Genomic DNA, 56,549 nt, shown 5'->3' on the forward strand with positions numbered 1-56,549 from the left:
GTCGTAGCTGACCAGCGTGATGTTCAGCGCCTGCCCGTTGAACAGCAGCGACACCGGGTAAACCGCGTCCAGCGTCGCGCCGTCGAGATACAGCGTCTGCTTCGGCCCCGGCACGTTGGATACTGCCAGGTTGAACATCGGGCGGGTCGCCGCGCCCAGCCCCAGCACGATGCGGATCAGGTACGGCCCCATGAGCATGGCTGTGTACGGGTCCATGGCCGCCTTGGGCAGGCGGTTGAGATGACCCTTGGCGGTGGTAGTGGAGCGGTGGATGGCCGCCAGCCGCTCCGCCGGGTCGGCGATGTCGGTGCGCATTTTCGCCATCACGAAGGTGATGGCATTGCCCACCTCGGTTTCATCGGCCGGCCGCACGGATACCGGCACCGCCGCGGTCATGCTGGTGGTCGGCATCGCGCCGGTTTCGGTCAGGTAACGCCGAAGCGCCCCGGCACAGATCGCCAGGAACACGTCGTTGGTGGTGGTATCGGAGGCCACCGCGATGGCGCGAATCCGGTCCTGATCGTACTGCTGCGTGGCGAACCGGCGTGGCGCGCCAATGCGCCCGTTCAGGCTGGTGCGCGGGGTGGCAAACGGCAGCGCGTTGTCCGGGTCATGCCGGGGCCGGAAGCGGCGACGCAGCATCGCGCCGCGCAGCCGCGTATAGGCCGTCAGTGCCGGCCACAGCTTCGGGCGCATCTTCGGCGGCCGGGGCTCGTCCGGGGCACGCCGCGTCCGGCCCATGCCCACCGCCCAGATCGGTTCCACCGGCGGGGCATCCGGGGTTTCCGCCAGCATCGACTGCAACACGCGGATGCCGCCCACGCCGTCGATCTGCGAATGATGCACCTTGATGTAGAGCGCGAAGCGGCCGTCCTCCAGCCCCTCGATCACATGGCATTCCCACAACGGCCGGTTGCGGTCCAGCGCGTGCGAATGCAGCCGCGACACCAGCACGCCCAGTTCCCGTTCGCCCCCGGGGCGCGGCAACGCCGAGTGGCGGAAGTGGTAGTCCAGGTCCACCTCGTCGTCATCCAGCACATCCCAGCTGGGAAACGGCCACGGCCGGTAACGGTAGTTGAAGGGCGGGGCGAATCGCGTGCACTCCCGCCAGCGCCGCACCAGATTCTGCAGGTAGTCCTCGCCGGGATCGGGCGGGTAGTGAAACGTGGCCATCGCGGCCACGTGCGTGGGCGCCTTGGCCTTCTCCCCGATCAGAAAGCTGATGTCATTGAGCTTGAGTGCCTTGCGCATGCCACTGTCTCCCCCGGTTATTGTTGGTTTATCGGGCCGTTTGTTGGCGGGCCCTTGTCGACGACTCTACAACGGTGGCGCTCGGGTTGTCCCCATGACGCGCGATGAAGCGCTTGCCGGGGCAGAGCACAGGTGGTTCTCAGGGCCGCGTTGTGCCACGGGCTCGAAAGCGGGCTCTCCGGACGTACGTGTTATAGACGGCCGAACCAGTAAAACGGCTGACGGGCCTAGTGTGCGACGGCCAATATCCGGATGTGTGTAGAGATGACGCGGAAGTGAATCGTGTGGTCCCACCGGCTATCAGGCTGAACCATGATTGACCGAATGCTGCCCCGAGTGACCGGCGCTGACTGAGGGAATTCGCAGATTTGTCGGAGAGCGGCGCGGACCTAGCGCGATAGCATTAGCTGCTTGCTGTATCGGGACTCGATACGCGCGAACACTTCCTCGCCCGGAATGCCCTTGACCTTCCCGGACGCCAGTTCTTCATCCCGCCGTTCGGCTTCATCGAGCCACAAGGCCGCCTGTTCGGGGGATTTCTCTGTGTGGGTGTTGCTCATGAGTCTGATGTACTCCTCGAAGCGCCTGTTAGGTAAGGCAGTCTCCGCTCCCTTTTACGTTGAGTTCAGAGGCGCGCGTTAGCGCGTTCGCTGGAGCGCATTGTCATGTGCTATCCGCTTCAAATCCCGTTCAGATGCTTCGTATTCACCCAGGTGCGCACGCATCAGGCTTTTCCAGAGCTTGCCGTGGTTGGGGACGAAGAAGTGCAGCAACTCGTGCACGATGACGTAGTCCCATATTTCGACATCCACATCGAGCAATTCGGCATTGAAGTTCAGATGACCCGCCGTGGAACAGGATGCCCATTTGTTGCGCATGGGTCGCACCCCCAGCCAGACGATGTTCACGTCCAGCTTTTCTGCCCAATGCCGGACGCGCCGCTTGAACTCACTCTTGCTGTCCGTAGCGCTCACTGTCTAGATTCTGTCCGCCCGTGCCAATAACGAGAACAACTCATCCACGACCGCAGTGACACGGTCCAGATCATTGGTCTCGGCAAAAATGGCGAAGGTGACCTGCCTGCGTAGTTCACGCAGCGCCTTGTCGCTGCTCTTCCAACCGGGATGATCCGCAAAAGCCTGTCGAATCCGCTGGCTTACCGTTTCCGCGTTCTGAATCTCCGTATCGAGCAGGCTGCGATAAACGAAATACGTCAGTCCGTCGAACGATTTTTCCGCCTGTTCCTTCTTGCGCGCCTCGTTCGATTCCATTTCCTTGAGCAGCGCGTCCAGTGCCTCGGCGGTGCTCACCTGGCGGCCTTCGAAGCTTTCCTGCACGAGGCGCGCACGCTCGGCCATGGCGATCAGGTAGGGATCGTCGCTATTTTCGTCCGCGAACTTCTCGATGCTTTTTACTAGGTTGATCACCTTGGTCCCGTCACCGCCTTCCTTGTTCTTGATCAGCTCGATCGTATCGGCGTTGATTTCGACCAGATCGCCCACGCCTGAAACCCCGTAGCTCCCCACCTGTTCCTGGACGAGGTTGTTGGTCTTGCGCTGGAAATCGCGGTCCACCTGCACCCGCCGGGTGTAGGCCTTACGGACCACCTGAAAAATCGACGACAGCGTGCCGTAGTCATCAATGAACGGGCGCAGGAACGCATCCGGCGAGATGATCTCGTAGAGCATCTCGATTTCCTTGTACTCCTTGAAGAACTCCTTGCGGCGCTCGGGATCGCGGAAATGCTCGATGAGCGTGTCCACGTCCCGGTCGTCGAAGTTGCGCTCGATCAGGCCCAGGTATTCCGGTGCCCTGGTCTCCATCTTGTTCTGGAACAGCACCTTCAGGAGCTTGAGATCCTTGACGATGGCGTTGATCTCGTCGCTGTCGAAGGCGAGCGCCTTCTCCAGCTTGTCGAAGATGCCCACGAAATCGAGCACGAAGCCATGGGGCTTTACCATCTCCTGCGTTCCGTTCTCACCCTCCTTCTCGAATGGACGGTTTACCCGGGCGATGGCCTGCAGCAGCGTGTGGTCGCGCATCGGCTTGTCCAGGTACATGGCATAGAGCACGGGCGCGTCGAAGCCGGTAAGCAGTTTCTCGGTGACGATCAGAATCTTCGGGTACTGATCGAGCTTGCCGAAGCTCTTGCGAATCTGCCGTTCCTTCTTCGGGTCGAGATGCAATGCCTTCAGCGCGGCGGAGTCGTTGTTGCTGCTGGTGTACACCACCTCGGAATACTCGGGCGGCAGAAACTCGTCGAGCGCATGCTTGTATCGCGCGCAGGCCTCGCGGTCCACGCCGACGAGAAAAGCCTTGTAACCGAGCGGCTCGACATTCTGGCGGTAATGCTCGGCGACAAACTGCGCCACCTGCTGGATGCGTTCTCTGCCCTTGAGGAAATTCTTCAGGTTCACCGCCCGCTCGAGAATCTTGTTCAATTCCTCGATGTCGGCCACGCCCTCGGCTTCGGCCAGCGAGAGGAACTCGGCGTCCAGCGTTTCGTGCGGCACCAGCATCTCGTTCGGTGCAAGCTGGTAGTACAGCGGCAGCGTGGTGCCGTCCTCGATGCTTTCGGCGATGGAATACTTGTGCAGATAACCCCGGTCGTCTTCGCAGCCGAAGGTCTTGAACGTGCCTCTGCCGTAGACGGTCTTGTCCACCGGGGTACCGGTGAAGCCGAGGAAGGTCGCGTTCGGCAACCCGGCCATCAGGAAGTTGCCCAGGTCCCCGCCGGTGGTCCGGTGGGCTTCGTCGATCAGCACATAGACGTTCGAGCGGGTATTGATATCCGCCGGCATGTCCCGGAACTTGTGGATCATCGTCACGATGATGCCGCGGTAGTCGTCGCGCAAAAGTCGATTGAGCCGGGCGATGCTGCTGGCGTGTTCCAGAGTGCCCAGGCCGAGCGCGGCCAGGTTCTTGAGCATCTGGTCTTCCAGCTCGTTGCGGTCGATCATCAGCAGCACGGTGGGCTTGTCCGCCTCATGCGCGCGGAAAAGCCGCTCGGCCGTCTTGATCATGGTGAAGGTCTTGCCGCTGCCCTGCGTATGCCAGACCAGGCCGCGGGTACGTTCGGCATCGAGGGCGCGGTCGACGGTCGCCTCCACCGCGCCGGTCTGGTGCTGGCGCAGGACGTACTTGTGCAGTTCCTCGTCCTTCTCGGCAAAGACGATGTAGTCTTTCAGAAAGGCGAGCACCTGCGGGATGGCGCAGAAACCATTTACCTTCGCCTCCAGCTGGCCAACCGCCTCGTGCTTCCAGTTGAAGATATTCCGCCGCACCAGGTTCCAGCTCACCCCGTAGGAAAAGCCGATGGCGTCGGTCGCAGTGAACAGCTGCTGTGAGACGAACAGTTCGGGCGTCTCGCGGTGGTAACGGCGAATCTGATCCACGCCCAGGGCAATCGCCTCGTCCTTGCTGGCGTTCTTGCACTCGATCACCAGCACCGGGATGCCGTTGATGAGAAAGACCACATCCTCCCGCGTGCCGTAGTGACCGTTGTGGAAGGCCCACTCCTCGGTCACTTCATAGACGTTGTTCGACGGCTCGTCGTAATCAATCAGGATCAGGTCACGCTCGCGGTTTTCCTCGTGGTCGAAGAACGTGCCCCGGTTGCGTAGCTGCTCCACGAAATCCCGGTTGCCGTAGATATCGGTACGGATATGGCGGAACTGCCCGAGCAACGCGCCCGCGGCCTCCGCGTAGCGCGGGTTGAATTCCCGCACCTTGGCGTCGAGCAGGTCGTCGAAGAAGAGCGAGCGGTTTCTGGCTCGGTCGGCGGCGGGAACGTCGGGATCAAAGCCGCGCCGCTGCTCGGCCTCCTCGCGGGGCACAAATGTCCAATCAATGGCCTCGGCGTATTCGAGGATTCGGGCTTGGACTGTTTTGTGTTCACCAGACGTGGGCATTCTTAGGTCTTCTTTTGCTAAGACCGTTTCGCAAATTCAAGAGTTCGCCGAACAAAGCCCTCCAGTTGGGCGCTATTCACAACTTCCGTTTCCCAAGCCGGGTTGGTGTCGTGGTGAAACACATTTGCGTAGTCTACGAGGTCTCTCAGTTCATCGATATCGGCCTGGCGCAGAATCTCTTCGTGGGTTCCAACCCGTTGACTACACTTTTCGCGGAAAGGCCCCAAAAGCGTGCCAGGTGGATAGTGTTCGGGATAGGCAACGCGAAGGAACGCCTCCAAGCATGGGCGAATCGCTGCCGCTATCTCCTTTTCGTTTTGACCGCCATGTCTCAGGAAGTACCTTAAGGCTTGATGCCTGCGGTCATTATCGGTTTCCGAGTCGGCGTTGACGTCCCATTGGGTGATGGTGGAAGCATTTGCCTGCCTCGCTACTTGAAGTGCGGTCTTGCTTGCAGGGGTTACGCTTTCCCATAAACGACAAAGGAACGGCTTGCTGTGGGAAAGAATGACAATCTGGCCGACGTGGCTCAGTAACCGACGCACTTCCTGAATGGTAGTCAGCGATCTGTGTTCATCCAAGCTTGACACAGGGTCATCAATAACAACCACGCGGCCGGCTTGGTTCGGATCCAACTCAATTGATGCAAGGAAGAACGCTATAGCTAGCGTGTTTCGATCTCCTGCGCTCAGGATGTTTCTGAACGAAGGTTCCCCAGCCTGCGCATTTCCGCCGGTAACCGTCACAGCAGTGTTGTTTACGACGACGCTGTAAGAGCAAGTAGGTCCACCACGGGTATTCACCGGTTGCACCCTTTCCAGTCTGTAGCCGGCGTTAAATCGCTCGAGGTACCTATTAATTGCAGCCTCGTATTCTGGGAATACTTGAGTGCGATATTGATCGAGTGCTTGGCGAGCCTGATCCCGTTGCTGCTCAGTGGCGCCCTTTGCCTGCCTCTCCTCCAGATAGGCTTGGCAACGAGCATCCGTCGTAGGCGTGTATCGTGCCTTAGTTGCTTTTAGCCGGGTAAGAGTGGCGGTCAAAGCAGTCGCGCTTGCTGTCGCTGCCTGCTGCTTTACTGTCGCAATCATTTGATTTACTGATGCGATTTGCTGGTTCAAAGCAGCGACTTCATTCCGCCTGGTGTTATAGGTTTCAATCGATGCATGAACTTCATCGGGCAGGGTGATAGCGTCAAGCGGAGCTGCTCTCTTCTGTTGGAAAAGTTGAGCGATCTGTGCGCGCGCCGCATTCCAGTCGCTAGTAATGGCGGCGGAGTCAATAGCCAGTTCTGGAATCTCACCGAATTCAGACCAGAACTGTCGACGTTCGGCCAATGTGCGGATCGAACGTTCAAAGGGAAGAGCAGCGCCTTCGGAATGAGTCCGGTTAAAGCTGGATTCTGCGCTACGAATGGCTTCTTGGTGCGACCGATAGGCCGCACTAAAGAAAGCTCGATAGTGGTCAATTACTGCTGATTGTGAAATATCTTGGGCGCAGAATACACACTTGTTTCCTCCTGCTTCGGCAACCGAATTCTGGCGTATTACCCCCTCGCCAACCCAGCGTTCGGCGCCCTCACCGATACTCTGCAGATGCGCCTGAACCCTTTCTGCAGCGGCCGTATCAATATCAGGTAACCCCAATTCTAGGATAGCCTCGATTGCCGGAAGGTCGATCTCGGGAAGGTCCAATAATTGAAGTTCTGGAGCGTTTCGAATCCGATCTTGCTGACGACTCGCGGCTAGGTTTTGTTCCGCAGTCTGAATCTCTTGATCGATATTCGGATTCGGCGGTAAATCACAGAATTGATCGACAGATAGCCTTCCCCGCTCGTCAGCTGGAATCTCGCTGCTATGCCGTCTGAGCTCACTATTATGCTGCTCAATTCGAGCTATGTGGGTCTGGAGTTGCTGGTTTAGCGCAACTCCCTGAGCCCCCAGGATCAGTTCATGAAGGTTTTGACGGTGGTCGCTCCCGACGACGAGTCCGGAGTAAACGTTCTCATCGACAAACACGTCATCGAAAATCACCACGTCTTCTAGCACTCTGTTCCAGGCGCCGTCCTGAAACATCGCATCCGGCGGGCCGCCGATGCACGAAACAATCACATGCGGCGGATGTTGAGCCGCGAGTCTCCGTCGTTCACTGATTGGGGTGGAGTCTCCGGTCGCAAGCGATCTTAGAATTGCGGAAAGTGTAGTCTTTCCCTGCCCGTTTTCAGCGTAGATTAATGTGAGCTGAGCAAAGGGATGGTTGGATCCGTTCGTAAAAGAATCGAATCGACCGACGTTCCGAATCAGATTGAGGCTTTCTAGCATCTTTTCAACTCGGCCTGAGAGACTTGAATCTCAAATTTACGAACTCGCGTCTTCGCGGTCATCAGTTCGTGAAGGAGAGTCCGAAAGAGGTCGCGGAGAACAACCGCCTTGTCAGTCGAGTGCGTAATCTTCGCTCCGATAGCGTCAAGTGCTGCGACGATCTCTCCCTGTTCTTCAAGCGATGGCATGGGAACGATTATGGATTTAACGTCGCTTTGGTTGATGCTCGACTGGGCAACCGCTCGCTTGGCAGTTCCGATGATCTGCTTCTTGGTCAGCGGCGAGTTCAGAAACTTGAAGACGTATTCCTTGAGTACCTGTGATTCGTTGACTGAGAACCGCATCATGTTGGACTCAAAGACTATCTCGTCGCCGATAGCTCCGATCAGGGCGGTTTTGCCCAAGTGGGAAAGACTGTTCACTCGGTTGATGACGATGTCGCCGGCTTCCAACCCATAGGTTTTGACCTCGCTACGAGCCAGGGCGACACGGTTCCCGGCGCCAGTGACGACATTACCGTCGTTGCTGAAGTCGTCGATTCGTAAAATCTGAGTGCCTGAGCCGTATTCGCGCCTGTGCTTATAGATTCCGTTCTGGGGCTGCTTTTCGAATAGAGCTCCCAGCTTCACCACCTCCCAACCCTCGGGAGCAGGGCCTATTCCAGTTTGTTTCTGGGGTTCGTTGCGGAGGCCTTCGGTGAATAGCTTGTGCATGAGGGCCTTTTTCAGCTCGGTGGTGATCTGAATGATCCGCTCCTGCGCTTCGATCGCCCGCTGCACCGTCGAAAGGATGTGCGCGATCTTCTTTTGCTCGGGGAGTGGGGGGAGTGATAGCTTGAAATCACGTAGTGAAGGCCACGAAGTGCGGGGGTGTTGAACGCCAGACGTAGTCGATTTCGCGTGGCTGATGAACTCATCAGCGTGGACGAGATACTTCAGGAACGCGGACTCGCATCGATCTTTTGCCCGAAATACCAGGATGTCGGTGGAGCTGATTCCATCGCAACCAGCTTGGGCTCCCTTTCGGAGATATGGGCGAAGCTTCCCAAAGAGGATATCGCCAATTTGGAAGGCGGTTTTCGACGACTTAATATCACTTTCGCTTCCACGTCCCACAAATGCGGGGAAACCTTGCGCCAGGTGCTCGAGACCAATATACGGAGTATCGCCGCCTTCAATGGGGGTGTAGGAGTCTTTGACGCGGTCGCAGACTTCAGCGAGCGTGCAAATCTCCCAACCGGTCGGTACGGGATCGATTAGAAGATTTGCGTCAATCATCCCCCTCTCCCTTCCGCTTTAAATCCGTCTCCAAGTCCTCAATCGCCTTCAGGTCCTCGGCATCGGCCTCAATCGCCTCTGCCTCTCGCCGTTTCGCATCAAAGTCTTCATACCGCTCCTGCGCGATCTGCTTCATCTGGTCGCGACTGACTGATCCGGCACCTTCTAGGACAGCCTGCTCGTTGAACTCGAGCATGCGGTCGATATTCTCCCGCCAGTAGTCGAGGGTGAGGTCCTGCCTCTGCTTGGCGCGAAGTTCAGCCTGCTCCAGGAAGATGACGACCAGCCGGTTGAGCGTGTCCACTTCGTCCGCGCTGAGGTAGTTCTTGGCGACAATGACGTCGTGCTTACGTACGCGGGAGCCACTCCAGGTGGTGAGTGCCATGTTGGGCTCGTCGGGGTTGGCGCGGTCGATAACAAGTTCGGCGGCGGTTCGCCCGGCAACGGCGAAAAGCAGCTTGTTCTGCACCTCGGCGAAGAAGCGCTGAGTTTCCTGCTCGCGGGCCTGGTAGTCGCTGCTTAGAGCAAACAGGTCGCGGACTTTCTGGTAAAAGCGTTTTTCGGAGGCCCGGATCTCGCGGATGCGGGCGAGGAGCTCGTCGAAATAGTCCCAGCCGCCGGGGCTCTTGAGGCGTTCGTCGTCCATGACGAAGCCCTTGACCAGGTATTCCTTGAGATGGGTGCTGGCCCACTGGCGGAATTGCACGCCGCGTGGCGAGCGTACCCGGTAGCCAATGGCCAGAATGAGGTCGAGGTTGTAGAGCCTGATGTCCCGTTTGACCTCGCGATTGCCCTCGGTTTGAACTGTCAAGGATTCCTTGACAGTTGTCTCGGGGCTCAACTCGCCGTCTTCGAAGATGTTGTTGGCGTGCAGGCTGATGTTCTGCTTGGTGGTCTGGAATAGTTCGGCGATTTCCAGCTGGCTGAGCCAGACCGTCTCCCCCTCAACCCGCAAGTCGAGCCGGGTACGGCCGTCGTCCGAGGTGTAGAGGATAAGATTGCTCATACCCCGATTTTCTCCAGAATCTCGTTCAAGGCGCTGTCCGCCTCGCGCGCCTCGGCTTCGGCGGCCCTGAGGTCCGCGACAATCTCGCCGAGCGGCCGGTAGGTCTCGGCGTCGCTGGTGTGAATGTAGCGGCTGGGGGAGATGTTGTAGTCGTTCTTCTTCAGCTCGGCATGATCGACGATGCGGCTGAGTTTTTCCTCTTCGGTCCAGCCGATGAGGGTTTCGGCTATTCGCTGAATCCCCGCGTCAGGAATGAAGTTCTTGGGGTCGCCTTTCTCGAACACCTGGCTGGCGTTGACGAGGAAGACCTTGCCTTTCCGGGCCCTGGCCTTGGCGCGGTTGAGGAATAGCACAATGCCCGGCGCACTGGTGTTGTAGAAGAGGTTCTCGGGCAGGTAGAGGGCGCTCTCGACAAGGTCATTGTCGACAAACCACTGGCGGACGGCCTTTTCCTTGTTGGTGCCGGCATTGCCCGAGCCGCGGGAGGCGGCGCCGGTGTCGAGGACGACGGCAGCGCGGCCTTTGGCATCGAGACTGGCATGCATGTGCTGCACCCAGCCCCAGTCGGCGGAGGATTTGCCGGGGAAGCCGGCGCCGGCGGGGAAGCGGTCGAGTTCGTCGTTGTCGTAGTCGGCCTCGGTAAACCAGTCCTGATTCCACATGGGGTTGGCGACCACGCGGTCGAATGTGCGCAGCTTGCCCGCCTTGCTTCGGAATTTGGGGTTCTTGAAGGTGTCGCCGATCTCGATCTCGCCTTCCATATCATGAATGATCATGTTCATGTTGGCCATGGCCCAGGTGTCGGCGGTGTATTCCTGGCCGTAGAGCTGGAGCGGGGCGATGGTGCGTTTCTTGCCCTTGGCCTCGTCTTCCATTGCGATTTCGCACTTCACCAGCAGGCCGCCGGAACCGCAGCAGGGGTCGTAGACCGTCATGCCGGGCTCCGGCTGGAGCACGCGGGACATGATGGTGCCGACTTCGGGCGGCGTGTAGAACTCGCCCGCGCTCTGGCCGCCGCCCTCGGCGAACTTGCGGATGAGGTATTCGTAACTCTTGCCGATGATGTCCGCCTCGACATCCTTCAGGCCCAGGCGCTTGGTGCTGATGGCTTCGATGAGATTGGACAGGCGGTCATCATCGATATCGCGCTGGCCATGGGTGGTGGCATTGAAGTCGACCCGATCGATGATGCCCTGCAGGCGCGGGTTTTCCTTGGCGATGGCGCGCAAATAGCTCGTGACACTCTCGCCGATCCTGTCGGCGAGCTTGCGAATTATCGACCAGACGGGTTCCTCCGGATCATCCGGCACCAGCGGCAGGTAGAAACGCACGAGCTTTTTATCGGCCTTGACGAGCTGGAAGGCCTTCTTGCGCGAACCGACTTCGGCGGCGATGCGGTTCAGTTCATCGTCGAACACGTCGCAGAGGCGCTTGGTGAAGATCAGCGGGAGGATGAAATCCTTGTACTTGGGGGCATCCTTAGCGCCGCGAATCGAGCAGGCGGCGCTCCATATCCAGGATTCCAGGGATTGCACGTTACTGTTACTCCGCGCCATCAGCGCCAAGTCCTTTTGTTTCCACGCGCATACCAGTGATTCGATGGGACTCCGCGATACTGCATATTTGTGCTTTCTCGATGACACCGAATCTGGTGCGGTGCTGGGATTTGGATGATTGTGCAATGACAAATGCATGGCGAGACTTGCCCTGGCACACGCGTATTATCGTGCTTTCCGTATTTTGGCGGCTTAGTATTCGAGCCTACTACCAGGTTCATTCTCGGCGCCAGCCGGCAACTGGAGACGCATAAGGCAGTTGATGCGAACCTGCAAGGCTGGACGTGAAACGGATTGAATCAGAAACCGGCTTCATTGCCTGGTAATCCGATGCAGGTTACGCCCGTTGTTGTACGGGACAGGGGCGCGCTGCGCTTTTACCAGGGCAGAATCTGCCCCTCGGCATGCCAGAAGGTGCCGCTGCTGGGCATATCCAGCTCATCCATTCGCTGAATCAGCAGCGCGGCGGATTCGGCGGGTTCCAGGTGGCCGCTGTGCCCGGTCATGTTGGTACGCACCCAGCCGGGGTGGAGGATGGCGACCGCGATGCCGCGGTCGGCGAGGTCCACGGCCAGGGATTTGCCGGCGGCGTTGAGACCGGCCTTGCTGATGCGGTAGCCGTACTTGCGGCCGGAGTCGTTGTCTTCCATGGAGCCCATGCGCGAGGTCATCAGGCCGATTTTGCCGCCGGACGGGAGGCGGTCGATCAGGGCCATGGTGACGCGTAGCGGGCCCAGGGCGTTGACCTCGAATTGCTCGCGAATGCGGCCGAAATCCATGTCGTCCAGCGTTTCGCTGTGCATGACGCCGGCGTTGTTGTAGAGCACGTCGATTCGGGTATCGGCCAGGGCCTCGCTCAGCCGCGGCATGTCGGCATCGCGGCCGACGTCGATGCCGTCGATGATGTCGACGTTCAGCGCCTGCAGGGCTTCCGAGGGTTCACGGCACACGGCGATGACGCGCTCGCCGCGTTCGCGCCAGAGGCGCGCCATCTCGAGGCCGATGCCGCGGTTGGCGCCGGTAATGGCGATGGTCTGGCTCATGGGGCTATCCGGACGCGATATCAGTCTCGCGACGGTAGTGCGTCCGCGGGGTCGCCATCAACCGGAAGGGGTGGCGGCTGCGCCGGTCGTCCGGCGCAGCCGCAATCGGTCAGGCCGCGTCCCAGTCCCAGTCGTCGAACTGCTGGCGCAGGCCCAGCTTGTTGAACTTGCCGGTGGAGGTGCGCGGGACTTCGTCGATGAAGGTCACGGCCTCGGGCAGCATCCACTTCTCCATGCGGCCGCGCAGGAAGTCCATGACCTCGTCGGCGGTCAGGTCGGCCCCGGATTTCTTCACCACGCAGGCCAGGGGACGCTCGCCCCACTTGGGATGCGGGCGGGCGATGACGGCGGCTTCGGCCACCTTGTCGTGCGCCATGATCTCGTTTTCGAGCTGCACCGAGGAAATCCACTCGCCGCCGGACTTGATCACGTCCTTGGTGCGGTCGGTGATCCGGATGTAGCCGTGCCTGTCGATGGCGGCGATGTCGCCGGTGCGCAGCCAGCCGTCGTCGGTGAACTTGTCCTCGCTCTTGTCGAGGTCGAAGTACTTGGCGGTGATCCACGGGCCGCTGCACTGGATTTCGCCGACGTCCTCGCCGTTCCAGGGCAGGATGTTGCCGTCATCGTCCTGGATGCGGACATCCACGAACGGGGCCGCGAAGCCGGCGGTGGCCCGCTGCTTGTAGCGGGCGTCCTCGTCGGCGTCGTCGAAGGCCGGCTTGAGGCGGGCCATGGAGGCCAGCGGGGAGGTCTCGGTCATGCCCCAGGCCTGGATGATCGACAGGTCGAACTTGTCGAAGCGGCGGATCATGGACTCCGGCACTGCCGATCCGCCGACCAGCATGCGCATCTTCGGCAGCTTCCAGCGCTGGGGTTCGGCTTCCAGCGCCTCGATGATGGCCATCCAGATGGTGGGCACGCCGCCGGCCAGGTTGACCTTTTCCTCCTCGAACAGCTGCAGCAGGCTTGGCGCGTCCATGTGCGGGCCGGGGAAGACCTGCTTCAGGCCGCACAGGGTGGCCGAGTAGGGCAGGCCCCAGGCGTTGGCATGGAACATCGGTACCACCGGCAGCACGCAGTCCCGGGCCGACAGCGCCATGCCGTCGGGCAGGGCGGAGACCAGGCTGTGCAGGCAGGTGGAGCGGTGCGAATAGAGCACGCCCTTGGGGTTGCCGGTGGTGCCCGAGGTGTAGCACATGCCGCAGCCGTCGTTTTCGTCCTTGTCGGGGTAGACGAAGTCGTCGGCGGGTTCGCTGATGAAGTTCTCGTAGGATTCCATGCCGTCCGGGATGGCCTGGTCGGTCAGCGACACCACGAAGATGCGCTCGAAGTTGACCTTGTCGGCGAACTTCTCGAGCAGCGGCAGCAGCACGCCGTCCACGATCAGGAAGCGGTCGGAGGCGTGGTTGGCGATCCAGGCGATGTCATCCGGCGCCAGCCGCAGGTTCAGCGTGTGCAGCACGCCGCCGGCGCCGGGAATGCCGAAATAGGCTTCCAGATGCGCGTAGTGGTTCCACATCAGCGTGGCCACCCGTTCCTCGCGCTTCAGACCGGCGTTCACCAGCGCCTGCGACAGCTGCCGGGCGCGCTTGTAGAAGTCGCGGTAGGTGTAGCGATGACGCGACTTGTCCGGCATGTTGGACACGATTTCGGTGTCCGGATACTGGCGCGCGGCGTGCTCCAGGATGTCGTCCAGCAACAGTGGGCGAGTCATCATGGTCGATTGCATTGTGTCTCCTCCGGAGTGTTTTCTGCGGTTATCGCCGGAAGGTTCACACGCCAACGGCCGCGGCGTCCACTACTCGGACCGGCAGGGTCTTGCGGAAACGCGCGGGGTTGTGAGTCTTCCCCTCTCCCCGCGGGAGAGGGCCAGGGAGAGGGGTTACGGTCCGGGTCGGCGGTGGTGGATAGCCACCCTCACTCCGGCCTGCTCCCGCCGGCGGGAGCGGGGGCGTTCGTGATCCGGCTTGTCAGCCGGCCCGGTTTTCCTGCCGCTGATAGCACCAGATGGTGGCCGGCGGGAAGTTGCGGGCGATGAAACGTGCCACCTCGGCCTGATAGCCCCATTGCCGGAGGCGGCGCTTGGGGACGGGCGAGCCCGGCATGTAGGTGATCTGCAGGAAGCGGCCGCCCGGACCCATGGCCGCGAACGCGCTGTCGAGAATGCGCCGCTGCAGCGCGGCCGGCATGGTCAGGATCGGCAGGGTGGAAATCACCGTGTGCACCGGCGTGGCGCCGTGGGCGGACAGGATGGCGTCCAGCGAGCCGGCGTCGCCGTTGACGGCAGTGACCTGGGGGAAGCGTTCCTGCAGCAGGCGGTGCAGCTCGGCGTTGTTCTCCACCACCAGCAGCCGCTCGGGCGGGATGCCGTGGTCGATCAGCGCCCGGGTGACCGGCCCGGTGCCGCCGCCGAGTTCCACCATCCAGCCGGGGGCCTCGGGGTCGACGGGTTCCACCATCGCGGCGCACACGTCCTGGCCGCTCGGCGCGGCGGTGGCGATTCGCAGCGGGGTTTTCAGCCAGAGTTTCACCAGCAGACGGCTGTCGGCATTCCACATGAGGGTGTTGTTCGTGGTGGGTGTTGCGACGTTTGTATGGCCTGCGGGTGACAGAACCGTGACGCCCCAACGACCGGTATACTCGCGACCATGAGCAAGAAGCTGAACAAAACGGTTGCGAGCATGGCCCTGGCGCTACTGCTGGGGGCCTGCGCCATGGGCCCGGATTCGGAGAAGGATGAACCCCGGCAGACGCCGATCAAGCCGGTGGATGCCTTCGAGGAAGTGGATCAGCCGCTGCGCGGCGCGGATGGCTTCAGCGATCAGCCGGATGCGCTATCGCAGGATATCGAGCGGCTGCAGGATGCCAAGCGCAAGTACCAGGCCGAGCGGGATTTCGAGGCCGCGGAGCGGCGCCGTCGCCAGGCCCTGTGCCGGGAAAGCGGCGAGGGCAGGGAGACGCCGATCGAGGATGGCAGCGCGGAACCGGCGGTTTACTGCCAGCCCAATCCGGAGTCGTCCCGATCGGCTGAATAAGGGCGGGGCAGTCACCGCCCTCTCCTGCTAGCGGGAGAGGGGATGTCAGATTCAACAGGCGGTGTCGATTCCTTATCCTCTCTCCCCGTCGGGGAGAGAGTCAGAGAGAGGGGGATTGACCCGCAACCCTTTCCCGCAAGGCGGGAGAGGGCAGGTCCGCTACCGCTGATCGATGGGCGTGTAGCTTCGCTTGGGGCTGCCGGTGTAGATCTGCCGCGGCCGGGCGATGCGCATGGCTGGGTCGTTCTGCATCTCGCACCAGTGGGCGGCCCAGCCCACGGTCCGCGCAATGGCGAACATTGACGTGAACATGTTGATGGGGATGCCCAGCGCCTGGTAGATGATGCCGGAGTAGAAGTCGACGTTCGGGTAGAGCTTGCGCTCCTTGAAGTAGTCGTCTTCCAGGGCGATGCGCTCCAGTTCCATCGCCAGCTCGAACAGCGGATGGTTCTCGATGCCCAGGTGCTGCAGCACTTCGTGGCAGTAGCCGCGGATGATGGTGGCGCGGGGGTCGAAGTTCTTGTACACCCGGTGGCCAAAGCCCATCAGGCGGAACGGGTCATCCTTGTCCTTGGCCTTCTCCAGGTATCGGGGCACCTGGGAAATGTCACCGATCTCGCCCAGCATGTTCAGCACCGCCTCGTTGGCGCCGCCGTGGGCCGGGCCCCACAGGGCCGCGATGCCGGAGGCGATCGCCGCATAGGGATTGGTGCCGGTGGAGCCGGCCATACGCACCGTCGAGGTGGAGGCGTTCTGCTCGTGGTCGGCGTGCAGGATGAACAGCACGTCGAGCGCCTTGGCCGCGATCGGGTCCACCTCGTAGGTTTCGGCCGGCACCGCGAACAGCATGTGCAGGAAGTTCGAGGTGTAGTCGAGGTCGTTGCGCGGGTACATCTTGGGCTGACCCACGGAATGCTTGTAGGCGGCCGCGGCGATGGTCGGCATCTTGGCGATCATGCGCCGGGCGAAGATTTCCCGGTGACCGTCATCGCGGATGTCCGTGGTGTCGTGGTAGAACGCCGACAGCGAGCCCACGATGCCGGTCATCATGGCCATCGGGTGGGCGTCGTAGTGGAAACCGTCGAAGAACTTGGAAAGCGATTCGTTGAGCATCGTGTGCTGGGTGATCGCGCCCACGAATTCGTCCAGCTGCGGGGTGGTCGGCAGCTCGCCGTAGAGCACCAGATAGGCCACTTCGAGGAAGCTCGAATTCTCCGCCAGCTGGTCCACCGGATAGCCCCGATACAGCAGGATGCCCTCGGCGCCGTCGATATAGGTGATGTCCGACTGCGTGCTGCAGGTGGCGGTGAATGCCGGATCGTAGGTGAACACGCCGTGCTCGGCGTTGATCCGGCTGACATCCACCGCAGGCGTGCCGACAGTGCCCTCCACCACGGGCAGTTCGGACGTGACGCCCGATTCCGGATTGGTCAGCGTAAAGGCCTTGTTCGACATACCTGAAAGTCTCCCGATTGAACGCTTGGCGATGGCCTAGTCCGAACCCGTCGTCGCCGTGACGGGCTGCGGATAGTGCTTGGGATAACCGGTCCGCGCCACCCCCGTCTCCACCGCGGCGGCTGCCACGGCGGCCGGGATGAAGTCGATCAGGCGCGGATCGAACGGGCTCGGAATGATGTATTCCGGCCCGAAGGCCATCGAGGTCTGGTCGTGTGCCTCCAGCACGCTGGCGGGCACCGGCTCGCGAGCCAGGGCCTGCAGCGCGTTGGCGGCGGCGATGTGCATCTGGGTATTGATGCGACGGGCGCGCACGTCGAGCGCACCCCGGAAAATATACGGGAATCCGAGCACGTTGTTGATCTGGTTCGGATAGTCGCTGCGGCCGGTGGCCATGATCAGGTCGTCGCGCACGGCCATGGCCAGCTCCGGGGAAATCTCCGGATTGGGGTTGGACAGCGCGAACACCACCGGGCGCGGCGGCATCGCGCGGATCATGTCCTGGGTAACGGTATCCGGGCCGGACAGGCCGATGAACACGTCGGCGTTGCGCATGGCGTCGTCGACCGTGCGCAGGTTCGTTTTGGTGGCGAATTCGGCCTTCTGCGGCGTGAGGTCGTCGCGGTCGCTGTGGATCACGCCCTTGCGGTCGAGCATGAACACGTTGTCCAGCTTCGCGCCCATTTCCAGCAGCAGCTTCATCGAGGCCACGCCGGCGGCGCCCGCGCCCATGCACACGATGACGGCGTCTTCCAGGCGCTTGCCCTGCAGGTCCAGCGCGTTCTTCAGCCCGGCCGCCACAATGATCGCGGTGCCATGCTGGTCGTCGTGGAACACCGGGATGTCCAGCTTTTCGATCAGCCGGGTCTCGATCTCGAAGCAGTGCGGGGCGGCGATGTCTTCCAGGTTGATGCCGCCGAAGGTGGGCGCGATGCGCGCCACGGTGTCGACGAAATCGTCCGGGTTGTCGGCGTCCACCTCGATGTCGAACACGTTGACGTCGGCGAATTTCTTGAACAGCACCGCCTTGCCTTCCATCACCGGCTTGCTGGCCAGCGCCCCGGTGTTGCCCAGACCCAGCACCGCGGTGCCGTTGGTGATCACCGCGATCAGATTGCCCTTGGACGTGTAGCGGAAGGCATCCTCGGGATTGGCCGCGATCGCCTTGACCGGCTCCGCCACCCCGGGGCTGTAGGCAAGCGACAGCTCCTCGTAGGTGGTGAACGGCTTGGTGACCGAGATCGCCAGCTTCCCCGGCTGGGGGAATGCGTGGTAATCCAGCGCTTCCTGTTTGCGTGAATACTCGGCCATGAACCCGTGATCGGTCGGAGGGACGGTGCGTCCCGGTTGACATAATGAAAACGCGGCGCGCTGCGCCGCAACATCGAATTATAACGGTCGCAGTGGTCCGCGACCACTCGCCCGGGTAGTGGGGGTGTCGCCCCGTCAGTCGTCCTCGCGCTCGACCTCCACCACGGACGGTTCGTCGGGGTGAAACAGGCTCACGCTGACCCGCATCGGCTGACAGCAGATCTGGCAATCCTCGGTATAGCGGGCATCGCCCGCGGAGGAGTCCACCAGCAGCGTCTGGGCCTCGCCGCAGTAGGGGCAGTCGATGATTGTTTCGTCCAGCATCGTCGCCGGCGTCAGGCTGCGCTGGGCAGCAGGTCGGTCAGCAGGGTGTCGAGATGCCGGCTGCCAAGCGCCGTACAGCGCAGGGCGCCGTCGTGGTGTTCCACCAGCCCGCGGTCAATCGCCGGGGCGAGTTCGTGGAGCAATTGGCGCCAGTCGCCGCCGGTCCGGGTTTCGAAGCACTCGCGGTCGAACCCGTCGGTCAGCCGCAGGCCGTTCATCAGGAACTCGAACCGGGCGTCATCGGGCGTCACCCGGTGCTCGGCGGCCGGTGTGACCGGATCGCGGCGATAGAGATTGGGCAGCGGCTGCTTTGCCCGGCGCTGGATGCGGCCGTCCGCACCGGTGAGTTTGCCGTGGGCGCCGGCGCCGATGCCGAGATAGTCCCCGAACAGCCAGTAGTTGCGGTTGTGGCGGCTCTCGCGGCCCGGTTGCGCCCAGGCGGACACCTCGTAGCCGTGGAAACCGGCCTCGGTCAGGCGTCGCGCGCCGCTTTCATGCATGGCCCAGGCGGCCTCGCCGTCGGGCAGGGCCGGCGGCCGGGCGTGGAACGGCGTGCCCGGCTCCAGCGTGAGCTGGTAGCGGGAGACATGCGGCGGCGCCAGGTCGAGCAGCGCGCCCAGATCGGCGTCGGCCTGCGCCGGTGACTGCTCGGGCAGGGCGTACATCAGGTCCAGATTGAAGTTGGCGAAGCCGGCGCCACGGGCGGCGGTTACCGCGGCGCGGCCGGCGGCCGCGTCGTGAATCCGCCCGAGCCGCTGCAGAGCCCGGTCGTCCAGGCTCTGGATGCCGATCGACAGCCGGTTCACGCCGGCCTGACGGAAGCCAGCGAAGCGCGCTTGCTCCACCGCGCCGGGATTGGCCTCCAGGGTGATCTCGCAGTCCGCGGCCAGCGGCAGCCGCGCCCGCACCGCATCCAGAATGCGCTGGATCGCCTCGGCCGAGAACAGACTGGGCGTGCCGCCGCCGAAGAAGATCGAGACCAGCGGGCGCCCGCCGGCCAGGGGCAGGTCGTGGTCCAGGTCCCGTATCAGGGCGTCGACGTAATCAGTTTCCGGCAACTGCGCCGGCGCGCGGTGGGAGTTGAAGTCGCAGTAGGGGCACTTGCGCACGCACCAGGGCAGGTGCACGTACAAAGCAAGCGGAAGGCGATCCCGGTCGGCGGGCATGGCGGGCGCGGACCTCAGGCCGGCCCCAGCAGCGCCAGCAGGGCGCGCATGGCCTGGCCCCGATGGCTGATTCGGTTCTTGCGGTCCGGCGCCAGTTCGGCGGCGCTGGCGTTTTCCTCGGGCACCCAGAACAGCGGGTCGTAGCCGAAGCCACCCTCGCCCTGCGGCAGATCGAGAATGCGGCCGGCCCAGCGGCCCTGGGCGATGCTGGGGTCCGGGTCGTCAGCATGCCTGACCAGTACCACCGTGCAGTGAAAATGCGCGCCGCGCTGATCCGCACCGAGCCCGGACAGCTCGGACAGCAGCCGGGCGTTGTTGGCATCGTCGTTGCCGTGTTCGCCGGCGTACCGCGCGGAATGCACGCCCGGGGCGCCGTCGAGTGCGTCCACGCACAGGCCGGAGTCGTCCGCCAACGCCGGCAGGCCGGTGGCCCCGGCCACGTGACGGGCCTTGATCAGGGCATTTTCCACGAATGTGGGCGCAGTTTCCGGCGCCGCGGGCAGGTCGAACGCCGACTGCGGCAATACTTCGATGCCACGACCGTCGAGCATTGCCTGCAACTCGGCCAGCTTGCCGGCGTTGCCGGATGCGAGGACGAGTTTCGCGTCAGTCATTGCCGGACTCCGTTGCCGTCGACGGATTCAGAATGCAACACGAAACCTGAAACGGTTAAGCACGCGGTTTCGTGCGCTCAGCCCGCCAGCGCCTGCTGCTGCAGCGCCGTCAACTCGCCGATTCCCTTCTCCGCCAGCGCCAGCATCGAATCGAGTTCCTCGCGCCGGAAGGCATGGCCCTCGGCGGTGCCCTGGATTTCCACGAAGGCGCCGGCCTCGTTCATGATCACGTTCATGTCGGTTTCGGCGCGCGAATCCTCGGCATAGTCGAGATCGAGCACCGGCTGGCCGTCGAACACGCCCACCGAGACGGCGGCGATCTGCCCGTGAACCGGGTTGCTCTTGAGCTTGCCCTGCTTGCGCAGCTTGCTGACCGCATCCACCAGCGCCACGTAGCTGCCGGTGATGGCGGCGGTACGCGTACCGCCGTCGGCCTGGATCACGTCGCAGTCCAGGGTGACGGTGCGCTGGCCCAGGGCCTTCAGGTCCAGCACCGCCCGCAGGCTGCGGCCGATCAGCCGCTGGATTTCCACCGTGCGGCCGCCCTGCTTGCCGCGGGCGGCCTCGCGCCCGCCGCGGGTGTTGGTGGCGCGGGGGAGCATGCCGTACTCGGCCGTCACCCAGCCCTGATCGCTGTTGCGCAACCAGGGCGGTACGCGGTCCTCGATGCTGGCGGTGCAGATCACCCGCGTGTCCCCGAAGCTGACCAGGACCGAGCCTTCGGCGTGCATGGTGAAGTGGCGCTGGAATTCGATGGCGCGCAGTTGGTCAGCCGCGCGGCCGCTGGGTCGGAAGCTCACAAGCCCGTTCCGCCGTTGAGTGGGCGCGGAGTATAGCAACGGTCGGGACTCGGGACTCGGGACTCGGGACTCGGGACTCGGGACTCGGGACTCGGGACTCGGGACTCGGGACTCGGGAGGGCGCTATTCATGGCGCCAGTCCGATTCAGGCGCGGCATTGCCAGGTGATGCGCCCGGTGGCGTCCAGGATTCCATGCTGCTGCAGCCAGGCGAGGGCGTCCTCGGCATCCTGCTCGAACCAGGCGGCGGTCGAGCCCAGACGGAAGCTGTAGCCCCAGCGGTCCATGTCCCGGCAGAGCCGGTCGCGGCCCACGTCGGGCAGTCGGTCGGCCAGCAGCAGTTGCAGGTAGCAGACGCCGTTTTCCTCGTCGTAGTCGCCGCCGGCATCGGTGTCGAGCCCGGCCCGGCGGCGGCCGTCCATGCATACGAAATGTCCACCTTCGTGGAGGGCGGAATGCACCGGGGTATCGGCGCGCAGGTACAGCCGGTCGCCGACCAGGCCGGCTTCTTCGTCGCCCCAGAAGCTGCCCGGGATGGGGTTGGCCGGGGCAACCGAATGCACTGTCAGGCCGTAGGCTTCCCACAGGCTGGCCAGGGCGTCCTGATCAACGTCCTGCCAGCGCAGCACATCGGTTTCTGACATCATCGGGTCCGCGGCTGTCATGCAATTCTTTCATCCTCTGCGGCAAGGGTTTTCCATGTTTCAACGGTTTGTTCCGGGTGCCGTCGCACTGTGTCTGGTTGCCGGCCTCGCCGGTTGTGCCGGCTGGCCATTCGGCGGCGGCGCGCCGGCCGATAACGGTCAGGCCGAGCGCGTTATCCGGGCCTATGATCTGGACGGCATGCTGGCCCAGGTGGGCCCCATTATCCGTGATTCGCTCGACTCGAATCTGCCGGCAACGGTTCCTCCCGACAAGCGCCGGCAACTGGATTCTGTGATCGGCGAGGTCTACGCCCCCGAGCGGCTGGCGCAGGATATGGCGCAGCGGCTGCAGCAGCGGGCGGTCGAGCGGGAACAGACCGGCAAGCTGGCGGTGGCGGCCGAGGCCGTGGACGATCCTCTGGTGGGCCGCATGGTGGCCAACGAACAGGCGGCGGAAACCGAGGCGTTCGCCACCGGGTTCCAGGAGTTTCTCCAGCCGCCGCATGATCCCGCCCGCGAGCCGCGCCTGGATCGCATGCGCGAGCTGATCTCGGAGATGCAGCTGGTGGATCTGCAGATCGAGTTCAATGCCGGCATGTTGCGGGGCATGGTTGCGGCCCGCAATGAGGTGGTGCCCGCCGAATACCGGGTATCGGACGAGAATCGCGCCCGCATGCTGGACCAGACCCGCGAGTCGCTGCGCGAGCGGTTGCCGTCGCAGTTGCCGATGATGCTGCTCTACGCCCACCGGGATGTCAGTGATGCGGACGTGTATGCCTATCTGGCGATGCACGACCAGCCGGGCATGCGCTGGGTCAATCGGGCCCTGCCGGCGGTCCTGGCCGATACGCTGACAGCCGCGGCGGAGCGTCTTGCCGCGGCCTATCCGGCGCCGCCGGCAGAGCCACCGCAGGGCTGACGAAACCGTTGCATTTCTGCGTGGCGTCGCCTAGCATTGGGCCTGAAATTATGCCCAAGCTTAATTTGTTACACCCGGCTCCATGACTGCTGCCATTCTCGCTGCCAAACAGGGCTTGCTGGACCTCCAGCAATGGGGCCGACAAGCGCTGTCCTGGCGCGTACTCGTGCCGGTCGGCTTGCTGCTGCTCAGTTGGCGCTTTCCCGAGGTGGGCAGCATCATCGTCAACACGATCAGCGAGGCCTACCTGCAGGTCAGCGTATTCGTGGCCGGCACCCTCATTGTCATCTACGGGCTGGAACGGCTGTTCCGGGTAGACAGCGCCGATCTGCTCGCGCGCCATCCGAAGGCGCAGGTTCCGGTTGCCGCATTCCTCGGGGCCCTGCCGGGTTGCGGCGGGGCAATTGTCGTGGTCACCCAGTACGTGAACGGCCAGGTCGGCTTCGGCGCCCTGGTTGCCGTGCTGACCGCCACGATGGGCGACGCGGCCTTCCTGCTGCTGGCACAGGAGCCGCTGACCGGCATGGCGGTATTCGCCCTCGGCATGGGGGTGGGCACGATTAGCGGTTACCTCCTGGAAGCGATCCACGGCCGCGACTTCATGCGTCGGCAGACCGATGACAGCGCGGCGGAAACCGTTGCGGCCAACCGCCCACCCACCCGGTCCCGCGATGTTCGCGGGCTGCGCGTGGTCTGGATGATGCTGATGGTGCCCGGCGTGGTGATGGCGGTTCCCATCGCCATGCAGCTGGAGCCGGATACATGGTTCGGTCCCCTGTCAGAATTCCGGCCGGTGACCATGCTGGGGTTTGTCGGCGGCATGATCTGCCTGCTGATGTGGTCGATGTTCCTGTCGTCCGACCCCGGCCACACCTATGCCGCTGCCAATCCCAACGACCGCCGGGAGGGCCGGCCCAGCCTGGTGTCGCGGGTGGTCAACGACACCAACTTCGTCACCGTCTGGGTGATTGCGGCCTTCCTGCTGTTCGAGCTGGGCGTGCATTTCACCGGCGCCGATCTGGGCGCCTGGTTCGCGGTGTGGGCGCCGTTGACGCCGCTGCTGGCCGTGCTCGTGGGTTTTCTGCCCGGCTGCGGGCCGCAGATCATCGTGACCACGCTCTACCTGACCGGTGCCATCCCCATGGCCGCGCTGCTGGGCAACGCCATCAGCAACGATGGCGATGCGCTGTTCCCGGCGCTGGCGCTGGCTCCGCGGGCGGCGCTGGTGGCCACGCTCTACACTGGCGTGCCGGCGCTGATCGTCGGCTACGGGGCGTACTTCCTGCTGGCGTAACCGGTCGGATGAATCCGACTCTACGGCACGCGGGGGTAACAATTAGCCGGCGGATACCGCGGCGCCAGCCGTTCGCAGACGACTACCGCGGAATCGGCTTCGGTGTTATCCAACAACTGGATGACCCCCTCGGCCACCCGCTGGCGTGAGGGCTCTACACCGGGCGACTGTCCTTCAATCTGAAAATCCGGGCGGTAACCGCTGCTGGCGGCGCCGAATTGCGGCATCAGGAAGGCCGGCCGCAGTCGCGGTTCCCGGTCGGCCGTAAAGCCCTCGGCACCCTGTTCCAGCGCGAGAGTGGCGGCACGTAGCCGCCACAGGTCCAGCAGTCGTCCGTCGCCGGTCCAGGCATTGCCGCGGACACGGATCCGCCACCGATCGTCACCCAGATCGGTGGTGCGGTAGCCCGTGTCGTCGGTCCCGGCGGCTGGCTGGTAACCGGTTGGTGCCAGGGTGCAGGCGCCGCCGAGCAGGCAGGCGCCCGCGGTGATAAGCGGCGCCAGCCGCACGGGGCTGCCTCAGCGAAGTTGCCGCCGGAGAATCTTGCCTACCGGCGATTTGGGCACTTCGTCGATGAAGTCGATGTACTTCGGCTGCTTGTAGCCGGTGAGGTTCTCTTTGCAGAAGTCCCGCACGCTCTGTTCTGTCAGGCCGGGATCCTTCCTGACGATGAACAGCTTCACCGCTTCGCCGGACTTGTCGTCGGGCACACCGATGGCCGCGCCCTCGAGCACGCCGGGATGGCCGGCCACCACGTCCTCGATCTCGTTGGGGAACACGTTGAAACCCGAAACCAGGATCATGTCCTTCTTGCGGTCAACGATGTAGAAATAGCCCTTCTCGTCCATCCGCGCGATATCGCCGGTGCGGAAATAGCCGTCGGGCGAGAATGCCTCCTCGTTGGCCTCGGGCTTGTTCCAGTAGCCCTGCATCACCTGCGGGCCCTTGATACACAGCTCGCCGGATTCACCCATGGCCACGTCGTTGTTGTCGTCGTCGCGGATGACCACGTCGGTGGCGGGCGCGGGCAGGCCTATGGAATGGTTGAATTCCTCCAGATCCAGGCGGTTGCAGGTGGCAACTGGCGACGTTTCGGACAGCCCGTAGCCTTCCACGATGGGCACGCCGGTGACCTGTTTCCAGCGCTCGGCCACGGGTTTCTGCACCGCCATGCCGCCGCCCATGGCGAACTTCAGGGTGGAAAAGTCGAGCGCTTCGAACCCGGGCGTGTTGAGCAGACCGTTGAACAGCGTATTGACACCGGTTATGGCGGTGAACGGCTGCTTGCCCAGCTCCTTCACGAAGCCCGGCATGTCGCGGGGGTTGGTGATCAGCACGTTTTTGCCGCCCAGGGTGAAGAAGATCAGCGTATTCACCGTCAGCGCGAACACGTGGTACATCGGTAGTGCGGTGATGATGACTTCTTCGGTCTCGGTGTTGACGTAGTGCTGGAACCAGGCGTGGCATTGCTGCAGGTTGGCCACCAGGTTGCCGTGCGACAGCATGGCGCCCTTGGCCGGCCCGGTGGTGCCGCCGGTGTACTGCAGGAACACCAGATCCTCCTGGGTGATCTCGGGCGGGTTGAAATCGGCCCGCGCGCCACGCTTGAGGGCGTCGCCGAAATCGGTCGCGCCGGGCAGGTTCCACCTGGGCACCATCTTCTTGACGTGTTTGACCACGGCATTGGTGATCAGGCCCTTGGGAAAGCCGAGCATGTCGCCCAGCTGCGTGGTAACCACGGTCTTGGTGGGCACCGTGTCGATCACCTTTTCCAGGGTGGCGGCGAAGTTCTCCATCACCACGATGGCCTGGGCGCCGGAGTCGGCAAGCTGGTGTTCCAGCTCCCGGGCGGTGTACAGCGGATTGACATTGACCACCACCAGCCCGGCGCGGATGGCCCCGAACAGCGCCACCACGTACTGCAGGCAGTTGGGCATCATGATGGCGATGCGATCGCCCTTCCCCATGCCCAGTTCGCTCTGCAGGTAGGCCGCGAACTCGCGCGACCGCCGTTGCACGTCGGCATAACTCAGCGTGGCGTCCATGCTGGAGAAGGCCGTGCGGTCGGCGAAACGGTCGCAGCTGTCCTCCAGCGCGGCGGCCAGGGAGGGGTAGCGGTCGGTATCGACGTCGAAGCCGATGCCAGCCGGATAATGGTCGAGCCAGACGCGGTTCATACGGATTCCTCGGCTTGTTGATGTGGGGCAACGGGGGCCGGCGACGGAACGGTTTCCGCGCCGTCGGCCGCCAGTTGCCGGATGGTCATGCCGGCCAGGGCGCTGGAACGGGCATCCTGCAGTTGCCGCAGGGTTTCGGCCACGCGCTGCTGCACGCGGTCTTCCCGCGGGGCGACGATCAGGGCTTCCTTGCTGGTGCGAACGGCCTCCAGCACCGTGTCCACCGTGAGGCTGTCGATATCGCGGCGCGGCAGCACGCCACTGTCGTTCGGACCGGTCTCCGCCAGCAGGCCCGCGCGGGTCAATCGATCGACGATGTCATAGACGTGCGCGGGCACCGCGTGCAGGTGATGGGCCAGTTCGTCCTGCTGCCAGGGCGGCCGGGCGCCGATGTAGCGGTGGCCGATCTGCGCCATGATCTGCAGCGCCAGGGATTCCTCCCGGGCGGCGCCCAGCCGCGGCGGGTAGTCGCCGCGGTTGAGCTGTTCCGGATGCTGCAGCAGGAAGGCCACCCGGCAGCCCAGCAGCATGATCAGCCACGAGACATATAGCCAGATCAGCAGGAAAATCAGTAGCGCGAAACTGGAATAAATGGCGTTGACGTTGCTGGCGCCGCTGGCGAAGCTGGCGAAGGCCAGACTCGCGGTCTGCCACAGCACACCCGAGAACATCCCGCCGGCGGCGGCCGGCAGCAACCGCACCCGGGTGTTGGGCATGAACAGGAACAGGAAGGTAAAGCCGGCGCTGTACAGAAAGAACGGCAGCAGCTTGCCCACCAGCAGCAGGGTGGTGCCGAACGGCTCGATCGCCGCGATCTGCTGGACCAGCGCGTTGCTGGTTACCGAGGCGGTCATGCTGGTGGCGCTGAGGATCACCAGCGGGCCGACGATCAGCACGCTCAGGTATTCCGAGAAGCGCCGACCCAGACTGCGGGGCTGGCGCACCTGCCAGATGTAGTTGCAGCCGCCCTCCACCTTCTGGATCAGCGAGATCACCCCGTAGAGCAGCAGGCCCAGGCCCACCACACCCAGCACGCCCACCTTGATGTTCTCGACGAAGCCGATGATGGTCTCGGCGATCTCGGCCGCCCCGTCGCCGATGGGCGCCAGAAAGCGCAGCAGCACCGGCTGCAAGGCGTTATGGATGCCGAAGGCCTTGAGCAGGGAGAAGCTTAGCGCCAGCAGCGGCACCAGCGACAGCAGGGTGGTGTAGACCAGCCCCATGGCCCGCATCGTGATCTGGCCGTCGAAGATGTCGCGGATCAGTACATGGACCAGGCGTGCCGCGATCACCGCCCAGCGGCGCGGCACCGTCAGATCGGCAGGGGGGGTGCCCCATACCCAGTCTTCGGCCTGCTGTACCAGGTTGCGGATCATGCGTGTGATTGGGTCGACGCCGGCATCGCGTCATTGTAAACACGTCAACCGCGGGCTGCCGGGGCTGCTGGTGAGGCTCAGTGGCCGGTGCTAGCCTGTCGACGCCCGGCCACGGCGTCGCGGCATGCGGTTTCATCGACACGGACAGGCATGGCAGCGTCAACCAGCAAGGTTTCGAACAGCTCGCGTTCCAACGGCGCAGCACCGCCGGCGGACCCGGCACGTCCGGCGGCGGAGAACGCGCTCGGGGCCAACCCGGTGGTGGGCATGACCCGCGAGGACCTGCTTGATGCGGTGTCGCGACTGCTGCGGCTGCTGTCACTGAATCCGCTTACCGTGGCCCGTCACGAGTGGCGCTTTGCCCGCGAACTGGTGGCGATCCTGGCCGGCCGCTCGCGAATCGAGCCGGAAGCCGGTGACCGCCGTTTCCAGCACGCCATCTGGCAGCGCAGCGGCTACTACCGTCGCCTGATGCAGACCTATCTGGCCTGGTCGCGGAGCCTGGTCGACATTCTCGAAAGCATCGACGCCGACGACGAGGACATGGAGCGCGCCCGGTTTGTGCTCAATCAGGTGCTCGCCGCGGCCGCGCCGGTGAACAATCCCTTCGGCAATCCCGGCTTCCTGGACAACGCCCGCCGGACCCGCGGCCTGTCGATGGTGCGCGGCCTGCGCAATCTCGCCCGCGACCTGGCGAGCAACGGCGGCATGCCCAGCCAGGTGGACCCGCGCCCGTTCCAGGTGGGCCGCAATCTGGCCAATACCCGCGGCGCGGTGGTGTTCCGCAATGCCGTCTGCGAGGTGATCCAGTACGTGCCCACCACGGCCGAGGTGGATGCCATCCCGGTGGTGCTGATTCCGCCGCAGATCAACAAGTATTACATCGTCGATCTCAACGAGGACAAGAGCTTCGTGCGCTTCGCCGTGGACCACGGCCAGCCCATGTTCGTGCTGTCCTGGCGCAACCCGACCGCGGCCCAGCGCGAGTGGGGGATGGATACCTACGTGTCCGCCGCCAAGGAAGCCATCGACGCGGTACTGGAAATTACGGGCGCGCCCTCGGCCAAGGTCATGGCCGCCTGCGCCGGGGGATTTACCGCGGCGGTACTCCTGGCGCACATGGTGGCCGCCGGCGAGGGCGACAAGATCGCCTGCCTGACGCTGCTGGTTACGGTGCTGGACACCCGCGCCCGCACGCTGCTCGGGCTGTTTTCCAGCGACACTGCCATCAATGCGGCGATCCTGCGCAGCAGCGCACGCGGGGTGCTGGACGGCGCCGAGATGGCCCGCGCCTTCGCCTGGCTGCGGCCCGAGGATCTGGTGTGGAACTTCGTGGCCAACAACTACGTGATGGGCAACGATCCGCCGGCGTTCGACGTGCTCTACTGGAACAATGACACCACCCGGCTGCCGGCCCGGTTCCACGCCGATCTGCTCAATCTGTTCCGCGACAATCCGCTGCTGCGGCCGGGCAGTCTCAAGCTGCTGGGCACCCCGATTGACCTCTCGCAGGTCACCTGTGACGTGTTCATCATTGCCGGCGAGACCGACCACATCACCCCCTGGCAGGCCTGCTACCGCTCGACGCAGTTGTTCGGCGGCGATGTCCGCTTTGTGCTGTCGTCGTCCGGGCACATCCAGTCGATCGTGAATCCGCCCACCAATACGCGGGCCCGCTACTTCACCAACGACGACTATGATCAGGATGCCGGCAACTGGCTGGCCGGCGCGCAGGCGAACAAGGGTTCCTGGTGGATTCCCTGGCTGGACTGGGTGCGCGGGCACGGCGGTGCCACGGCGGCGGCCCCGACTGCGCTGGGCAGTCGCAACTACCCGCCGGCCGATCCGGCGCCGGGCCGTTACGTCTTTCAGAAATAGCCTTCGGTAACACCGGTTTCCGTCGGCTTGCCGAGTTTCCGGGGTTTGCGTAGGCTCGAAGGCCACGTCGGGGGAAGGCGTTCCATCATCAGCCGGTTCGGATCATGGTCGATCCGGCCCGTGTCCGTGCAGTCAGCGCCATGCCCGCCGATACCCTCAGGACGATCGGATTTCGACCCAGGAGGTTTGCGGGATGGTAGCCATGGTCAAGCCCACCGGTGCCCGGAAGTCGGCGACCGCGCCGGCCGGGGCCCTGACCCGGAATCGCGCCATGCGGGTGGAGTTCGTCGAGGTCGACGGCATCCGCCTGCGGGTGGCGACCCGCAGCGGCCGCGGGCGCCCGCTGCTGCTGTTCAACGGCATCGGCGCCAACCTCGACATCGTCCAGCCGCTGATGGACGCGCTGGATGACATGGAGCTGATCATCTTCGACATGCCGGGCACCGGCGAATCGCCGCCCACACGCTGGCCCAGGCGGTTTTCCGGCCTGGCCCGGATGACGGTCAAGCTGCTGGATACCCTGGGTTATCCCGGCGCGGTCAACGTGGCCGGGGTGTCCTGGGGCGGGGCCATGGCCCAGCAGTTCGCGCTGCAGTTCCCGGAACGCACCAATCGGCTGGTATTGGCGGCCACCTCGGCCGGCATGATCGCGCTGCCAGCGCGGCCGGGGGTGCTGATGCGCATGATCACGCCCAAGCGATATGTGTCGCGCAACTATCTGGCCGAGGTGGCGCCCGAGATCTATGGCGGGCTGATGCGACGGCGTCCGGAACTGATCGAGCGCCATGGTTCGCTCACCCGGCCGCCGTCGATGCGCGGCTACATCTATCAGTTGCTGGCCGGCGCCTACTGGACCAGTGCCCACAAACTGCACCGGCTGCGCTGCCCGACGCTGGTGATGGGCGGCGACGACGATCCGCTGATTCCGCTGGGCAATGTGCGGCTGCTGTACTGGCTGATCCCGAAGTCCTATCTGCACGTGATCCGCGGCGGCGGCCATCTGTTCCTGGTGGTACGCGCCAACGAATGCGCCGCGATCATCCGGCGTTTCGTGCAGGAACGTCGTTACGACGGTACCGATCCGCAGGACTATTTCCTGGATCGGGGGCTACCCGAGGATGGCGAGGTGATGCCGGCGTTGCAGGCGGCTGGTTGAGGACCCTCTGACCTATTCCCCGCGACCTGCGTTTGCGTCCCAAGCCGCGTCACAACAAGGCGCCCGGCGCCGCGCCGTGGCGGGGTCCACGGTCAAGCCGGGCAACGCAGGTGTGGCGTGGCTTGGGCCAAACCGCTTCGCGGCCGGGCCTTTGCGCGCGCCTGGACGGCGTCATTCGTCGCTTATTTGCAATCAGCAAATCGCACTCCTCATTCCTTGCCAGCCACGCGCAAAGGACACCGGCGCAGGCCGCGGGGAATAGGTCAGAGGGTCCTTACCTTAGGTTTCTGCGACCGCGCCCTTGTGCACGCCCTCGAAGGCGCGCACCCGGAACCGGTGGTTGGGTTGTTCCCGCTTGAGCTGTTCGGCGATGTGGCGGGCGATGTTCTCCACCGTGCTGGGGCCGTCCAGCAGCACACAGCGGCGGGCGTCCAGTTCCAGCTCGAACCGGCCCTGGTCGGCGGTGTAGCCGAACCGGTGGCGGGTAGTACTGGGGTCCCCGATCAGATGTTCCCGGCTGCCGAGAAATACCTGACGCCACTGCCGTGACCAGCGCTGCGCGTGGGCCGGGCTGGGCTGGCCGTCCACCTCGACCTCGAGCCGGCAGCGGTGGCCGTGGGCCAGTCGCTGGCAGTTGCCGTCGTGGGCGGCCAGGCCGTGGCAGTACTGGTATTCGGCGCCGGGGATGGCCTCTTCGCGCAGGGTCAGCGACAACCCGCTGACCCGGTCGGGCAGCCGCGGCCGCAGATCGGCCTCCAGCAGCGCCGCGATCGCGGCCGGCTCGACGGTATCGGTGGGCAGGATACAGACGGCGTCGGCCGGGGCCAGGTAATCCACCCGATAACCGGCGTCGTCGTGAAAATGCAGGGACAGGCCGTCATCGGTGTCGGCCCGGTCCAGACCGGCGGCCTGGCCGGGCACCAGCAGGCGATGATCCACCAGGGCGTCCAGGCGTTGCTTCACCAGCGTCTTGACCGGGCCGAAGTCCACGATCATGCCGGTGTGGGTGTCGATCTCCCCGGTCAGGCTCAGGTCCACGATCCAGCTCACGCCCATCAAACCGCGCAGGCGGTCGAGAACGCCGCAGTCGATGACGGTGATTTGATCGACGAAAAGTTGCATGGCGCGTGCTGGCCGCGATGGCCGCGGATTCGGGGACGGTCGATTCTACTCGCAGGGGATGCCGCGGTCGGGCAGCATCACGGGGATGCCGTCGTCAATCCGGTAGATGGTGTGGTGATCGTCGGTGATCAGCGCCTCGTCCAGCGCTTCATCGACCACCGTGCCGTCGACATAGCGGGCCTCGCCGGACCGGATGCGGGCATTGACGCGATCGCGCTCGTCCGGCTCAAGGCGGTGAACGGCGGCGCCGGTGACCGGGCAGACCAGAACGTCGAGCAGGTGCCGGTCCACGGCGATCAGTGGCAGTGGTCGGGGCAGTCGGCCTGCCGGCAGAGGCGGAAGTTCAGGATATGCGCGGCCGCCAGCACGAGCCCCCCGACCATGGTGATCGAGCGTTCGGCGTGTTCGCCCCAGACGCTGTCCACGGCCAGCGCGGCCACGATCAGCATGGCCAGGCCAAGCCCGCCCAGCGCGGCCACGCCGCGGCTGCGGTGACGGTGACAGCCGATGCCGAAGGCGATCAGGCTGGTGGGCAGTACCACGATCAGCATCAGGTCATGGAACGCGCCGTGGCTGAGCGTGGCGCCCAGCACCGGCATCATGGTCACGGCCACCGGCAGCATCAGGCAATGCACCAGGCAGATGGCGGAAAATGCCACCGCCAGGCCGTCGAGTTTTGCTGTTCCAAGCCGCATGGCAGGCCAATCGCGCGAGTGTTGATGCGATAGTATAACGAAATGGGACCGCATGCAGGACAGGTTGAATGCCGAATTTCCGCCACCGCGCCGGCCTGATCGGGCTGGGTTGCCTCGTGATCGGGGCGGGCTGCGCGCCCGGCGCGCCCGCGCCGGATTGCGGTGGCCTGCGCGTGGAGGCCCCCTGGGTGAGGCTGCCGCCGCCCGGCGCGCCGATGCAGGCGGCGTATTTCGAACTGCACAACCCGGGCAATCGCCGGGTGATTGTCACCGGTGTCACCAGCCCGGATTTCAAGCGCGTGATGATGCACGAAACGGTCGACCGGGATGGCCAGGCCACCATGGCGCATCTCGATGAACTGTCGGTCGGCCCCGGCGAGCGGGTGGCCCTGCGCCCGGGCGGCGCGCACGTGATGCTGTCCGCCCCGCCCGAGGCCCCGGCGCCCGGCGACTCGGTGACATTCGAACTGCAGTGCGGCGCCGCCGGCGAGGCCACCCACCGCTTCGAGGCGAGTTACCGCCGCGGCCCGCCGTCCGCCTCATGACCCGCGAGTTCGCCAAGATGCACGGGCTGGGCAACGACTTCGTCGTGTTCGACGCCACCCGCGAGCCCCTGACCATGACCCCGGAACTGGCCCGGGCTGTGGCCGACCGCCGCCTGGGTGTCGGCTGCGACCAGATTCTGGTGGTGGAACCGCCGCCCGCGCCCGACGTGGATTTCGGTTATCGCATTTACAACGCCGATGGCTCGGAGTCCGGCCAGTGCGGCAACGGCGCCCGCTGTTTCGCCCGTTTCGTGCGGGATCGCGGCCTGAGTGATCGCAATCCGCTGGTGGTCGCCACCATTGCCGGCCGCATGACGCTGGCGATTGCCGATGACGGCCAGGTCCGGGTCGACCTGGGTGTGCCGGTGTTCGAACCGGCCGATATCCCGTTTGAAGCGCCGCGCCGTGAACCGACGTACAACCTGGCCATGGACGGCGGCCGCGAACTGATGGTGCATGCCCTGGCCATCGGCAATCCGCACGCCGTCATGGTGGTGGATGACGTGGACAGCGCACCGGTATCGGTGCAGGGGCCGGCCGTCGAGCGCCATCCCCGTTTCCCGGCGCGGGTCAACGTGGGGTTCATGGCGATCCACGGGCCGGACCACGTGGCGCTGCGGGTATTCGAGCGCGGCGTGGGCGAAACCCGGGCCTGTGGCAGCGGGGCCTGTGCGGCGATGATTGCCGGCCGGCTGTTCCACGGGCTGGACGAAACGGTACGGGTGGACTTGCCCGGCGGGCAACTCGCGGTAAGCTGGGCAGGGGAAGGCGAGCCGGTGTATCTGACCGGACCCGCCACGCATGTCTTCGACGGCCGGTTGCCGATGTCGATGGAAACCGCCGGCAACCATGGCGGCCGTTGAATCGTAGCTATCCGGGCGCAAGCGCAGTCTGTTTCAAGGTGATGTCGATGAGCGAACCCAAGGCCGATCAGGATCCCGTCCCGACTCTGGACGAAGCCGAAGTGGCGGCCTATCTCCAGGCCAACCCGGACTTCCTGCAGCGTCATCCGGCGGTACTCGAGGCGCTGGATGTGCGCCATGACACCGGCAGCGCGGTGTCGCTGATCGAACGTCAGGTGGCATCCCTGCGTCGGGACAATCACGATACCCACGCCCGGCTGCGTGAACTCATCGATACCGCCCGCGATAACGAGACCCGGGTGCAGCATCTCAACGGGCTGGCCAGGGTGCTGCTGGGCGCCGACGACGCCGACCAGCTGGCGACCCGTCTGCGTGAGTTCCTCAAGCGCGAACTCAAGGTGGACGCCATGTTCATCGGGTTCACCGGCATCGACGAGAATGTCGGTGGCATCCATGCGCTGCCGCGCGACGGCGAAGCGATGCAGGCGCTGACCAACCTATTCCGGCGCGGCAAGCCGATCTGCGGGCCGCTGACCGAGGATCAGGTCACGGCGCTGTTTGCCGATGCCGGGGATACCCCGCCGCAATCCGCCGCGCTCATTCCGCTGGGCGAGGACAAGGTGCACGGTGCCCTGGTGCTCGGCAGCCGCGATTCACGCCGTTTCGTGCCGGACATGGGCACGCTGTTCCTGGAGTTGATGGGCAATCTCGTCACCGCGGCCTGCCGGCGGCATCTCTGAGCCCATGCCATGAGCGCGGAAGACGAGGCCCTCGTCGACCGGTTCTGCGCCAGCCTCACGCGCGAACGTCACGCTTCACCCCACACGGTTAGCGCCTACCGGCGTGATCTGACAGCCGCCCGCGCGGCGCTGCAGGAACAGGGTGTTTCCGACTGGGCAAAGGCGGACCTGCACCACATGCGCGTGCTGGTCGCGGCCCGCCATCGCCGCGGCGCGTCACCGGCCAGCCTCGCCCGTTTCCTGTCCAGCCTGCGCAGTTTCTACAACTGGCTGATTCGCGAGGGGGCGGCGGCCAGTAATCCCGCCCGTTCGGTACGCGCGCCCAAGCGGGCCCGGCCGCTGCCGAAGACGCTGGATGTCGATCAGACCCATCAGCTGCTGGAAATCGACAGCGACGATCCGATCGCCCAGCGCGACCGGGCGATCATGGAAGTCTTCTACGCCAGCGGCCTGCGGCTGGCGGAACTGGTGGGGCTGGAGCTGCACGACGTGGATCTGGCCGCCGGCGAACTCACGGCGCTTGGCAAGGGCCGCAAGCAGCGGCGCGTGCCGCTGGGCCGCAAGGCGATCGACGCACTGCGCCGCTGGCTGCCGATTCGCGCCGACTGGGCCACGGCCGACGAAACTGCGCTGTTCGTTTCGCGTCGTGGCGGGCGTCTGGCCCGGACCAGCGTGGCCCGGCGGCTGGCAGTCTGGGGGCGGCGCCAGGGGCTGGACGCCCACCTGCATCCGCACAAGCTGCGGCACTCGTTTGCCACCCACCTGCTGGAATCCAGTGGCGACCTGCGCGCGGTACAGGAGCTGCTGGGCCACGCCGACATTGCCACCACGCAGATCTACACCCATCTGGACTTCCAGCGGTTGGCCTCGGTGTACGACGCGGCGCATCCGCGGGCCCACCGCAGCTACGAGGAAGAGTAGTCGGCATACGCTGCGGGGTGGAAAGCTCAATCGCGTGACATTGAGTCGGTGCGTACCATTCCGACGGAGTTTTTTGTGTTGTGCTTGCTGGGAGAAGGCTTATGTGTCGAAGCGCGATCGCGTTCAGTGTAATTTTTTTGGCGATCGTAACGGGTGGTTGTGCAACGATATTTTCTGGTACCAGCGACGATATTCGTATTTCGACTGACCCGGAAGACGCGAAAATATATCGGGAAGGTCGCCTCGTCGGGGAAGGCGATGTGACGCTGACGATTCAACGCGCCGGCGCGCCGCCCGAAATTCGCGTGGAAAAGAACGGGTACGAGAGTCAGAGCTTCAAACCCGAGACGACGTTCAATAACGTTGCCATGATTAATTCGACGTTCGTTCTGTCATGGGGAACCGACATTCTCTCCGGGTCGGTGGTGCGGTATGCCGAAGATTCCTACCACGTTCAACTGATACGCGACGGTCAGGCCGGACTGAATCCTGCACAGCGCATCGTGAAATTCTCGCTGCTGAATGCAGCCATGGTTAAACTTGATTTAGCCGTGGGGGAAGGTGAATACCTGACTGAACTGGCCGGCATTTCGGGCAGCCAATCGGGAGAGGACGCTTTTCGCGCAGCACTTCTCGCGGAACGTGTGACCCTGCTGGAAACTGGTGACCCGAAAGCGTTCGCGACGCGTGTGGATCGTATTTTCTCGCGCTTGGCAGCGATGGAAAGTTAGCTCGAACGCGGGCTGTGATCGCCGGACCTGAAAGGGATTCTGGTGCTCCTCGCGATTGATGCCTGCTTGAAGCGGGCCGGCTTGACCCCAACAGTTCCGACGTAGCGCACCGGATCTCGCCGTGCGCAACATTTTAAATCGGAGAATTTCTTGGAACAGTTTCGCGGAACCACCATCCTGTGCGCGCGCCGCAACGGGGTGGTGGCGGTGGCCGGCGACGGCCAGGTATCGATGGGATCGACCCTGTTCAAGGGCAATGCGCGCAAGGTGCGGCGGCTCTACAAGGATCAGGTGCTGGCCGGGTTTGCGGGCGGCACCGCCGACGCCTTCACCCTGTTCGAGCGCTTCGAATCCAAGCTGGAGCAGCACAGCGGCAACCTCACCCGCGCGGCGGTGGATATGGCCAAGGACTGGCGTACCGATCGCATGCTGCGCCGGCTGGAAGCGCTGTTGCTGGTGGCCGATGCCTCGACCACGCTGATGCTGTCCGGCACCGGCGACGTGATGGAGCCGGAACACGATGTCATGGCTATCGGCTCCGGCGGCAGCTTTGCGCAGGCCGCGGCCAGGGCGCTGATCGACAATACCGATCTGCCGGCCCCGGAAATCGCCGACAAGGCGATGCGCATTGCCGCCGACATCTGCATCTACACCAACGACCACATTACGCTCGAGGTACTCGGCGATGAATGATGCCGCCACCGATACCCCGCTGGCCCGACGCTCGGCCGGCCAGCTGACGCCGGCCCAGATCGTGGCCGAACTGGACCGCCACATCATCGGCCAGGCCGACGCCAAGCGCGCGGTGGCGGTGGCCCTGCGCAACCGCTGGCGGCGCATGCAGCTGGGCGAGGACATCCGCGCCGAGATCACCCCCAAGAACATCCTGATGATCGGGCCCACCGGCGTGGGCAAGACCGAGATCGCCCGCCGTCTGGCCAAGCTGGCCGATGCGCCCTTCATCAAGGTGGAGGCCACCAAGTTTACCGAGGTCGGCTACGTCGGCCGCGAGGTGGATTCGATCATCCGCGACCTGGCCGACGTGGCGGTGAAGCTGGCCCGCGAGGCGGCCGTGCATCGCGTGCGCCACGAGGCCGAGATTGCTGCCGAGGAGCGCATTCTCGATGCGCTGCTGCCGCAACCGCAGTCGGCCCGGGACAGCGAGTCGGCGGCCAACGAGTCATCCGCCACCCGACAGGTGTTCCGCAAGCGCCTGCGCGAGGGCAAGCTCGACGACAAGGAAATCGAGCTGGACCTCAGCCAGCAGGGCGCCAATGTGGAAATCATGGCGCCGCCGGGCATGGAGGAAATGACCAGCCAGTTGCAGAGCATGTTCAAGAACATGGGTGGCCAGAAAAGCCAGCGCAAAAAGGTGAAAATCGGCGATGCCTTCCGGCTGCTGGTGGACGAGGAAGCCGCCAAGCTGGTGGACGAGGAACGGATCAAGGCCGACGCCATCGAGGCAGTGGAGAACAACGGCATCGTGTTCGTCGACGAGATCGACAAGGTGGCCAAGCGGGCCGAGCACGCTGGCGGCGGCGATGTGTCCCGCGAAGGCGTGCAGCGCGATCTGTTGCCGCTGGTCGAAGGCTCCACCGTGTCCACCAAGTACGGCATGGTGCGCACGGACCATATCCTGTTCATCGCCTCCGGCGCCTTCCATGTGGCCAAGCCCTCGGACCTGATCCCGGAGCTGCAGGGGCGCCTGCCCATCCGGGTGGAACTTCAGGCCCTGTCCGCCGAGGATTTCGTGCGCATTCTCACCGAGCCCAACCATTCGCTGACCGAGCAGTACGCGGCGCTGATGGGCGTGGAGGATGTCTCGCTGGAATTCGCCACGGACGGCGTGCGCCGCATTGCCGAAGTGGCCTTCAAGGTCAACGAGGGCACCGAGAACATCGGCGCCCGTCGGCTGCATACGGTGATGGAGCGGTTGATGGAGGAAATCTCCTTCGACGCGGCGGAACGCGGCGGCGAGTCGCTGACCATCGATGCCGCCTACGTCGACAGCCGTCTCGCCGATCTGGCCGAGGACGAGGACCTGTCGCGCTACATCCTGTAGCCATGCGGTAGGGCGCCTTTCAAGGCGCCTTGCGGGGCTGCTCGCCGTGCGTTTCGACTGTCCCTGAAACCGGCTTCAAGGTACCCTTGCCAGCTGCTCAGGCCTGCTTCCCGACCCATGACCGACCCCGCTGACGACACCACCGACTTCGGCTACCAGCGCGTGCCGCGCGGCGAGAAATCGCGGCGGGTCGGGGCAGTGTTCGACTCCGTGGCGGATAACTACGACCTGATGAATGACCTCATGTCGATGGGCATTCATCGGCTCTGGAAGCACTTCACCCTGGAGCTGGCGGCCATCCGGCCCGGCGAGCGGATTCTCGACCTGGCCGGCGGCACCGGCGACCTGGCGGCCGGCATGGCGCGGCGAACCGGGCCGTCCGGGTCGGTGGTGCTGTCCGACATCAACGGCCGGATGCTGGCCCGCGGCCGCGACCGGCTGGCCGACGCCGGCGTGGCGGGCAATCTCGAAGTGGTCCAGGCCGACGCCGAGGCCCTGCCGTTCGCCGATGCCAGCTTCGATCTTGTGACCATCGGTTTCGGCCTGCGCAACGTCACCGACAAGCCGGCGGCGCTGGCCGAGATGAAACGGGTGCTGGCGCCCGGCGGTCGTGCTCTGGTGCTGGAGTTCTCCAAGCCGGCGGTGCCGGGGCTGGACAAGCTCTACGACATTTATTCCTTTTCCGTACTGCCGCGCCTGGGCCGGCTGGTGGCCGATGACGAGGATTCCTACCGCTACCTGGCCGAATCCATCCGCATGCATCCGGATCAGGGCACGCTGCGATCGATGATGGGGGACGCCGGCTTCGAGCGCTGTGGGTTCCACAATCTCACCGGCGGCATCGTGGCGGTGCACCGGGGTTACGCCTGATGCAGCTGCCCGGTGAATTTACCGGGGCGCTGGAAATCGCCCTGTCGCGCTGGCTGGCGGTCGACGATATTGCCGCCGACCGCGCCGCCCGGCTGAATGGGCGCTGTCTGGCGATCCGGCTGCGGGAGCCGGATCTGGAACTGGTGTTTCGCCCGGGCGATACCGGCATGCGCGTGGATCAGGGCCCGGTGGATGATCCCGATGTGCGCCTGACCGGCGGGGTGGGGGATTTCGCCCGCAACCTGTTCGGCGATGGCGAGGCCCTGGGCGGCGGTATTCGCGTGGAGGGCGACGTGGGGCTGGCCCAGTCCTTCGCGCGCCTGCTGCAGGAGGCGGATATCGATTTCGAGGACTGGCTGGCCCAACACCTGGGCGACGTGCCGGCGGAACTGGCGGGCCGCGCGCTGCGCGCCGGCCGGGATCTGGCCCGCCGCGCGGCCGATATACTGCCGCGCGATCTGGCCGAGTACCTGCGCGAGGAAACCGGCGACCTGGTGGGCCGCGCCGAGGCCGATGAATGGCTGGCCGAGGTCGATCGTCTGCGGGCCGATACCGACCGCCTGGCGCAGCGCATCAAACGTCTTTCCACCGGCTGACCCATGCTCGAACGTACCCGCCGTCTGTGGCAGATCCGCCGCATCGCCCGACGCCACGGCCTGGGCGAACTGGTGCCGGACAGGCGGGCCCGCTGGCTGCTGGGAAGCGGCGGTGGCCACGACCGGCCGATCGGTGTGCGGCTGCGTCTGGCGCTGGAGGAACTCGGTCCCGTCTTCGTGAAATTCGGCCAGGCGGTTTCCACCCGGCGCGATCTGCTGCCCCCCGAACTGGCCGAGGAACTGGTCAAGCTGCAGGACCAGGTGCCGCCGTTCGACGGCGACGAGGCCGCGGCCATCGTGGAACGGGCCTACGGCTGCGAGCTCGGCGAGGTGTTCGCCGGGTTCGACCGGGAGCCGCTGGCGGCGGCCTCCATTGCCCAGGTCCACACCGCCCGCCTGCATCCGGCTCCCGGCGACGACGAGGGTATGTCGGTGGTGGTCAAGGTCCTGCGTCCGGGGGTGGAGGCGGCAATCGACCGCGACGTGGCCCTGATGTACCTGATGGCCGACCTGGCCATGCGGATCCCCGAACTGGCCCGCCTGCGCCCGCGTGAGGTAGTGGCGGAATACGACCGCATCATCCACGACGAACTGGATCTGGTGCGCGAAGGGGCGAATGCCAGCGAACTGCGCCGCAACTGGCAGGGTTCCGATCTGATCTACCACCCGGTGGTGCTGTTCGATCACACCCGCGACAACGTGCTGGTGATGGAGCGCATTCACGGCATTCCCATCGACGATGTCGAGGCGCTCACCGCCGCCGGGGCGGATTTCCGCGTACTGGCCGAGCGCGGGGTGGAAATCTTCTTCAAGCAGGTGTTCCGCGACAATTTCTTCCACGCGGATATGCATCCCGGCAACATCTTCGTTGACGCCAGCAATCCCGACCGGCCGCGCTACATCGGGGTGGACTTCGGCATCGTGGGCTCGCTGACAGCGTCGGACCAGCGCTATCTGGCGGAGAACTTCCTCGCCTTCTTCAACCGTGACTACCGCCGCATCGCCGAACTGCACGTGGCCTCTGGCTGGATGCCGGCCGATACCCGCATCGAGGCGTTCGAGGCCGCCATTCGCACGGTCAGCGAGCCGATCTTCAACAAGCCGCTGGCGGAGATTTCGTTCGGCCTGTTCCTGATCCGGCTGTTCCAGATCGCCCGGCAGTTCGATTACCGGGTGCAGCCCCAGCTGGTGCTGTTGCAGAAGACGATTCTCAACGTGGAAGGGCTGGGGCGAGACCTCTATCCGCAGCTTGATCTGTGGCAGACGGCGAAGCCGGTACTCGAGGAGTGGATGCGCGACCGCTACGATCCGCGCCGTACCCTGGCCCGGATTCAGAAACAGCTACCGCAGCTGCTGGAGTCGCTGCCCGACCTGACCGAGGCAGCGCTGGCCAGATTGCAGGCGCCGGCACCGCCTGCTGCGGCACCGGTCGCACCGGCTCCGGGCCTGGCCGGAGCGATCCGGATCGGCTGGTCGGTACTGGGCACGGGCCTGGCGGTTGGCGCCGTGCTGGCAGCGGGCCTGTCGGCGGGCCCGGCCTGGATGGCCCCGTTGCTCGGGTTGCTGTCGGCGCTGGCGGCGTGGCGGGCCGTGCGCCAACCGGGCTGATCTCCAGTCGGTCAGGGACCCCCGGATTGATTCGCCGCGCGGGTCAGCGCCCGCTCTGTATGTGCAGGCCCTTGAGCAGGTTCAGCGCCTCATAGAGCGCGTAATCCTCTTCGGCCAGCACACCCCTGTCTGCCTCCCCGGCGTCTTCCGCCTCGTCGCCATCGGTTTCGGGCGCATCGCCCTCGACCGGGACTCTGCCGTTGGTCAGCGCGCCGGACAGGTCGGCCTCGGAGAAACGGCCCAGGTTGGATTCCTTTGCCGCGCTCACCTTGACCGACTGGATTTCCACGTCCGGCACGATCCCCTCGGCCTGGATCGACCGGCCGTCGGGCGTGTAGTAGCGGGCGGTGGTCAGCTTCAGCGCGGCGTCGTTCTGTAGCGGCACGATGGTCTGCACCGAGCCCTTGCCGAAGGTCTTGCGGCCCATGATGATCGCGCGCCCCGAGTCCTGCAGCGCGCCTGCCACGATCTCGGAGGCCGAAGCCGACCCCTGGTTGACCAGGACCACCAGTGGCCGGCCGCGCAGCTTGTCGCCGTTGCCGGCGCTGAAGGACTGATCGGCATTCTTGACGCGGCCGTCGATGGACACGATTTCACCCTCGGTGAGGAAGGCGTCCGATACGTCCACGGCGGCGTTGAGCAGACCACCGGGGTTGTTGCGCAGGTCCAGCACCAGGCCGCGCAGGTCGCCCTCGGCTTCGTCCATCAACTCGTCCATCGCGTCGTTGAGGCTATTGCCGGTCTGATTGGAAAACTGGCTGATGCGCACGTAACCATAGCCCGGCGTCAGCATGCGGGAGCGCACACTCTTCACCTCGATCACGTCGCGCGTAATGGTGACCTGGAACGGTTCGGCATCGCTTTCGCGCAGTACCGTCAGGGTGATGTCGGTGCCCGGTTCGCCGCGCATCAGCTTGACCGCGTCGTTGAGCTTCATGCCCTTCACGGCCGTGTCGTCGATACGGATGATCAGGTCGCCTGACTCGATGCCGGCCTTCTTGGCCGGGGTGTCGTCGATCGGCGAGACCACGCGCACGAAACCGTTTTCCATGGTCACTTCGATGCCCAGCCCGCCGAACTCGCCGGAGGTGGAGATGTTGATCTCCTTGAACTCCTCCGGTGACAGGTAGGCGGAATGCGGATCCAGCCCGTCGAGCATGCCGCGGATCGCGTTGTTGAGCAGGTCCTCGTCGCTGACCTCCTCGACGTAGCCCTGCTTCACTCGGTTGAGAATCTCCACGAAACTGCGCAGGTCTTCGAGCGGCACCGCGTTGTCGGCCTTCGCGTTTTCGCTGGTGGCGAATACGCCCTGGCCGAGTGCGAGCAGAACGCCGACGATCACGCCGGTGGCAAGCAGGAGCAGGCTGTGGGAGGTGCGGGGCATTGAAACTCCGAATCAGGACGGATGCGGCCCGGCGGTGGCGAGCCATCCGCGGACGCGTGACGATATCACAGGCATGTCGGATCAGCCGCTCAGCCAGCGTGCCGGATCGACTGGCGTACGGCCCCGGCGAATCTCGAAATAGACCCCGTGACGGTCATGGCCGCCGCTGTTGCCGGCCGCGGCGATGCTCTGTCCGGCTCGCACCTGATCGCCCACCTCCACCTGCGCTGTCTGGTTGTGACCGTACACAGTGTAGTAGTCATCGCCGTGGTCGAGTACAACGATCAGTCCGTAGCGGTGCATGCGGCCGACATACACCACCCGCCCGGCCGCCGCGGCGCTGACCGACGTGCCGGCGCCGGCCGCCAGCCACACCCCCTGCCATTTCAGCTTGCCCCCCGCCTTGGCGTCGCCGAAGCCGGCGATCACCCGCCCGCTTACCGGCGGTGCCAGCTGCCCGCGGAGATTGCCGAAGGGTTTGCCATCGGTCGCCGGCGGCGGCGCCCTGGCGGTGCGTTCGCGCACCTCGCCGATCAGCGATTCCAGCGCTTCGGCTTCCGACTGCAGCGAGTCCAGATTGTTATCGCGGTCGGCCAGCCGGCGCTTGATGCGGTCGAGGGTGTCGGCGCGTTCGCGCCGGGTGTCGTCGAGCGAGGCCAGGGCGCTGGCGCGCCGGGATTCGGCGGCGGCCAGTGCCTGGCGTTCGGTGGTGATCTGCCGGCGCTGTTCGGCCAGGGCCGAGAGATCGATGCGCAGCTCGCGGATCGCGCCGGCCTGGGCCTGGCTGTAATACTCGTAGTAGCCCAGCAGGCGGCCGATGGCGGCCGGGTCGTCCTGCGACAGGATCAGCCGCAGGCGCCCCTGGCGGCCGACCCGATAGGCGGCATTCATGCGCTGACCGAGGGTGTCCACCCGGCCGCCGAGGCTGTCGCGCAGGCTTGCGGCCTCGGCCTCGAGCCGGTCGATTTCCGCCTCGTGCGCGTGGATATCCTCCCGGATGGCGCGTAGTTCGCTGCTGGCCTCGGCAATTCGTGTTTCCACTGTCGCCAGTTCCGCGCTGAGGTCGCCGCGGCGCTCCCGGTCCTGGTCGATACGGTTCCTGAGGGTGGCGATCTCGCTGCGCAGGGCTTCCAGTTGCTGCTCGCGCTCGGCCAGATCCTGGCCGATGGCCAGGCCTGCCGGAATCAGTGTCAGGAGAAGTATCGCGAGTCCGCGTGGCATGACGGCATTGTAATCAAAGCCCCGGTGCGCCGCCGGTTCCGGCGGGTGTGGCGCTTGTGTGATAATCCGCCGCCCGCATCCGGTCCACGTCGCTACGTCATGCAGCAGTTGCTCGAATTCATTGCCAATCACCCGTTTCTCTGGTCCGCCGTGGCCGCGGTCATCGTGGCGCTGGTGGCCAACGAGGTCTGGCGCTCGCTGCGCGGTGATCGGCCGCTACCGCCCAGCGACGCGGTCCGGTTGATCAACAGCCGCGACGCGGTGGTGGTGGATGTGCGCTCGGCCGGCGACTTCAAGAAGGGTCATCTGCTCAACGCGATCAACATCCCGCTGGCCGGCATTACGGAACGGGCCAACGAGATTTCCAAGAACAAGGAATGCACCATACTCTGCTACTGCGCCATGGGCTCCACGTCGCAGCAGGCCTGTCAGCGCCTGGCCAAGCTCGGCTACAGTCATGTGCATTCGCTCAAGGGTGGCATCAACGGCTGGCAGGCGGCGGGGCTGCCCATCACGCGCAAGTAGTCGACACGACAAGGACGGGGCAGGTTGATGGCGGACACCGATGCGAATAGCGGCCGGCGGGTGCTGGTGCAGAAACTCTATCTCCGCGACGCGTCGGTGGAAGTGCCGGGCGGACCGGGCATTTTCGAAGGCGAGTGGCGGCCGCAGATCGACGTGGATCTGAACTTCCGCGTGGGCGACCTGGGCGAACAGCGCCACGAGGTCAGCGTGTCGGTCACGGTGACCGCCAAGCGTGATGACAAGACCGCCTATATCGTCGAGGTGGATCAGGCCGGCGTATTTCTGGTCTCGGGCTTCGACGACACCGATGAGCACCAGCGGGTGCTCGGCGCTTATTGTCCCAGCGTGCTTTTTCCCTACGTGCGTGAAACCGTGGGGGACCTGGTGCAGCGGGCGGGTTTCCCGCATTTCCTGCTGCAGCCGATGAATTTCGACGCCCTGTTCGAACAGCATCGGCGTTCGCAGGACGCGGACGCGGCGCAGCCCGCCACGCACTAGGCGCTGCCAATGGGTATTCAGCGCATGGCCGCGCTCGGTGCCGGATCCTGGGGCACGGCCCTGGCGATTCAGCTGGCCCGCAACGGCGTCGAGGTGCGTCTGTGGGGACGCGATGCCGAGGCCATCAACAAGCTGCAGGCGGCGCGCGAGAACCAGCGTTATCTGCCCGGTGCGGCCCTGCCGCCGGCCCTGATCGGCGAACCCGATCTGGCCGCCGCGGTGGCCTTTGCCGAGAACGTGCTGGTGACGGTGCCCAGCCACGCCCTGCGGGAAACGCTTGCCGTGCTGCAACCGCATCTGCGCCCGGAACAGCGCCTGATTCTGGCCACCAAGGGGCTGGAGCCGGGATCGGCCCGGCTGCCGTTCGAGGTGGCCGCCGAGGTGCTGGGTGAGGACCGGCCGGTGTCGCTGCTGTCCGGGCCGAGTTTTGCCGGTGAAGTCGGGCGCGGGCTGCCGACCGCGGTCACCATCGCGTCGAACGATGCCACGCTGGCCGCCGACATGGCGCGAGCGTTTCACGATGGCGTGTTCCGCGTGTATGTCGGCGCCGACATGGCCGGCGTCGCCGTGGGCGGCGCGGTCAAGAACGTGCTGGCCATTGCCGTGGGCATTTCCGACGGCCTGGGCTACGGCGCCAACGCCCGGGCGCTGCTGATCACCCGCGGGCTTTCCGAAATGGTGCGGCTGGGCGAGCCCCTGGGCGGTCGCCGCGAGACTTTCATGGGCATGGCCGGGCTGGGCGATCTGCTGCTGACCTGTACCGACGATCAGTCCCGCAACCGGCGCATGGGACTGGCGCTGGCGGCGGGCCGGACGGTCGCCGAGGCCGAGGCCGATATCCAGCAGGTCGTCGAGGGGGTGCGGGTGGCCCGCGAGGTGCACCGCATCGCCGAGCGCGAGGGGGTCGAATTGCCGATTTGCGAGCAGGTCTACTCGGTGCTGCACGCCGATACCGCGCCGCCGGAGGCGGTGCGTGTGCTCACAGAGCGGCCATTCCGCAACGAAATAGACTGACGAGACAACCCGGACCCATCGCATGGCCAACTCGATCACCTTCGGCCGTTGTCTGCTCCTGCTGTTGCTGCTTGCAGTGGTGTACAGCGGCATGCCGACCCTGCAACTGCTCAACGCCCCGCTGGTGATCCTGATCATCGCGCTGGATGGCGTCGATGGCTGGGTGGCGCGCAAGCGCGGCGAGGAGTCTTTGTTCGGCGCCACGTTCGATATCGCCGCCGACCGCATGGTGGAGAACGTGCTGTGGGTGGTGCTGGCCCATCTCGGGCTGATCGGCGTCTGGGTGCCGCTGCTGTTCATCGTGCGCGGCACGCTGGTCGACGCGATCCGCAGCACCGGCACGGCCTCGGGCACCGCCGCCTTCGACATGATGCAGAGCCCGGTTGGCCGCTTCCTGGTGGCCGGGCGTTTCATGCGTTTCAGCTACGCCGCGGTCAAGGCGGTCACCTTCGCCTGGGTGCTGCTGTGGCAGCCATTTCCGGCGCTGTTCCCGGCCTTCTGGAACACCTGGGGTGCCGGTATGGATGCCATCGGTCTGGCGCTGGTGGTGGCATCGGCCGCCCTGTGCGTGCTCCGCGGTTTGCCGGTGGTGATCGAGTTTCTGGCCAACCGGGACTGACCATTTGGCCCTGATCCTCTTCGACGTCGACGGCACGCTGGTGCCGGCGCCCGGCACCGAACCCCGTTTTGCCTGGTATCTGCTTCGCCGCGGCGGGCTGGGGTGGCGGCAGTTGCTGGCCACTGGCTGGTTCCTACTTCGCTACTGGCCCCGCTTCGGTCGCCAGGTGCCGCTCAAGAACAAGGCCTGGCTGACCGGCCTGGTGCGCGGCGAGGTGGCGGCGCTGGCGCGCGACTTCATCGCCGAGGAACTGGCAAAGGTGCTGTACGCCCCGGCGGTCGCCCGTCTGCGCGAACACGTCGCCGCCGGGGATCATGTGGTGCTGCTGACCGGCACGCCGCAGTTTCTGGCGCGGCCCCTGGCCGATCATCTGGGGGCCGCCGATGCAGTCGGTTCGCTCTGCGAGGTGGCGGTCGGCCGTTTTTGCAGCGGGCCGCCCGTGCGCCATCCCTACGGCGAGACCAAGGTCGAGGCCGCCCGTGTGCTGGCCGCCGGGGCCGGCCTGGATCTGGCCAGGGCTGTGGCCTACGCCGACACCACCAGCGACGCCCCTTTGATGCGCGCGGTCGGGCGGGCGGTGGCGGTGATGCCCGATCGCGGGCTGCTGGCCATGGCGCGGAATGCCGGCTGGGAGATTCTTCAGTCGGACTCGAGCATGCCCCGCAGCCGGTAGATCAGGGCTAGGGCCTCTCGGGGGGTGAGCTCGTCGGGATCGAGATCGGCCAGCTGCTGGCGCAGACGATCCCCCAGGCGGTCTTCGTTGAACAGCGGTATCTGCGGGGTGGCGGCCGGTGCTGGCGTCGGTGCCGGTCCACTCTCCAGTTCGGCCAGATAAGTGCGGGCGGCGGCCAGCACCGGCTGGGGCACGCCGGCCAGTGCGGCCACCTGCAGGCCGAAACTGCGCGAGGCCGGGCCCGGCCGGGCGGTGTGCAGGAACACCAGCGATTCCCCCTGTTCGGTGGCGTATTCACTGGCGTCGAAGTGGATGTTCTCCGCGCCGGGCAGGGCCTGGGCCAGGGCCGTGAGCTCGAAATAATGCGTGGCGAACAGGGTGAACGCGCGGTTGTGGCGGGCCAGCCGCTCGGCGGTGGCCCGGGCCAGCGCCAGCCCGTCGTAGGTGCTGGTGCCGCGGCCGATCTCGTCGAGCAGGACCAGGCTGTTGGCGGTGGCGTGGTGAAGAATATGCGCCGTCTCGGCCATCTCCACCATGAAGGTGGACTGGCCGCTGGCCAGATCGTCGCCGGCGCCGATGCGGGTGAAGATGCGATCGATGGGCCCGATCTCCGCGCTGTCCGCCGGCACGAAACTGCCGATATGCGCCATCAGCACGATCAGCGCGGTCTGACGCATGAACGTGGACTTGCCGCCCATGTTGGGGCCGGTGATCAGCAGCATGCGGGTGGCGTCCGACAACGCCAGATCATTGGCCACGAAGGGCTCGGCGAGTACCTGCTCCACCACCGGGTGGCGGCCGCCGCGCAGGGTCAGGCCGGGTTCGTCCACCAGCGTCGGTTCGGTCAGCCCCAGGGCCACCGAGCGCTCGGCCAGATTGGCCAGCACGTCCAGTTCGGCCAGCGCATCGGCCAGCGCTCGCAGCGGTTCCAGGTGGCCGGCCAGATCATCCAGCAGTTCCGCGTACAGGGCCTTCTCGCGGGTTAGCGCCCGCTCGCGGGCGGATAGCACCTCGTCCTCGAAGCGCTTGAGTTCGGGGGTGATGTAGCGCTCCACGGCCTTAAGCGTCTGGCGCCGGGTGTAGTCGTCGGGTACCCGCTCGGCGTGGGTCTTGCCCAGTTCGATGAAGTAGCCGTGGACCCGGTTGTAGCCAACCTTGAGGGTGTCTACCCCGGTGCGCGCCCGCTCGTTGACCTCCAGTTCGCGCAGGAAGCCGTCGGCGTTGTCGGCAATGCCGCGCAGCCGGTCCAGTTCCTCGTCGTAACCGGCGCGCAGCACGCCGCCGTCGCGCAGCCAGATCGGCGGCTCGTCCACCAGCGCGCCGTCGAGCTGAGCCTGCATGGCCGGGAACGGCCCCAGCTGGCCGGCCTGCTCGGCAAGCAGGTCTGATGGGGTGTCAGCCAGTTGCTCGCAAAGCCCGGGTAGGCGCGCCAGCGCGGTGCGCAGGCCGTGCAGATCGCGCGGCCGGGCGGTGCGTAGCGCCAGCCGGGTAAGAATGCGCTCCACGTCCGCGATGCCGGTCAGCGACTCGCGCAGGCTGCGGCTGCCGCCGTCGCTGTTCAGGGCACGGATGGCCTGATAACGGCCGCGAAGGATGTCGTGATCGCGCGGGGGTCGGCCGGCCCAGCGCCGCAGGCAGCGGCTGCCCATGGCGGTGGCGCAGCGGTCGAGCACCCCGACCAGCGTGTGCTCATGGCGCCCCGACACGCTGCGTTCGATTTCCAGATTGCGCCGGGTGGCGGCGTCCAGCAGCAGGGCGTCGTTGCGGATCTCAGTGCGCAGGCCGGTGATGTGGGGCAGGGCGCTGCGCTGGGTGGCCTGCAGATACTCCAGCAGGGCGCCGGCGGCGGCCACGGCCGCCTCGGCATCGTCGCAGCCGAAACCGCGCAGGTTGGCTACCCGGAAATGGTCGAGCAGGCGCCGACGGGCGCTGACCGCGTCGAACAGCCAGGGTGAGCGGGTTCGCGCCAGCGGATGGCGGCTGGCGGCGTTGTCGGCATCCTCGGGGACCAGCACCTCGGCCGGTTCTAGCCGGGCGAGTTCGGCCGTCAGGGCCTCGTCGTCGGCCAGCCGCATGACCGAGAAATCGCCGCGGCCCATTTCCAGCGCGGCCAGGCCATACCCGCCGGCGCGGTCCGCGGCCACCGCGACTAGCCGGTTGGCTTCGCGGGCATCCAGCAGGGCCTCGTCGGTCACCGTGCCGGGCGTGACCACCCGCACCACCTCGCGCCGGACCGGGCCCTTGTTCTTGCCGGGGGGTTCGAGCTGTTCGCAGATGGCCACCGACTCGCCGCGCCGGATCAGCCGGGCCAGGTACTGGTCGGCGGCGTGATAGGGCACGCCGGCCATCGGGATGGCCTGGCCGCCGGATTCGCCGCGCTGCGTCAGCGTGATGTCGAGCAGTTCCGCGGCGCGCCGGGCGTCCTCGAAGAACAGCTCGTAGAAATCCCCCATGCGGTAGAACACCAGCATGTCCGGGTAATCCGCCTTTATCCCCAGGTACTGGCGAATCATCGGCGTGTGGTCGCGGGGGGTGGCGGTATTGTCGGCCATGATCAGTCGAGGCGTCGCCCGCCGCCTGCCGGCGGATGCGGGATCGGACCGGTGGTGCTGGACAGGCGGGACATGGGCAGCTCTGGCGGACGGGTCGGGGCCGGTGTCGTGCTATTTTCGGGCCGCAACACGCAGCGCAGAATAGCATGAGCGACACAGCCTTCGAGGCCCGCGTGGCGGCGCTGGCGGCGCGTCTGGGTGCGGCCTCCCAGCGGCTGGCCACGGCGGAATCCTGTACCGGCGGCTGGGTGGCCAAGGTGTGTACCGACCGGGCCGGCAGTTCGGGCTGGTTCGAGGCCGGCGTGGTGGCCTATTCCAACGCGGCCAAGCAGTCGCTGCTGGGCGTGCCGGGTGACCTGATCGTCGAACACGGCGCGGTCAGCCGTGCCGTGGCCGAGGCCATGGCCCGCGGCGCGCTAGCCGCGACCGGCGCCCAGTGGAGCGTGGCGCTGACCGGCGTCGCCGGGCCGGGCGGCGGTACGCCGGACAAGCCGGTGGGCACGGTCTGGATTGCCTGGGGCCTGCCGGATGGCGGCGTTGACGCGGTGTGTTCGGTGTTCGCGGGCGATCGCGACGCGGTGCGCGCGGCCTCGGTGGCGGCGGCGCTGGAGGGCCTGCTGGCACGCGTTCCGGCGGGCCGGTAGCGTTATGGGTCGTGGGCGTGCGATGTCCCGGTGTAGGCTCGCCCGCAACTGTGGAATAATGCAGACCTGTACATACTGACAGTTGGAGGCGCAAGCCATGGATGATGATCGCAAGAAAGCACTGGCCGCCGCCCTGACCCAGATCGAACGCCAGTTCGGCAAGGGCTCGGTCATGCGCATGGGCGATGCCGAGGCGGTCAAGAACGTGGCCGCGATCTCCAGCGGATCGCTGGGGCTGGACGTGGCCCTGGGGATCGGCGGCTATCCGCGCGGCCGGGTGGTGGAGATTTACGGGCCGGAATCTTCGGGCAAGACCACGCTGACCCTGCAGGCGATCGCCGAAGCCCAGAAGGCCGGCGGTACTGCCGCGTTCGTTGACGCCGAGCACGCGCTGGACCCGCAGTATGCCGAGGCCCTGGGCGTGGATATCGAGAATCTGCTGATCTCGCAGCCGGACACCGGTGAACAGGCGCTGGAGATTGCCGACATGCTGGTGCGCTCCGGCGCGGTGGACATCGTGGTCATCGATTCCGTGGCGGCGCTGACGCCCAAGGCCGAGATCGAGGGCGAGATGGGCGATTCCCACGTCGGCCTGCAGGCGCGGCTGATGAGCCAGGCGCTGCGCAAGCTCACCGCCAACATCAAGCGCTCCGGCACCCTGGTGATGTTCATCAACCAGATCCGCATGAAGATCGGCGTGATGTTCGGCAGCCCGGAAACCACCACCGGTGGCAACGCGCTCAAGTTCTACGCCTCGGTCCGGCTGGACATCCGTCGTATCGGCTCGATCAAGAAAGGTGACGAGGCGATCGGCAACGAAACCCGGGTCAAGGTGGTCAAGAACAAGATGGCGCCGCCGTTCCGGCAGACCGAATTCGAGATTCTCTACGGCCAGGGCATTTCCCGCGAGGGCGAGCTGATCGAGCTGGGCGTGGCCAACAACCTGATCGAAAAGGCCGGCTCCTGGTATTCCTACAACGGTGAGCGTGTCGGTCAGGGCAAGGACAACGTGCGCGAATTCCTGCGCAGCAATCCGGAAATCGCCAATACCATCGAGGCGGCGCTGCGCGAGCGTCTGATGCCACCGAAGCCGACCAAGGCCGAGAAGGCGGCTGAGGAGGCCAGAGCCTCCGAGGCTGCCGAGGAAGACACCGCGGCCCGCTGATCCGCCGGTCTTGGCCGACGATCCTGCCGACGCCGATGTGCCGGCCGTGCGCGAGCACGGCATCAAGCTGCTGGCCCGGCGCGAGCATGCCCCCCGCGAACTCGAACGCAAGCTGTGCGATCGCGGCTATGCGGCGGCGACGGTGGCCGAGGCGCTTGCCGGCCTGATTCGCGACGATCTGCTAAGCGAATCCCGCTACGCGGAATCCTTCGCCCGGCAGCGCGCCGAACGCGGCCAGGGGCGGGTGCGCATCCGGGCGGAACTCACCCAGCGCGGGGTCGGCGACGGCCATATCGAACAGGCGCTGGCCGAGCTGGACGTGGACTGGGCCGCCTCCGCCCGGGCGCAGCGGAGGAAGCGTTTCGGCCCCGATCTGCCCGACACCCTGCGTGAGCGGGCGCGCCAGACCCGCTTTCTGCAGCAGCGGGGATTCGACGGCGACGACATCCGCGCCGCGCTGCGCGGCGAATAGCGCGCTCCTCTCGTTCATCATCGATTCAGCCACTCGCGGTCAGTCTGTCAGCGCGACATGAACGAGATGGAGTCGATCATGACTTATCGAAATCTGGGTCTGGCACTGGTGGCGGTGCTGGCGGTGGCCGGGTGCAGCCGTTCGTTCGTGGGTGGCGCGGCGGTGGGCGCGGGCACCGCGGGCGTGGCCTACGAGGTGTACAACAAGGAAAAGCTCGACGACATCGAGGACGACTATCGCGCTGGGCGTATCGACCGCGAGGAATACCAGCGTCGCCGCGACGAAGTGGGTGATCGTTCGCTCGTTTACTAGCCTGTTTCGGTTAGGCCGCCGGCGCCCGGCAGTGGCGCGGCCGGCGCGTGCTTCGGTACCATGACGCACTATTTCGGGACCGGAGCTCAAGCAAGCCGCCATGATGGGCACGAACGCGCTGCGCGCGGCATTTCTGGATTACTTTGCGGACAAGCAGCACCAGGTGGTGCCGTCCTCCCCGCTGATCCCCGGTACCGACCCCACCCTGCTGTTCACCAACGCCGGAATGGTGCCCTTCAAGGATGTGTTCCTGGGGCGCGAGGCGCGTGACTACACCCGCGCGGCCAGCTCCCAGCGCTGCGTGCGCGCCGGTGGCAAGCACAATGATCTGGAGAATGTCGGCTATACCGCCCGGCATCACACCTTCTTCGAGATGCTGGGCAACTTCAGCTTCGGCGACTACTTCAAGCGCGAGGCCATCGGCTACGCCTGGGAGTTCCTGACCGTCGAACTCGGCCTGCCGCCGGAAAAGCTCTGGATCACGGTTTACGAAGAGGACGAGGACGCCGCGGCCATCTGGCTTGACGAAATCGGCGTCAGCCCGGATCGCTTTTCGCGCATCGGCGCCGCCGACAACTTCTGGTCCATGGGCGACACCGGCCCCTGCGGCCCCTGTTCCGAGATTTTCTACGACCACGGGGCGCACATTCCCGGCGGCCCGCCCGGCACGCCGGAAGAAGATGGCGACCGCTACGTGGAAATCTGGAACCTGGTGTTCATGCAGTACAACCGCCAGGCCGACGGCAGCATGGAAGACCTGCCCAAGCCCTCGGTGGATACCGGCATGGGCCTGGAACGGATTGCCGCGGTTCTGCAGGGCACCCACGATAACTACGGCATCGACCTGTTCCGCACGCTGATGGCCGCCACCGCCGAGGCCGTGGGCTGCGAACTGGACGATCCGGAACGCCAGGCCTCGCTCAAGGTGGTGGCCGATCACATCCGGGCCACCGCATTCCTGATTGCCGACGGCGTGCTGCCCGCCAACGAGGGCCGCGGCTACGTGCTGCGCCGGATCATGCGGCGGGCCATCCGGCACGGTCACAAGCTGGGGGCCACCGAGGCCTTCTTCCACAAGCTGGTGGCGCCGTTGACCGACGAGATGGGCGAGGCCTTCCCGGAACTGGCCGCGGCCAGGGCCCATGTCGAGAAGGTGGTGGCGCAGGAGGAAAGCCGCTTCGCCGAGACCCTGGCCCAGGGCATGACCATTCTGGATAACGCCATCGCCGATCTGTCCGGCAAGACGCTGGACGGCGAGACGGTGTTCAAGCTGTACGACACCTACGGTTTCCCGGTCGACCTGACCGCCGACGTGGCCCGCGAACGGGGCCTGCGCGTCGATCAGGAGGGCTTCGATCGCGCAATGGCCGCGCAGCGGGAGCGCGCGCGGGCGGCCAGTCGTTTCAGCGTGGACTATACCCAGGCCGTGGACGTGGCCGGCACCACCCGGTTCACCGGCTACGGCGCGGTAGAGGACGCTGGCGAGGTGATCGGCCTACTGCGCGATGGCCAGCCGGTGGATCGCCTGGCCGAGGGTGAGGAGGGCGTGGTGATTCTCGACGTCACCCCGTTCTATGGCGAATCCGGCGGCCAGATCGGCGACGCCGGCCTGCTGGAATCGGCCGGGGCGCTGTTCGAGGTGGTCGATACCCAGAAGGCGGACGGCAAGCATCTGCACGTCGGCCGGGTGAGCGGCGGGGAACTGGCCATGGGCGAGACTGTGCACGCACGTGTCGACGCCGAGCGCCGCGCCGCCATCGAACTCAATCACACCAGCACTCACCTGGTGCACGCGGCCCTGCGCGAGATTCTGGGGACCCACGTCCGGCAGAAGGGGTCGCTGGTGGCGCCCGACCGGCTGCGTTTCGACTTCGCCCACTACGAGCCGGTCACCCCCGACCTGCTGGCGGATATCGAATCCCGCGTGAATCAGCAGATTCGCGCCGACATTGAGGGCGAGTTCTTCGAGACCACCTACGACGACGCCATCGCCCGCGGGGCGCTGGCCTTCTTCGGCGAGAAGTACGGCGACCGCGTGCGGGTGGTGCGCTTCAGCGACGACTCCATGGAGCTGTGCGGCGGCACCCACGTCAACCGCAGCGGCGAGATCGGCCTTTTCCGCTTCAGCGAGGAACGCGGCGTGGCCGCCGGGGTCCGCCGCATCGAAGCCCAGACCGGTGGCAGCGCGATACAGCGTATCCGCGAGCAGGAGTCACGCCTGGAGCGCATCGCCGCGGCCCTCAAAACCCAGCCCGCCGAGGTCGAGGACCGGCTGGACAAGACGCTGGACCGGCTTGCGAAGCTGGAAAAACAGGTCGAACAGCTGGGAGCACAAATGGCGTCCGCCAAGGGCGGTGATCTGGCCGGCAAGGCGGTGGATGTCGACGGCGTGCAGGTGCTGGCCGAGCGGCTGGACGGCGCCGACCGCAAGACCCTGCGCGACACCCTGGATGCCCTCAAGAACAAGCTGGGCAGTGCGTTGATCGTGCTGGCGGCGGTCGATGACGGCAAGGTCGCGCTGATCGCGGGCGCAAGCAAGGACCTGGCCGATCGGCTGCCGGCCGGAGAGCTGGTCAATTTCGTGGCCGAACAGGTCGGCGGCAAGGGCGGCGGCCGCGCCGACATGGCCCAGGCCGGCGGCAGCCAGCCCGACAATCTGGATGCGGCCCTGGCCAGCGTGGCGCCACACGCGCGCGAACGCCTGGCCGCCTCCACCGCGCCGGCGGACTGACCCGCCGTCACCATCCAACCACGGGGAACCCATGGCCCTCATTGTTCAGAAGTACGGCGGCAGTTCCGTCGGCACCACGGAAAAGATTCGCGCCATCGCCAACAAGATCAAGGGCTATCGCGATCGCGGCGATGACGTCGTGGTGGTGGTATCGGCCATGGGCGGTGAAACCGATCGGCTGCAGGGCCTGGCCGACGAGATCGGCTCGCCCCTGCCGCGGGAAATGGACATGCTGCTGTCCACCGGCGAGCAGGTGACGATCGCGCTGCTGACCATGGGCCTGTCTGCGGCCGGCGTCGATGCCTGTTCGTTCACCGGCTGGCAGGTGCCTATCCGCACCGACGATGCTCATGGCAAGGCCCGCATCGACTCCATCGATGCCGAGCATCTGAAAACCGAACTCGGCCGCGGCCGGGTAGTGGTGGTAGCCGGTTTCCAGGGCGTCAACGAAGCCAACGACATCACCACGCTGGGCCGCGGCGGCTCCGACACCACGGCCGTGGCCCTGGCGGCATCGCTCAAGGCCGATGAATGCCAGATTTTCACCGACGTGGACGGTGTATACACCACCGATCCCCGCGTCGTGCCGGGTGCCCGCCGGCTGGAAAAGATAACCTTCGAGGAAATGCTGGAAATGGCCAGCCTGGGTTCGAAGGTCCTGCAGATCCGCGCGGTGGAATTCGCGGGCAAGTACGGCGTGCCGCTGCGCGTGCTGTCCACCTTCGATGACGGCCCCGGCACCCTGATCAGCTTGGAGGAAGACGTGGAAGAACCCATTATTTCCGGCATCGCCTTTACCAAGGACGAAGCCCAGCTCACCGTGCTCGGTGTGCCCGATCGCCCCGGCATCGCCTATTCGCTGCTGGGCCCGATCGGCGAGGCGAATATCGAAGTGGACATGATCCTGCAGAACGTGTCGGGAGACCCGTCCAGCGATTATTCCGCCACCGACTTCACCTTTACCGTGCATCGGCGTGACTTCGACCGGGCCAAGGGACTGCTGGAGCAGGCCGCTAGCGAACTCGGTGCCCGCGAGGTGGCCGGCAATACCAGCATCGCCAAGGTATCGCTGGTGGGCGTGGGCATGCGTTCGCATGCGAACGTGGCGGCGCGCATGTTCAAGACGCTGTCCGAGGAGAACATCAACATCCGCATGATCTCGACCACCGAGATCAAGATTTCCATCGTGATCGAGGCCAAGTACCTCGAACTGGCGGTGCGCGCCCTGCACGAGACCTTCGATCTGGACGCGGAGCCCGAAAAAGTGGACAGTGAACTCACCCCGCTCAGCGAACAGGACTGACCGGGCGACGACGATATAAGACCTGGCGGCAAGCCGGGCAGGCCGTGCGACATTCAAGCGGGGGAGGACCCGGACATGCTGATCCTGACACGCCGAGTGGGGGAGGCCGTGGTCATCGGCGACGACATCTCAGTCACCATCCTGGGCGTGAAAGGCAACCAGGTCCGGCT

At 65.4% G+C, this 56,549-nt stretch carries 54 protein-coding genes (1 of these 54 running past the window's edge); 27 read left to right on the forward strand and 27 right to left on the reverse strand.

Annotation, left to right across the window (positions count from 1 at the left end):
• The 11 genes from RM531_RS13675 to RM531_RS13725 all read right to left on the reverse strand — a co-directional run.
• Positions 1 to 1,251, reverse strand: a 1,251-nt coding sequence (locus RM531_RS13675; protein WP_311660008.1) for a wax ester/triacylglycerol synthase family O-acyltransferase, incomplete at its 3' end; no start/stop codon positions are given.
• 389 nt (positions 1,252 to 1,640) lie between these two features.
• Positions 1,641 to 1,811, reverse strand: coding sequence for an addiction module protein (locus tag RM531_RS13680; protein ID WP_311660010.1), 171 nt, complete (start codon positions 1,809 to 1,811; stop codon positions 1,641 to 1,643).
• Between the two features lie 78 nt (positions 1,812 to 1,889).
• Complete coding sequence (locus RM531_RS13685; RefSeq protein WP_311660011.1) at positions 1,890 to 2,225, reverse strand: M48 metallopeptidase family protein; 336 nt, start codon at positions 2,223 to 2,225, stop codon at positions 1,890 to 1,892.
• A gap of 3 nt (positions 2,226 to 2,228) precedes the next feature.
• Positions 2,229 to 5,162, reverse strand: coding sequence for a type I restriction endonuclease subunit R (locus RM531_RS13690; protein WP_311660012.1), 2,934 nt, complete (start codon positions 5,160 to 5,162; stop codon positions 2,229 to 2,231).
• Between the two features lie 17 nt (positions 5,163 to 5,179).
• Positions 5,180 to 7,483 (reverse strand): AAA family ATPase, encoded by a 2,304-nt coding sequence (locus tag RM531_RS13695; RefSeq protein ID WP_311660013.1) that lies wholly within the window; start codon positions 7,481 to 7,483, stop codon positions 5,180 to 5,182.
• The gene (locus RM531_RS13700) at positions 7,477 to 8,760 is read right to left on the reverse strand and encodes a restriction endonuclease subunit S (RefSeq protein WP_311660014.1); all 1,284 of its coding nucleotides are present in this window, start codon (positions 8,758 to 8,760) and stop codon (positions 7,477 to 7,479) included. Before RM531_RS13700 ends, RM531_RS13695 begins: the two co-directional genes overlap by 7 nt.
• Positions 8,753 to 9,766: a virulence RhuM family protein gene (locus tag RM531_RS13705; RefSeq protein ID WP_311660016.1), complete on the reverse strand. Its 1,014-nt coding sequence runs from the start codon at positions 9,764 to 9,766 to the stop codon at positions 8,753 to 8,755. Before RM531_RS13705 ends, RM531_RS13700 begins: the two co-directional genes overlap by 8 nt.
• Positions 9,763 to 11,322 carry a type I restriction-modification system subunit M gene (locus RM531_RS13710; RefSeq protein WP_349255448.1) on the reverse strand — a complete coding sequence of 520 codons (1,560 nt, stop codon included), beginning with the start codon at positions 11,320 to 11,322 and terminating at the stop codon, positions 9,763 to 9,765. Before RM531_RS13710 ends, RM531_RS13705 begins: the two co-directional genes overlap by 4 nt.
• Before the next feature lie 377 nt (positions 11,323 to 11,699).
• Positions 11,700 to 12,365: an SDR family oxidoreductase gene (locus RM531_RS13715; RefSeq protein WP_311660019.1), complete on the reverse strand. Its 666-nt coding sequence runs from the start codon at positions 12,363 to 12,365 to the stop codon at positions 11,700 to 11,702.
• 109 nt (positions 12,366 to 12,474) lie between these two features.
• Positions 12,475 to 14,094, reverse strand: a complete 1,620-nt coding sequence (locus RM531_RS13720) for a long-chain fatty acid--CoA ligase (RefSeq protein ID WP_311660020.1) — start codon at positions 14,092 to 14,094, stop codon at positions 12,475 to 12,477.
• 241 nt (positions 14,095 to 14,335) lie between these two features.
• On the reverse strand, positions 14,336 to 14,923 hold the full coding sequence (locus tag RM531_RS13725) for a class I SAM-dependent methyltransferase (protein ID WP_311651483.1): 588 nt from the start codon (positions 14,921 to 14,923) through the stop codon (positions 14,336 to 14,338).
• Between the two features lie 90 nt (positions 14,924 to 15,013).
• On the opposite strand from RM531_RS13725, the gene RM531_RS13730 reads away from it, so the two are divergent.
• A complete protein-coding gene (locus RM531_RS13730; protein WP_311660023.1) occupies positions 15,014 to 15,400 on the forward strand; it encodes a hypothetical protein in 387 nt (128 codons plus the stop codon).
• A gap of 159 nt (positions 15,401 to 15,559) precedes the next feature.
• Here RM531_RS13730 and RM531_RS13735 read toward each other — a convergent pair whose 3' ends face one another.
• The 7 genes from RM531_RS13735 to RM531_RS13765 form a co-directional block, all read right to left on the reverse strand.
• Positions 15,560 to 16,855, reverse strand: a complete 1,296-nt coding sequence (locus RM531_RS13735; protein WP_311660025.1) for a citrate synthase — start codon at positions 16,853 to 16,855, stop codon at positions 15,560 to 15,562.
• A 36-nt stretch (positions 16,856 to 16,891) separates the two neighbouring features.
• Positions 16,892 to 18,166, reverse strand: a complete 1,275-nt coding sequence (locus tag RM531_RS13740) for a malic enzyme-like NAD(P)-binding protein (protein ID WP_311660026.1) — start codon at positions 18,164 to 18,166, stop codon at positions 16,892 to 16,894.
• 135 nt (positions 18,167 to 18,301) lie between these two features.
• Positions 18,302 to 18,490: a CPXCG motif-containing cysteine-rich protein gene (locus RM531_RS13745; RefSeq protein ID WP_311660027.1), complete on the reverse strand. Its 189-nt coding sequence runs from the start codon at positions 18,488 to 18,490 to the stop codon at positions 18,302 to 18,304.
• Positions 18,491 to 18,501: 11 nt separating this feature from the next.
• Positions 18,502 to 19,656, reverse strand: a complete 1,155-nt coding sequence (gene hemW, locus RM531_RS13750; protein WP_311660030.1) for a radical SAM family heme chaperone HemW — start codon at positions 19,654 to 19,656, stop codon at positions 18,502 to 18,504.
• A 14-nt stretch (positions 19,657 to 19,670) separates the two neighbouring features.
• A complete protein-coding gene (gene rdgB, locus RM531_RS13755; RefSeq protein ID WP_311660033.1) occupies positions 19,671 to 20,270 on the reverse strand; it encodes an RdgB/HAM1 family non-canonical purine NTP pyrophosphatase in 600 nt (199 codons plus the stop codon).
• A 77-nt stretch (positions 20,271 to 20,347) separates the two neighbouring features.
• Entirely contained in the window at positions 20,348 to 21,070 is a 723-nt protein-coding gene (gene rph / locus RM531_RS13760) for a ribonuclease PH (protein ID WP_311660035.1), read from the reverse strand.
• Between the two features lie 145 nt (positions 21,071 to 21,215).
• Entirely contained in the window at positions 21,216 to 21,734 is a 519-nt protein-coding gene (locus RM531_RS13765) for a hypothetical protein (RefSeq protein WP_311660036.1), read from the reverse strand.
• 34 nt (positions 21,735 to 21,768) lie between these two features.
• Here RM531_RS13765 and RM531_RS13770 point away from each other — a divergent pair, with 34 nt between their 5' ends.
• Positions 21,769 to 22,632: a hypothetical protein gene (locus RM531_RS13770; RefSeq protein WP_311660038.1), complete on the forward strand. Its 864-nt coding sequence runs from the start codon at positions 21,769 to 21,771 to the stop codon at positions 22,630 to 22,632.
• Between the two features lie 82 nt (positions 22,633 to 22,714).
• Entirely contained in the window at positions 22,715 to 23,926 is a 1,212-nt protein-coding gene (locus RM531_RS13775) for a putative manganese transporter (RefSeq protein WP_311660039.1), read from the forward strand.
• Positions 23,927 to 23,946: 20 nt separating this feature from the next.
• On the opposite strand, the gene RM531_RS13780 is transcribed toward RM531_RS13775, so the two are convergent.
• Genes RM531_RS13780 through RM531_RS13790 form a run of 3 tightly spaced genes read right to left on the reverse strand, consistent with a single transcriptional unit; the run spans position 23,947 to position 27,479 of the window.
• Positions 23,947 to 24,435: a CC0125/CC1285 family lipoprotein gene (locus RM531_RS13780; protein ID WP_311660040.1), complete on the reverse strand. Its 489-nt coding sequence runs from the start codon at positions 24,433 to 24,435 to the stop codon at positions 23,947 to 23,949.
• 9 nt (positions 24,436 to 24,444) lie between these two features.
• A complete protein-coding gene (locus tag RM531_RS13785; RefSeq protein WP_311660042.1) occupies positions 24,445 to 26,103 on the reverse strand; it encodes an AMP-binding protein in 1,659 nt (552 codons plus the stop codon).
• The gene (locus tag RM531_RS13790) at positions 26,100 to 27,479 is read right to left on the reverse strand and encodes a YihY/virulence factor BrkB family protein (protein ID WP_311660044.1); all 1,380 of its coding nucleotides are present in this window, start codon (positions 27,477 to 27,479) and stop codon (positions 26,100 to 26,102) included. The genes RM531_RS13785 and RM531_RS13790 overlap by 4 nt, the downstream gene beginning before the upstream one ends.
• A 150-nt stretch (positions 27,480 to 27,629) precedes the next feature.
• Here RM531_RS13790 and RM531_RS13795 point away from each other — a divergent pair, with 150 nt between their 5' ends.
• On the forward strand, positions 27,630 to 29,357 hold the full coding sequence (locus tag RM531_RS13795) for an alpha/beta fold hydrolase (protein ID WP_311660046.1): 1,728 nt from the start codon (positions 27,630 to 27,632) through the stop codon (positions 29,355 to 29,357).
• A gap of 271 nt (positions 29,358 to 29,628) precedes the next feature.
• Positions 29,629 to 30,513, forward strand: coding sequence for a poly(3-hydroxyalkanoate) depolymerase (phaZ, locus tag RM531_RS13800; protein ID WP_349255449.1), 885 nt, complete (start codon positions 29,629 to 29,631; stop codon positions 30,511 to 30,513).
• Between the two features lie 279 nt (positions 30,514 to 30,792).
• Here phaZ and RM531_RS13805 read toward each other — a convergent pair whose 3' ends face one another.
• The 3 genes from RM531_RS13805 to RM531_RS13815 are packed head-to-tail and all read right to left on the reverse strand — an operon-like array spanning position 30,793 to position 32,330.
• Positions 30,793 to 31,635, reverse strand: a complete 843-nt coding sequence (locus tag RM531_RS13805) for a 6-carboxytetrahydropterin synthase (protein WP_311660049.1) — start codon at positions 31,633 to 31,635, stop codon at positions 30,793 to 30,795.
• Between the two features lie 45 nt (positions 31,636 to 31,680).
• Positions 31,681 to 31,926, reverse strand: coding sequence for a Trm112 family protein (locus RM531_RS13810; RefSeq protein ID WP_311660051.1), 246 nt, complete (start codon positions 31,924 to 31,926; stop codon positions 31,681 to 31,683).
• Between the two features lie 5 nt (positions 31,927 to 31,931).
• Positions 31,932 to 32,330 (reverse strand): MerC domain-containing protein, encoded by a 399-nt coding sequence (locus RM531_RS13815; RefSeq protein ID WP_311660053.1) that lies wholly within the window; start codon positions 32,328 to 32,330, stop codon positions 31,932 to 31,934.
• Between the two features lie 68 nt (positions 32,331 to 32,398).
• On the opposite strand from RM531_RS13815, the gene RM531_RS13820 reads away from it, so the two are divergent.
• The 10 genes from RM531_RS13820 (at position 32,399) to ubiB (ending at position 41,266) form a co-directional block, all read left to right on the forward strand.
• On the forward strand, positions 32,399 to 32,875 hold the full coding sequence (locus RM531_RS13820; RefSeq protein ID WP_311660055.1) for a copper chaperone PCu(A)C: 477 nt from the start codon (positions 32,399 to 32,401) through the stop codon (positions 32,873 to 32,875).
• Positions 32,872 to 33,738: a diaminopimelate epimerase gene (gene dapF / locus RM531_RS13825; protein ID WP_311660057.1), complete on the forward strand. Its 867-nt coding sequence runs from the start codon at positions 32,872 to 32,874 to the stop codon at positions 33,736 to 33,738. Before RM531_RS13820 ends, dapF begins: the two co-directional genes overlap by 4 nt.
• Positions 33,739 to 33,785: 47 nt before the next feature.
• Complete coding sequence (locus tag RM531_RS13830) at positions 33,786 to 34,478, forward strand: DUF484 family protein (RefSeq protein ID WP_311660059.1); 693 nt, start codon at positions 33,786 to 33,788, stop codon at positions 34,476 to 34,478.
• Between the two features lie 9 nt (positions 34,479 to 34,487).
• Positions 34,488 to 35,399, forward strand: a complete 912-nt coding sequence (gene xerC, locus RM531_RS13835) for a tyrosine recombinase XerC (protein WP_311660060.1) — start codon at positions 34,488 to 34,490, stop codon at positions 35,397 to 35,399.
• 101 nt (positions 35,400 to 35,500) lie between these two features.
• Positions 35,501 to 36,130: a PEGA domain-containing protein gene (locus RM531_RS13840; RefSeq protein WP_311660062.1), complete on the forward strand. Its 630-nt coding sequence runs from the start codon at positions 35,501 to 35,503 to the stop codon at positions 36,128 to 36,130.
• Between the two features lie 150 nt (positions 36,131 to 36,280).
• Positions 36,281 to 36,823: an ATP-dependent protease subunit HslV gene (gene hslV / locus RM531_RS13845; RefSeq protein ID WP_311651511.1), complete on the forward strand. Its 543-nt coding sequence runs from the start codon at positions 36,281 to 36,283 to the stop codon at positions 36,821 to 36,823.
• On the forward strand, positions 36,816 to 38,192 hold the full coding sequence (gene hslU / locus RM531_RS13850) for an ATP-dependent protease ATPase subunit HslU (RefSeq protein WP_311660064.1): 1,377 nt from the start codon (positions 36,816 to 36,818) through the stop codon (positions 38,190 to 38,192). Before hslV ends, hslU begins: the two co-directional genes overlap by 8 nt.
• A 117-nt stretch (positions 38,193 to 38,309) precedes the next feature.
• Positions 38,310 to 39,062 carry a bifunctional demethylmenaquinone methyltransferase/2-methoxy-6-polyprenyl-1,4-benzoquinol methylase UbiE gene (ubiE, locus tag RM531_RS13855; protein WP_311660065.1) on the forward strand — a complete coding sequence of 251 codons (753 nt, stop codon included), beginning with the start codon at positions 38,310 to 38,312 and terminating at the stop codon, positions 39,060 to 39,062.
• Positions 39,062 to 39,658: a ubiquinone biosynthesis accessory factor UbiJ gene (locus tag RM531_RS13860; RefSeq protein ID WP_311660066.1), complete on the forward strand. Its 597-nt coding sequence runs from the start codon at positions 39,062 to 39,064 to the stop codon at positions 39,656 to 39,658. The genes ubiE and RM531_RS13860 overlap by 1 nt, the downstream gene beginning before the upstream one ends.
• A gap of 3 nt (positions 39,659 to 39,661) precedes the next feature.
• The gene (gene ubiB, locus RM531_RS13865) at positions 39,662 to 41,266 is read left to right on the forward strand and encodes a ubiquinone biosynthesis regulatory protein kinase UbiB (RefSeq protein ID WP_311660067.1); all 1,605 of its coding nucleotides are present in this window, start codon (positions 39,662 to 39,664) and stop codon (positions 41,264 to 41,266) included.
• Between the two features lie 43 nt (positions 41,267 to 41,309).
• On the opposite strand, the gene RM531_RS13870 is transcribed toward ubiB, so the two are convergent.
• Complete coding sequence (locus RM531_RS13870) at positions 41,310 to 42,650, reverse strand: S41 family peptidase (RefSeq protein ID WP_311660070.1); 1,341 nt, start codon at positions 42,648 to 42,650, stop codon at positions 41,310 to 41,312.
• A gap of 81 nt (positions 42,651 to 42,731) precedes the next feature.
• Positions 42,732 to 43,871 (reverse strand): murein hydrolase activator EnvC family protein, encoded by a 1,140-nt coding sequence (locus tag RM531_RS13875; protein WP_311660072.1) that lies wholly within the window; start codon positions 43,869 to 43,871, stop codon positions 42,732 to 42,734.
• Between the two features lie 99 nt (positions 43,872 to 43,970).
• Here RM531_RS13875 and RM531_RS13880 point away from each other — a divergent pair, with 99 nt between their 5' ends.
• Genes RM531_RS13880 through RM531_RS13900 form a run of 5 tightly spaced genes read left to right on the forward strand, consistent with a single transcriptional unit; the run spans position 43,971 to position 47,200 of the window.
• A complete protein-coding gene (locus tag RM531_RS13880; protein ID WP_311660073.1) occupies positions 43,971 to 44,396 on the forward strand; it encodes a rhodanese-like domain-containing protein in 426 nt (141 codons plus the stop codon).
• A gap of 27 nt (positions 44,397 to 44,423) precedes the next feature.
• On the forward strand, positions 44,424 to 44,894 hold the full coding sequence (gene secB / locus RM531_RS13885; RefSeq protein ID WP_311651519.1) for a protein-export chaperone SecB: 471 nt from the start codon (positions 44,424 to 44,426) through the stop codon (positions 44,892 to 44,894).
• Positions 44,895 to 44,903: 9 nt separating this feature from the next.
• Entirely contained in the window at positions 44,904 to 45,908 is a 1,005-nt protein-coding gene (locus RM531_RS13890) for an NAD(P)H-dependent glycerol-3-phosphate dehydrogenase (RefSeq protein WP_311660075.1), read from the forward strand.
• 22 nt (positions 45,909 to 45,930) lie between these two features.
• A complete protein-coding gene (locus RM531_RS13895) occupies positions 45,931 to 46,527 on the forward strand; it encodes a CDP-alcohol phosphatidyltransferase family protein (protein ID WP_311660076.1) in 597 nt (198 codons plus the stop codon).
• Between the two features lie 4 nt (positions 46,528 to 46,531).
• Positions 46,532 to 47,200, forward strand: a complete 669-nt coding sequence (locus tag RM531_RS13900; RefSeq protein WP_311660078.1) for an HAD family hydrolase — start codon at positions 46,532 to 46,534, stop codon at positions 47,198 to 47,200.
• On the opposite strand, the gene mutS is transcribed toward RM531_RS13900, so the two are convergent.
• Entirely contained in the window at positions 47,167 to 49,752 is a 2,586-nt protein-coding gene (gene mutS, locus RM531_RS13905; RefSeq protein WP_311660080.1) for a DNA mismatch repair protein MutS, read from the reverse strand. The genes RM531_RS13900 and mutS overlap by 34 nt on opposite strands.
• 146 nt (positions 49,753 to 49,898) lie before the next feature.
• Between mutS and RM531_RS13910 the strand changes: the two genes are divergently transcribed.
• The 7 genes from RM531_RS13910 to csrA all read left to right on the forward strand — a co-directional run.
• Positions 49,899 to 50,396: a CinA family protein gene (locus RM531_RS13910; RefSeq protein WP_311660082.1), complete on the forward strand. Its 498-nt coding sequence runs from the start codon at positions 49,899 to 49,901 to the stop codon at positions 50,394 to 50,396.
• A gap of 97 nt (positions 50,397 to 50,493) precedes the next feature.
• Complete coding sequence (gene recA / locus RM531_RS13915) at positions 50,494 to 51,561, forward strand: recombinase RecA (RefSeq protein ID WP_311660084.1); 1,068 nt, start codon at positions 50,494 to 50,496, stop codon at positions 51,559 to 51,561.
• 10 nt (positions 51,562 to 51,571) lie between these two features.
• Positions 51,572 to 52,033 (forward strand): regulatory protein RecX, encoded by a 462-nt coding sequence (locus RM531_RS13920; protein ID WP_311660086.1) that lies wholly within the window; start codon positions 51,572 to 51,574, stop codon positions 52,031 to 52,033.
• Between the two features lie 78 nt (positions 52,034 to 52,111).
• Positions 52,112 to 52,345, forward strand: a complete 234-nt coding sequence (locus RM531_RS13925) for a hypothetical protein (protein WP_311660088.1) — start codon at positions 52,112 to 52,114, stop codon at positions 52,343 to 52,345.
• A 100-nt stretch (positions 52,346 to 52,445) separates the two neighbouring features.
• Positions 52,446 to 55,076, forward strand: coding sequence for an alanine--tRNA ligase (gene alaS / locus RM531_RS13930; RefSeq protein ID WP_311660090.1), 2,631 nt, complete (start codon positions 52,446 to 52,448; stop codon positions 55,074 to 55,076).
• Positions 55,077 to 55,107: 31 nt separating this feature from the next.
• Positions 55,108 to 56,379, forward strand: coding sequence for an aspartate kinase (locus RM531_RS13935; RefSeq protein WP_311651529.1), 1,272 nt, complete (start codon positions 55,108 to 55,110; stop codon positions 56,377 to 56,379).
• A gap of 75 nt (positions 56,380 to 56,454) precedes the next feature.
• A protein-coding gene (gene csrA / locus RM531_RS13940; protein ID WP_311660092.1) for a carbon storage regulator CsrA crosses the window boundary here: on the forward strand, positions 56,455 to 56,549 show its 5' portion. 106 nt of this gene lie beyond the right edge of the window; the window shows 95 of its 201 coding nt (coding positions 1-95); its start codon is at positions 56,455 to 56,457; its stop codon lies off the right edge, out of view.

The organism is Spectribacter acetivorans (assembly GCF_031846305.1).
Taxonomy (GTDB): Bacteria; Pseudomonadota; Gammaproteobacteria; order Nevskiales; family Salinisphaeraceae; genus Spectribacter; species Spectribacter acetivorans.

Excerpts from the sequence above, each read along its gene's own strand:
- RM531_RS13680 (WP_311660010.1), bottom strand. The coding sequence starts at position 1,811 with ATGAGCAACACCCACACAGAGAAATCCCCCGAACAGGCGGCCTTGTGG.
- RM531_RS13690 (WP_311660012.1), bottom strand. The coding sequence starts at position 5,162 with ATGCCCACGTCTGGTGAACACAAAACAGTCCAAGCCCGAATCCTCGAA.
- RM531_RS13695 (WP_311660013.1), bottom strand. The coding sequence starts at position 7,483 with ATGCTAGAAAGCCTCAATCTGATTCGGAACGTCGGTCGATTCGATTCT.
- RM531_RS13700 (WP_311660014.1), bottom strand. The coding sequence starts at position 8,760 with ATGATTGACGCAAATCTTCTAATCGATCCCGTACCGACCGGTTGGGAG.
- RM531_RS13705 (WP_311660016.1), bottom strand. The coding sequence starts at position 9,766 with ATGAGCAATCTTATCCTCTACACCTCGGACGACGGCCGTACCCGGCTC.
- RM531_RS13710 (WP_349255448.1), bottom strand. The coding sequence starts at position 11,322 with ATGGCGCGGAGTAACAGTAACGTGCAATCCCTGGAATCCTGGATATGG.
- RM531_RS13715 (WP_311660019.1), bottom strand. The coding sequence starts at position 12,365 with ATGAGCCAGACCATCGCCATTACCGGCGCCAACCGCGGCATCGGCCTC.
- RM531_RS13720 (WP_311660020.1), bottom strand. The coding sequence starts at position 14,094 with ATGCAATCGACCATGATGACTCGCCCACTGTTGCTGGACGACATCCTG.
- RM531_RS13725 (WP_311651483.1), bottom strand. The coding sequence starts at position 14,923 with ATGTGGAATGCCGACAGCCGTCTGCTGGTGAAACTCTGGCTGAAAACC.
- RM531_RS13730 (WP_311660023.1), top strand. The coding sequence starts at position 15,014 with ATGAGCAAGAAGCTGAACAAAACGGTTGCGAGCATGGCCCTGGCGCTA.
- RM531_RS13735 (WP_311660025.1), bottom strand. The coding sequence starts at position 16,855 with ATGTCGAACAAGGCCTTTACGCTGACCAATCCGGAATCGGGCGTCACG.
- RM531_RS13740 (WP_311660026.1), bottom strand. The coding sequence starts at position 18,166 with ATGGCCGAGTATTCACGCAAACAGGAAGCGCTGGATTACCACGCATTC.
- RM531_RS13745 (WP_311660027.1), bottom strand. The coding sequence starts at position 18,490 with ATGCTGGACGAAACAATCATCGACTGCCCCTACTGCGGCGAGGCCCAG.
- hemW (WP_311660030.1), bottom strand. The coding sequence starts at position 19,656 with ATGCCCGCCGACCGGGATCGCCTTCCGCTTGCTTTGTACGTGCACCTG.
- rdgB (WP_311660033.1), bottom strand. The coding sequence starts at position 20,270 with ATGACTGACGCGAAACTCGTCCTCGCATCCGGCAACGCCGGCAAGCTG.
- RM531_RS13765 (WP_311660036.1), bottom strand. The coding sequence starts at position 21,734 with ATGACAGCCGCGGACCCGATGATGTCAGAAACCGATGTGCTGCGCTGG.
- RM531_RS13770 (WP_311660038.1), top strand. The coding sequence starts at position 21,769 with ATGTTTCAACGGTTTGTTCCGGGTGCCGTCGCACTGTGTCTGGTTGCC.
- RM531_RS13775 (WP_311660039.1), top strand. The coding sequence starts at position 22,715 with ATGACTGCTGCCATTCTCGCTGCCAAACAGGGCTTGCTGGACCTCCAG.
- RM531_RS13785 (WP_311660042.1), bottom strand. The coding sequence starts at position 26,103 with ATGAACCGCGTCTGGCTCGACCATTATCCGGCTGGCATCGGCTTCGAC.
- RM531_RS13790 (WP_311660044.1), bottom strand. The coding sequence starts at position 27,479 with ATGATCCGCAACCTGGTACAGCAGGCCGAAGACTGGGTATGGGGCACC.
- RM531_RS13795 (WP_311660046.1), top strand. The coding sequence starts at position 27,630 with ATGGCAGCGTCAACCAGCAAGGTTTCGAACAGCTCGCGTTCCAACGGC.
- phaZ (WP_349255449.1), top strand. The coding sequence starts at position 29,629 with ATGCGGGTGGAGTTCGTCGAGGTCGACGGCATCCGCCTGCGGGTGGCG.
- RM531_RS13805 (WP_311660049.1), bottom strand. The coding sequence starts at position 31,635 with ATGCAACTTTTCGTCGATCAAATCACCGTCATCGACTGCGGCGTTCTC.
- RM531_RS13815 (WP_311660053.1), bottom strand. The coding sequence starts at position 32,330 with ATGCGGCTTGGAACAGCAAAACTCGACGGCCTGGCGGTGGCATTTTCC.
- RM531_RS13820 (WP_311660055.1), top strand. The coding sequence starts at position 32,399 with ATGCCGAATTTCCGCCACCGCGCCGGCCTGATCGGGCTGGGTTGCCTC.
- dapF (WP_311660057.1), top strand. The coding sequence starts at position 32,872 with ATGACCCGCGAGTTCGCCAAGATGCACGGGCTGGGCAACGACTTCGTC.
- RM531_RS13830 (WP_311660059.1), top strand. The coding sequence starts at position 33,786 with ATGAGCGAACCCAAGGCCGATCAGGATCCCGTCCCGACTCTGGACGAA.
- xerC (WP_311660060.1), top strand. The coding sequence starts at position 34,488 with ATGAGCGCGGAAGACGAGGCCCTCGTCGACCGGTTCTGCGCCAGCCTC.
- RM531_RS13840 (WP_311660062.1), top strand. The coding sequence starts at position 35,501 with ATGTGTCGAAGCGCGATCGCGTTCAGTGTAATTTTTTTGGCGATCGTA.
- hslU (WP_311660064.1), top strand. The coding sequence starts at position 36,816 with ATGAATGATGCCGCCACCGATACCCCGCTGGCCCGACGCTCGGCCGGC.
- ubiE (WP_311660065.1), top strand. The coding sequence starts at position 38,310 with ATGACCGACCCCGCTGACGACACCACCGACTTCGGCTACCAGCGCGTG.
- RM531_RS13860 (WP_311660066.1), top strand. The coding sequence starts at position 39,062 with ATGCAGCTGCCCGGTGAATTTACCGGGGCGCTGGAAATCGCCCTGTCG.
- ubiB (WP_311660067.1), top strand. The coding sequence starts at position 39,662 with ATGCTCGAACGTACCCGCCGTCTGTGGCAGATCCGCCGCATCGCCCGA.
- RM531_RS13870 (WP_311660070.1), bottom strand. The coding sequence starts at position 42,650 with ATGCCCCGCACCTCCCACAGCCTGCTCCTGCTTGCCACCGGCGTGATC.
- RM531_RS13875 (WP_311660072.1), bottom strand. The coding sequence starts at position 43,871 with ATGCCACGCGGACTCGCGATACTTCTCCTGACACTGATTCCGGCAGGC.
- RM531_RS13880 (WP_311660073.1), top strand. The coding sequence starts at position 43,971 with ATGCAGCAGTTGCTCGAATTCATTGCCAATCACCCGTTTCTCTGGTCC.
- secB (WP_311651519.1), top strand. The coding sequence starts at position 44,424 with ATGGCGGACACCGATGCGAATAGCGGCCGGCGGGTGCTGGTGCAGAAA.
- RM531_RS13890 (WP_311660075.1), top strand. The coding sequence starts at position 44,904 with ATGGGTATTCAGCGCATGGCCGCGCTCGGTGCCGGATCCTGGGGCACG.
- RM531_RS13895 (WP_311660076.1), top strand. The coding sequence starts at position 45,931 with ATGGCCAACTCGATCACCTTCGGCCGTTGTCTGCTCCTGCTGTTGCTG.
- mutS (WP_311660080.1), bottom strand. The coding sequence starts at position 49,752 with ATGGCCGACAATACCGCCACCCCCCGCGACCACACGCCGATGATTCGC.
- RM531_RS13910 (WP_311660082.1), top strand. The coding sequence starts at position 49,899 with ATGAGCGACACAGCCTTCGAGGCCCGCGTGGCGGCGCTGGCGGCGCGT.
- recA (WP_311660084.1), top strand. The coding sequence starts at position 50,494 with ATGGATGATGATCGCAAGAAAGCACTGGCCGCCGCCCTGACCCAGATC.
- RM531_RS13925 (WP_311660088.1), top strand. The coding sequence starts at position 52,112 with ATGACTTATCGAAATCTGGGTCTGGCACTGGTGGCGGTGCTGGCGGTG.
- alaS (WP_311660090.1), top strand. The coding sequence starts at position 52,446 with ATGATGGGCACGAACGCGCTGCGCGCGGCATTTCTGGATTACTTTGCG.
- RM531_RS13935 (WP_311651529.1), top strand. The coding sequence starts at position 55,108 with ATGGCCCTCATTGTTCAGAAGTACGGCGGCAGTTCCGTCGGCACCACG.